Raw genomic sequence first — 56731 nt, 5'->3', positions numbered from 1 at the left:
AAGTCGTCGATGGCGATGCGCACGCCCATGTCGGACAGGGCGCACAGGGCGTCCAGCGGCTCGGCCGCGTTGCCCATGATCGCGCTTTCGGTGAGCTCCAGTTGGAGCTTGCCCGCGGGCAGGCCGGTCTCGGCCAGGATGCGGGCCACGTCGCCGACCAGGCCGGCGTCGCGGAGCTGGCGGACGGCCAGGTTCACGCTGACGAACGGGGCGGCGGCGCCGAACTCGTCGATCCAGCTGCGGGCCTGGCGGCAGGCCTGTTCCAGCACCCAGCGGCCCAGCGAGACGATCAGCCCGGTCTCCTCGGCCAGCTCGATGAACCGGTCCGGGCCGAGCCTGCCGAACTCCGGGTGCTGCCAGCGGACCAGCGCCTCCACCCCGACCACGGCGGTGTCGGTGAGCCGGACCAGCGGCTGGTAGTCCACGTAGAACTCGCCGCGCTCCAGCGCCGCCGGCATGGTCGCGGACAGGGTGAAGCGGGCCACCTCGCGGGCGTTGCGCTCCTCGTCGAACAGGGCCCAGCGGCTCTTGCCGTCGGCCTTGGCCCAGTACAGCGTGATGTCGGCGTCCCGCATCAGGTCCGCGGGGCAGGCGGTGCTGGTCGGCCGCTCCACGATGCCGATGCTGGCCGAGATGGACAGCTCGTGCCCGGCCACCTTGATCGGCTCGACCAGCGCGTCCAGCACCTGCTCGGCGACCGCGATGACCTCGTCGGTGCCCGCGGTGCCATCGAGCAGGATGACGAACTCGTCCCCGCCCATCCTGGCCACCAGCCTGCCCGGCCCGGACACGCAGTCGTCCAGCCGCCGGGCCACCGCGACCAGCAGCTGGTCGCCGATGTCGTGGCCGAGGCTGTCGTTGATCACCTTGAACCCGTCCAGGTCCAGGTAGCACAGCCCGACCCTGGCCTGCGGCTCCTTGCGGGCGAAGGCGGTGGCCAGCTCGTCCAGGAACAGCGCGCGGTTGGACAGGCCGGTCAGCGGGTCGTGCAGGGCCTGGTGCCGGAGGCGGGTCTGCAACAGGTGGCGGTCGGTGACGTCCTCGATCATCGCCACCACGTACCTCGGCGCGCCCTGCTCGTCCCTGATCAGCGAGACGGTGATGTGCGTCCAGATCTCCTGGCCGTCCCTGCGGGTCAGCCGGGAGTCCAGCCGGACGTGGTCGCGGGCGCCGGAGGCCACCGAGGCGCACATCTCGCGCAGGTCCAGCCGGTCCTGCGGGTAGAGCACGTCGTGCCCCTTGCGCTGGCACAGCTCTTCCAGGCTGTAGTCGAGCATGTGCTGCAGCGAGGCGTTGGCGTCCAGGATCCGGCCGTTGGTGTCCAGGATGCCGATGCCGATCGCGGCCTCGGTGAACACCGCCCGGAAGCGGGCCTCGCTGGCCCGGCGGGCGTGCTCGGCGGCGTCCCTGGCGTCCAGCACCGCCTGGCGGATCGCCTCCTGCTCGTCCAGGGTGCGTTCGCGCAGCGCCTGGGCGTACCCGGCGGCCAGCGCGCCCTGCAGCGCGGCGATCCTGGCCTGCAGCCGTTCCTCCGGCTCCACCCGCAGCTCGGCGAGGAACTCATCACCCAGCAGCGCGACCGTGCGGCTCAGCGTCTCGATTCCGGTGAAATGCGCCTGGACCAGCTGGAAACCGATCTCCCTTGCCGGGGTGGCCCGGAACGGGTCCGCGAACAGCGCCTTGACCAGGCGCTCGGTGTGCGCGAGCAGCAGCTGTTCGGTCTCGGCCAAGCCGAGAGAGACATAGCTGGTCCCGGCGATGGCTCGGACCCAGCTGCGGGCGAATCGCGCGCAGGCCTGGTGGGTTCGGTCGGCGCCGTCGGTCACCAGCAGCCTTCCAGGGCGGAAAGAATCGCTGTTCGTCGCACTCATACCCATCGCCCGACCGCGGCACACAAACCAGACCGTCCGGGTCGCCCGCTGTCCTCCTGGGCCCAGTTTGCCGTGGTCAACGCCGCGGAGACGAGCCCTGCATCAACAATCCCGAAGCTGGGCGGCAATTCCATGACGTGGCGCACACTGGCGAAGATCAGCGAAGTGGGAGCGGGTCGACACATCGTCCTGATCCTCTCACTCGTCACCTGCGGGATCTTCGCTGATGGGGTGATAACTCTACGATAACGCGACTGGTGGCGACTCTCCGCCATCGCCGCAGGAAAAAACGGGTCAAGTTCCCCTGACACGTATCGGTTCGCCGCTCCGAAGGGTAGCGGTGTCCGAGGGCGGCAGAAAGACCGAAAAACCGGGAATGGTTGCCATCTGAGTCGTTTGCGCTGGCCACATGGTCTAGACCTTCTGGCCGACCGCCGCGAACCCGGCGAAAACTGCCGGGTCCCCCGCCGGCAGCGCGGCGGGCTCCGGCCGCCACAGCGGCAGCCGCACCAGGCCCGGCTCCACCAGCGCGCAGTCCCCGAACAGGCCCGCGACCTGCTCAACCGTGCGCATGGTCAACGCGCTGCCCGCCCGCCGGTAGAGCTTCTGGTGGAACTCGGCCTGCTCCCCGGCACCCTCGAGGCAGGCGTGCGAGAGGACCAGGAAGCTGCCCGGCGCGACCGCGTCCAGGTAGCGGCGGACCAGCCCGGCCGGGTCGGCCTCGTCCGGCACGAAGTGCAGCACCGCGACCATCAGCACCGCCACCGGCTGGGACAAATCCAGTAGTCCGCGAACCTCGGTGGCGTCCAGCACCCGTTCGGGTTGCCGCAAGTCGGCCTGCACGATCTCGGAGAAATCGTTACCCGCGAGCATGATTCGGCTGTGCGCTACGGCAACCGGGTCAATATCGACATAGACCACCCGGCACTCGGGCTCCAGTTCCTGGGCCACCTCGTGCACATTGCCGACCGTCGGTATTCCGGACCCGATGTCCAGGAACTGGCGTATCCCGGCTTGTACGCAGAACTTCACCGCGCGGCGCAGGAACGCCCGGTTCGCCTGCATGATCATCGGCAGCTCGGGCCAGTCCTCGATGGCCACCCTGGCCAGCTCCCGGTCCACCGCGAAGTTGTGCGAGCCGCCCAGGTAGTAGTCGTAGACCCGGGCCGCGCTCGGCTTGCTGAGGTCGATCTCCGGCGGCACCCAGCCGTGTTCCTGGCGCACGGCTCAGGCCTTGTAGCCGACGCCGGTGAAGCCGCTGAGCTGCTCGGGCGGGCCGAAGAACTCATCCTCCGGCTCCGGCCGCCACTGGGTCATCTGCACCAGTCCCGGCGGCAGCAGCTCGCAGTCGCCGAAGTAGGTGAGCACCCGCTCGTGCGAGCGCATCCAGATCTGGGTGCCGGTGCGCTGGTAGAGGTCCTCGTGCTCGGCGGCCTGCTTCGGCGCGCCCTCGCTGCTGCCGTGCGAGAGCACCAGGTAGCTGCCGGAGGGCACCGCGTCCAGGTAGCGGCGAACCAACCCGGCCGGGTCGTCGGCGTCGGGCACGAAGTGCAGCACCGCGACGAAGAGCACCGCGGTCGGCTGGCTCAGGTCGAGCAGGCCGGTCAGCTCGGGGCTGTCCAGCACGTCCCCGGGTTTGCGCAGGTCGGCCTGGATGACCGCGGTGCGCTCGTTGCCGGCCAGCATGGCCTTGCTGTGCGCCACCGCGATCGGGTCCACGTCCACGTAGACGATCCGGCACTCCGGGTCCGCGGCCTGGGCGATCTCGTGCACGTTGCCCACGGTGGGGATGCCGGAGCCGATGTCCAGGAACTGACGGATGCCCTGGTCGACGCAGAATCGGACGGCGCGGCGCAGGAAGGCCCGGTTCGCGCGCAGTGCGGCGGGCAGCAGTGGCCACTGCTCGATCGCCTGGCGCGCCTGGGCCCGGTCCACCGCGAAGTTGTGTGAGCCGCCGAGGTAGAAGTCGTAGACCCGGGCCGTGCTCGGCACGGTCAGGTCCAGCTCGCCCGGCGCCCAGTTCGGGCGTTCCACAGCCCGCGAGCATACGACCAGACGAAACGGACAGCGGTTCACCGTTGAACGACCACTCGAATGGCGGCACGATCTTGGCGTGGACAACGGATGGTGGCTGCTGGGACCGGGGATCGGCGGGGTCGTGGTGGCCGCGGGGGTGCTCGGCCTGGGCATGGTCCGGCGCAGGCAGGGCATGGTGCTCACCGGCACGGTGCTGCTCGCGATCAGCACGATGCTGCTGGTCGGCGGCGGTCTGTTGCTGGCTGATCCGAAGGCGGGGCTGACCGAGGCGATCAAGACCGGCGGGCTGGGCGCGGGCTCGGTGGTGGCGCTGTACGCGCTCTGGCTCAACGACCGGCGGCGCCAGGTTGAGGAGAAGCGGCAGCGGCTGGACACCGAGCGGGCCGAGCACGACCGGGAGCGGGTCAGCGACGAGCGCTTCGCCAAGGCGGTGGAGCTGCTCGGGCACGAGGCGGACCAGGTGCGGGTGGGCGCGCTGCACGCGCTGGCCGGTATCGCCAGGAGCCGCCCGGAGTACACCCAGACCGTGCTGGACGTGCTGTGCGCCTACCTGCGCCGCCCGTTCGAGATCGACGCCAATGACCGGTACACCACCGAGGGCGAGGTGCGGCGCAGCGCCCAGCAGCTGATCAGGGACCTGCTGCCCAAACCGGACATGGACGCGCCGCACTACAACCTGGACCTGATGGGCGCCACGCTGAGCCGCCTCGACCTCAGCGGCCGGATGGTCGGCGGCCTGCGGATCCAGGACGCCACCCTGCACCGGGTCACCCACCTGGACGGGGCTGAGTTCCACGGCAACGTCTACTTCACCAGGGCCAGGTTCCGGGGGCCGCTGAACTGGACCGGCGCCACCTTCCACCGCCGCTGCGGTCTCGGCAGCGTGGCCTGGGACGTGCGCCCGGACCCGGCCCGCGCGACTTTCCACAGCCCGGAGCAGCCTTGTTCGTAGCCAGGGCGCGTTTTCACTACAGTCGGGTCACAACAGTGCGTGTCGGGTGGACCACATAGGGAAAGAAGGAACGCGGCCATGCTCGAAGTGTTCGGGATCGTAGCCATGATCCAGGGCTTCGGCGGGCTCATCGCCAGGCAGGTCGGTGGCGAGGGCTGGCTGTTGATGCACATGGTCCCCGAGCACCTGCAACTGCTCACCGGCGTCACCCTCGGCCTGATCGGCCTGGTCCTGCTGCTCACCGCGACCAGCCGCAGGCGGGCCACCGGCTGAGACGCCTCGGGGGCGGCGCCCATCGGACACCGCCCCCGTGCACAGCGGAAAACTCAGTCGAACAGCGCGTGCAGCGTGCCCTCCCAGGCGGTGCGCAGCTCGTCGAGGCCGACGGTGAACTGACCCTGCACCTCGACCGCCCCGGACTCCACGTCCACCACACCGACCCTGGTGACCGGCAGCTCGCGCGCCTTGCACATCTCGGTGAAGCGCAGCTCCTCGCTGCGCGGCACCGCGACCAGCGCCCGGCCCGCGGACTCGGAGAACAGGTAGGTGAACGGGTCGGCGCCCTCGGGCAGCACGATCCGGCAGCCGCTCTCGCCGATGATCGCGGCCTCCACCACGGCCTGGATCAGGCCGCCCTCGGAGAGGTCGTGCGCGGCGGAGAGCATGCCGTCCCGGGAACCGGCGACCAGCACCTCGGCCAGCACCCGCTCCCGCTCCAGGTCCACCGCGGGCGGCTTGCCACCCAGGTGACCGTGGACGTGGTTGGCCCACTCCGAGCCGCCGAACTCGTCCCTGGTGTCACCGAGCAGCAGCAGCGTCTCGCCGTCCTCCGCGCCCAGGCCGGTGGGGGTGCGGCGGGCCACGTCGTCGATCACGCCGAGCACGCCGACCACCGGGGTGGGCAGGATCGCCACCGAGCCGGTCTGGTTGTAGAAGGAGACGTTGCCGCCGGTGACCGGGATGCCCAGCTGCTTGCAGCCGTCGGCCAGGCCGCGCACGGCCTCGCTGAACTGCCACATCACGCCCGGGTCCTCCGGCGAGCCGAAGTTCAGGCAGTTGGTCACCGCGTACGGGGTGGCGCCGGTGGCGGCCACGTTGCGGTAGGCCTCGGCCAGCGCGAGCTGGGTCCCGGTGTAGGGGTCCAGCTGCACGTAACGGCCGTTGCAGTCGGTGGAGATGGCCACGCCGCGGCCGGTCTGCTCGTCGATCCGGATCATCCCGGAGTCGGCGGGCTGGGCCAGCACCGTGTTGCCGCGCACGTACCGGTCGTACTGCTCGGTGACCCACTTGCGGCTGCACAGGTTCGGCGAGGCGATCAGCCGCAGTAAGGTCGCGCGCAGCTCATCGGCGGTGGCCGGTCGCGGCAGCGTGTCCGGCACGTCCGCGATCAGCGCGTCCTGGGACGCCGGGCGCTGGATCGGCCGCTGGTACACCGGACCCTCGTGCGCCACGGTGCGCGGCGGCACGTCCACCACGGTCTGGCCGTGCCAGGTGATCACCAGCCGGTCGCCGTCGGTGACCTCGCCGATCTCGGTGGCGATCACGTCCCACTTGCGGCAGACCCGCAGGAACGCCTCGACGTCCTTGGGCTCGACCACCGCGCACATGCGTTCCTGGGACTCGCTGGAGAGGATCTCCGCGGGCGACATGCCGCTCGCGCGCAGCGGCACCGTCTCCAGGTTCACGTGCATGCCGCCGTCACCGGCGCTGGCCAGCTCCGAGGTGGCGCAGGACAGGCCCGCGCCGCCGAGGTCCTGGATGCCCACCACGATGCCCTCGCGGAAGAGCTCCAGACAGCACTCGATGAGCACCTTCTCGGTGAACGGGTCGCCCACCTGGACACTGGGCAGCTTCTTGCGCCCGGACCCCGACTCGTCGCCGGAGAAGCTGTCCGAGGCGAGCACGGACACCCCGCCGATGCCGTCCAGGCCGGTGCGCGCGCCGAAGAGCATGATCTTGTTGCCCGCGCCGGAGGCGTGCGCCAGGTGCAGGTCCTCGACCCGCATCGCGCCCACGCACAGCGCGTTGACCAGCGGGTTGCCCGCGTAGGTCGGGTCGAAGACGACCTCGCCGCCGATGTTGGGCAGGCCGAGGCTGTTGCCGTAGCCGCCCACGCCCGCGACGATCCCCGGCAGCACCCTGCGGGTGTCCGGCGCGTCGGCCGGGCCGAAGCGCAGCGGGTCCATCACCGCGAGCGGCCGGGCGCCCATGGCCAGGATGTCCCGGACGATGCCGCCGACGCCGGTGGCCGCGCCCTGGTAGGGCTCCACGTAGGACGGGTGGTTGTGGCTCTCCGCCTTGAAGGTCACCGCCCAGCCGTCGCCGATGTCGACCACACCGGCGTTCTCGCCGATGCCGGCCAGCATGTGCTGCTTCATCTCCGGCGTGGTGGTCTTGCCGAAGTAGGCCAGGTGCACCTTGGAGGACTTGTACGAGCAGTGCTCGCTCCACATCACCGAGTACATCGCCAGTTCGGCGTCGGTGGGGCGGCGGCCGAGGATCTCCCGGATGCGCGCGTACTCGTCGTCCTTGAGGCCGAGCTCGCGGTAGGGCTGCGCCACCTCGGGCGTAGCGGTCGCGTGCTCAACCGTGTCCACTTGCTGTTCAGTCGTTGTCACGCCGCCACCAGCGAGTCGAGAACGGACAGGAACAGGCCGAGGCCGTCGTCGGTCGGGCCGGTGAGGGCCTCGATCGCGTGCTCGGGGTGCGGCATCAGGCCGACGACGCGGCCGTTGGCACTGCTGATGCCCGCGATGTCGTTCAGCGCGCCGTTGGGGTTGTCGCCGACGTAGCGGAACACCACCCGGCCCTCCGCCTCCAGTTCGTCCACAATGGACTTATCTGCGACGTAGCGGCCCTCGCCGGACTTCAGCGGCACCAGGATCTCCGCGCCCTTGTCGTACCGGGTGGTCCACGCGGTGGTGTTGTTCTCCACCCGCAGCCACTGGTCCCGGCAGACGAAGTGCAGTCCGGCGTTGCGGACCAGCGCGCCGGGCAGCAGCCCGGCCTCGCAGAGGATCTGGAAACCGTTGCAGATGCCCAGCACCGGCATGCCCTTGGCCGCCGCGCTGACCACCTCGCCCATCACCGGGGCGAACCGGGCGATCGCGCCTGCACGCAGGTAGTCGCCGTAGGAGAAGCCCCCGGGCACGACCACCGCGTCCACGCCGCGCAGGTCCGCGTCGGCGTGCCACAGCGGGACGGCCTCTGCCTCGGCGAACCGCACGGCGCGCTGGGCGTCGACGTCGTCGAGGGTGCCGGGGAAGGTGATGACCCCGATCTTGGGGCTCATGACTCGATCCGGCGGACGGTCCAGTCCTCGATCACCGGATTGGCCAGGAAGGTCTCGGCGATCTTCGCGAGAGCTTCGTCGTCGACGTTGTCGTCGACCTCCAGCTCGAAATGCTTGCCTTGGCGGACGGAGGCGATGCCATCGAATCCGAGACGGGGCAGCGCATTCGCCACCGCCTGTCCTTGCGGATCGAGGATCTCCTGCTTGGGCATGACGTCGACGACGACTCGGGCCACGCGAATGCTCCTGGATTTTGCCGGGAAGCGGGACGAGAGGAGCCTACCTGACCTGCTTGTTCACTCCACGCGCTCGCTGCGTTACCGCTCTCACCCCGTTCGCTCTGCGAGAGATCGCTCGCGGCCGCGGGACCGGTCCAGGAAGGTGAGGGTCATGCGGATCCTGGTACTGGGCGGGACGATCTTCGTGTCGAAGGCCGTCGCCGAAGAAGCGTTGCGACGTGGGCATGAGGTGGTGTGCGCGGTCCGGGGAGTGTCCGGTCAGGTGCCTGCCGGGGCGGCCGTCGCGGTGGTGGACCGGGAGCGGCCGGACGGGCTCGCGGCACTGGCCGGGGAGCGCTTCGACGCGGTGGTGGACGTGGCGAGGATCTCCTTCCCGTGGGTCCGGGACGCGCTCGCCACACTGGCGAAGAACGCGGCGCACTGGACCTTCGTCTCGACCATCAGCGTGTACGCCGACAACGCCACCCCTGGCCAGGGTGTGGCCGGGCCGCTGGTCGAGCCGCTGGAAGAGGACGCGGCCGGGCGGCCCACCGCCGAGGTGGCCGAGCGCTACGGGCAGATCAAGGTGGCCTCGGAGAACGCGGTGCGCGAGGTCTTCGGCGAGGCCGCGTTCATCCCGCGCCCTGGGCTGATCACCGGACCGGGCGACCTCTCCGACCGCTTCGGCTACTGGCCGGCCCGGTTCGCCCGCGGCGGCCGGGTGGTGCTGCCCGATGCCCCTGACCGGCTGTGCCAGCACATCGACGTGCGGGACTTCGCGGCCTGGATCGTGCTGGCCGCCGAGCAGCGGCTCGGTGGCACCTTCGACGCGATCAGCACGCCCGCGCCGCTGCCGGAGTTCCTCGGCGAGATCCGGGAGGCGGTCGGTGGCGAGGTGGAGCCGGTGCTGGTGCCCGAGGCGAAGCTGGCCGAGCTGAAGGTCAACCCGTGGGGCGGGCCGCGGTCGCTGCCGCTGTGGCTGCCGCCGGACTACGACGGGATGGCCTCGCACCAGGCGCGGCCCGCGCTGGACGCGGGCCTGACCATCCGGCCCGTCGCGCAGACCGCGGTGGACACGCTGGCCTGGGAGCGCGAGCTGGGGCTGGACCGGGAGCGCAAGGCCGGGCTGTCCCCGGCCGAGGAAGCGGAGGTGCTGGCGGCCCTGTGACGCGCGGGGCGGCCCGGTGGCGTGGGCCGCCCGGTGCGGAAAGGCCCGCCCGGCCGTTGTGGGGTCGGCCGGGCGGGCCGGGAACTCAGAGCAGGTTGCCGATCTTCTGCGCCACCAGGTCGATGCGCACGCCCTGGTTCGGGCAGCCGCCGAAGTGGTGCAGGCCGATCACCTTGTGCGTCTGGCCGGAGAGCACCGGCGAGCCGGAGGAGCCGCCCTCGGTGTCGCACATGTAGGAGATGTCGCTCTGCGAGCTGCTGCCGTTCACCCGCACCGCGCGGACCTGGCAGTTGCCGCTGGGGCTCTGGTCGTCCTTGAGCGAGAGCTTCTTGAGCTTGCCCGCCGGGTGGCCGATCACGTACATCCGCTCACCGACCGCGGGCACCCTGGCGTCCAGCTCCAGGTAGCCGAAGCTGGAGATGGCGGCGAAGTCGTTGACCTCGAACAGGGTGTAGTCCAGGCCGGCGTCGGTGCTGAGCACCTTGCTGGCCAGCACCTTGGTCGGCGTGCTGGTGGTGCCGTTGCAGGTGGGGCACTGGTAGTTGAACCACACCTCGATGCCGGTGGTGCTGGTGAAGCAGTGGTTGTTGGTCAGCATCCGGTTCTTGGTCCCGACCCGCCACGCGGTGCACAGCGAGGAGCCGTTGCGCAGCAGCTTGGCCACCGGCTTGGTGCGGGCGAACTCGGTCGGGTTGGAGGTCTGGTAGCAGGCCACGTCCTGGTAGTTGTTCGAGCCGCAGATGCTCCTGGTCTGCATCTCCTCCGCGGCCTTGAACTCAGCCGGGGTGTAGCCGCGGGTCAGCTTGTCCACGGTGGCCGTGGAGTCCGGGGAGGCCGGGCCGCCGTCCTGGCCGGTCAGGCTGAGCACCGCGGTGTCGCCGGTGACCGACATGGCCCAGAAGCCGGTGGCGTCCGGGCTGGCGGTCAGGTCGTCCTGGCCGGTGTAGGTGTAGCTCTCCTTGCCGCTGGGGTCGGAAATGCGCAACACGTCACCCGGTCGCAGTTTCAGTCCGGTGACATGTGCCTTCAGGTAGCCGGATTCCGCGCGCCGCAGGGTCAGCGCGCCCTCGCCACCGGCAATTGTGTGCGCCACGTTTTCCTCGGCGCCGACCTTCTCGTCCTGGGGCACACTCGCCGCGGCCGACGGAGCGGGCGCGGAAAATCCGAACGAACCCGCCGCCGGGATGGCCATCGCGGCGACGACCATCAATTTCGTAATTCTGTTCATTACACACCTCACCGCAGGGTTGGGAGGGGACGATCCCGATCGTCCGGTGCGGTGATTGGTGCCGTCACTCGTTCAACCGACGTAATTATCCGGCGTTCAGCCCACGGCGTTCGGCGGTACGGCCCAGACCGAGGTCTGCGTATGTCCCACCGAGCGCGCCCAGCCGCAGCACACCGGAGATCGCGCCGAGCACCGCGCGGGCCGGTTGCGGCCGGGACAGCTCGGCCGCGTCCACCGCGATCCGCACCAGGCCACCGCGCCGCCCGCCGCGCAGCGCGGCCCGCGCCCACAGCTCGCCCCGGCCCACCTGGTGCACCCGGCCCCGGTGGCTGGCCCCGGTGCGCAGGTCGTGCACGCCGGTGGCGTCCGCGCAGACCTCGAAACCCCTGCGCCGCAACGCGACCATCGTGCCTGCCGAGGCCAGCCAGCTGGGCGGGGCGAAGCACTTGGTGCGCAGCTCAAGGCGGTCCAGCACGGCGGTGGCGGCCAGCAGCCGCAGCCCGGCCTCGTGCGCGGGCAGCTCGGCGAACTCGGCCCGCCGCCAGATCCGGCCACCGGCCCAGCTGGCCGCCGGGGCCAGCCTGGGCAGCGGCAGCCGGTGCCCGCTGGGCTGGGCCACGTGGTCGAACCCGTGCAGCACCAAGGCGTCCCCTGCCCGCTCCCTGGTCCTGATCCAGTCCAGCACCGGTGAGTCCCTGGTCGGGCGCTCGCTGTTCGGCTTGGGCGTGAGCAGCAGGGACAGCGGCACGCCGCGCCGGTCCAGCGCGGCGGCGAAGGCGGCGCAGTCGGCCAGGTTCGCCCGGCCGATGCCCGAGAGGGAGACGAGCAGTCTGGGGCGCATGACCCTATTGGGACAGGCCCGCGTGACCACGGCCTGCCGCTGAGGTTGCGGGCAGGCGCAGCTCTGCTTAAGCCTCCGGGGACGGCCAGTCCGCCAGCGCCCGGCCGGAGATCCGCTCGTAGGCGTCCACGTAGCGGGCCCTGGTCGCGGCGACCACGTCCTCGGGCAGCGGGGGCGGCGGGGTCTCCGAGGCTCGGTCCCAGCCCGAGGCGGGCGAGGTCAGCCAGTCGCGCACGTACTGCTTGTCGAAGGAGGGCTGCACCTTGCCGGGCGCGTAGCCCTCGGCAGGCCAGAACCGGGAGGAGTCCGGGGTCAGCACCTCATCGGCCAGCACCAGCCCACCCTGCGCGTCCACGCCGAACTCGAGCTTGGTGTCGGCCAGGATCAGGCCCTTGCTCTCCGCGTGCCCGGCCGCGCTGCGGTAGACCGCCAGGGTCAGCTCGCGCAGCCGCTCGGCCCGCTCAAGACCCACGGTCTCGGCCACCGCGGCGAAGGAGACGTTCTCGTCGTGCGCGCCGATCTCGGCCTTGGTGGCCGGGGTGAAGATCGGCTCCGGCAGCCGGGAGGACTCGACCAGGCCCTCGGGCAGCTCGACCCCGCAGACCGCGCCGGTGCGCCGGTAGTCGGCGAGGCCGGATCCGGTCAGGTAGCCGCGGGCCACGCACTCCACCGGCGCCATCGCCAGCCGCCGCACCAGCAGCGCCCGACCGCGGACCTCGCCGGGGATGCGCGGGTCGTCCCAGGCCACCACGTGGTTGGGCACCACGTCGGCGAGCAGCTCGAACCAGAACACGCTCATCGCGGTGAGCACCCGGCCCTTGTCCGGGATGCCGTTGGGCAGCACGAAGTCGAAGGCGGAGATGCGGTCGGAGGCGACGAACAGCAGGTGCTCGTCGTCGACGGCGTAGAGCTCACGAACCTTGCCCGCGGCGATCAGCGGGTAGTCGACGAGGGAGGTCACGGGCCTCACCCTAGGCAATGCACCAGGGGTGACCTGCGTCGCACCACCAGTGTCAACAACCAACCAATTGTGCCATTATACCGGCAACAGTTTTCCGCCACTTTCTCGGGAATCGTTCGGCGGATTCGGATCGCCCGGCTCGGGGGCCGGGCGATCCTCTTTTCTCACTGCCGGACCATGGCGATCGCCAGGTCCAGCACCAGCGCCTCGGCCACCGCCTCGCCGCGCAGCCGCCGCTGCTCGAAGCCCAGCACCAGCGCGCGCACCCCCAGCGCCAGCTGGGCGGCCCGGTGCTCGTCGACCACCATGCCGCGCTCGTCCCTGCGGCCGGTCAGCGACTCGGCGAACTGCCGGTCCGAGCGCACCGAGATCTCCCGCAGCCGGGTGCTGACCACCGGGTCGCTCTGCGCCAGCCCGGCCAGCTCGGTCTCGAAGGCCAGCAGCGGCGCGGCGTCCTTGGCATCGGCCGCGCGCAGCCGCCCGGCCACGTACACCGCGATCACCTGCTCAAGGGAAAGCCGCGGATCGCTGAGCTGTTGCAGATCGGCAATCACCCTGCGGTGAATGTCCTCGATGACGGCAATCAACAGGTCCCGCTTGCTGCCGAAAATCGAGTAAATGGCCCCGGTGGTGAGACCGGCCCGGCCCGCGATCACGCCGAGAGAAGCGCCTCGATGCCCTTCCTCCACGATGACTTCCCTGGCTGCTTCCAGAAGCGCGGTGCGGTTTCGGGCCTTCCCCTCCATCCGTGCGACCAAAGTTCACTCCCCAGTGACCCCGACGTGTTGTCTCGCGAGTCATTCTCAGGGGCGAATGTGTCGAAAGCCCCGGTACTTAGGAGGTTCCGAAGTACCGGGGACAGTTCTGCCGGTTGGAAAGCTTGCTCAGAGGATGGCGCCGGGGGTGTACTTGGCCGCTTCGGGGTACTGCGCCACGACCTGCTCGATCCGCGCCACCACCGCGCTGACCTGCGCGGCGGCCGCGCCGGTGAACGGCAGCCGGTCGGCCAGCAGCGCGTCCAGCGCGGCCCGGTCCAGCGGCAACCGCTCATCGGCGGCCAGCCGGTCCAGCAGATCGTTGCGCTCCAGGCCCTCGCGCAGTTCCAGCGCGGTGGCCACCGCGTTCTCCTTGATCGCCTCGTGCGCGGTCTCCCGGCCGACCCCGGCCCGCACCGCGGCCATCAGCACCTTGGTGGTGGCCAGGAACGGCAGGTAGCGGTCCAGCTCGCGGCCGATCACCGCGGGGAAGGCGCCGAACTCCTCGAGCACGGTCAGGAAGGTCTCCAGCAACCCGTCGAAGGCGAAGAAGGCGTCCGGCAGCGCGACCCTGCGCACCACCGAGCAGGACACGTCGCCCTCGTTCCACTGGTCCCCGGCCAGCTCGCCGACCATCGAGGCGTGCCCGCGCAGGATCACCGCGAAACCGTTGACCCGCTCGCAGGAACGGGTGTTCATCTTGTGCGGCATGGCCGAGGAGCCGACCTGGCCCGCCTTGAAGCCCTCGGTGACCAGCTCGTGCCCGGCCATCAGCCGGATCGTCTTGGCCAGGCTGGACGGCCCGGCCGCCAGCTGCACCAGCGCGGTGACCACCTCGAAGTCCAGCGAACGCGGGTACACCTGGCCGACGCTGGTCAGCACCTGGCCGAAGCCGAGGTGCCCGGCCACCGCGGCCTCCAGCCGGGACAGCCGCCCGGCGTCGCCGTCGAGCAGGTCGAGCATGTCCTGCGCGGTGCCCACCGGCCCCTTCACGCCGCGCAGCGGGTAGCGCGCGAGCAGGTCCTCCAGCCTGCCAAAACCGGCCAGCAGCTCATCGGCCGCGGTGGCGAACCGCTTGCCCAGCGTGGTGGCCTGGGCGGCCACGTTGTGCGAGCGCCCGGCCAGCACCAGCTCGGCGTGCTCGGCGGCCAGCGCGGCCAGCCGGGCCAGCACCGCGACCACCCGGTCCCGCACGTGCTCCAGGCTCAGCCGGATCTGCAGCTGCTCCACGTTCTCGGTGAGGTCCCGCGAGGTCATGCCCTTGTGCACGTGCTCGTGCCCGGCGAGGGCGTTGAACTCCTCGATCCGCGCCTTCACGTCGTGCCGGGTGGCCCGCTCCCGCTCGGCGATCGAGCCGAGGTCAACCTGCTCCAGCACCCGCTCGTAGTCGGCCAGCGCCGAGGCCGGGACATCCACGCCCAGCTCCACCTGGGCCCGCAGCACGGCCAGCCACAGCTGCCGCTCCAGGACCACCTTGTGCTCGGGCGACCACAGCCGGGCCAGCTCAAGCGAGGCGTACCGGGAGGCCAGGACGTTGGGAATGCGCGGCTTGGTCGAGGTCACGTTCACGCAGCCTAGTTGACCAGCGCGAACATGGGCACGTGGCGGTCGGCACCCCCAGTGCCGACCGGCCACGTGGCCGGCGCCGAAGATCAGCGCCGGCCACAGTGGGATGTCCGGAACGAGACATCGGTTCCGCTCAGCTGAGGTTGAATTCCGGATCGGTGACCAGCCGGATCACCTGGTCCCTGGTCAGCGGCGGCTCCGGCCGCTTCTGACCGGCGTCCCTGTTCTCGGTGAAGTCCGGCGGCACCGTGACGAGGTTCTGCACGCCCACCACCGAGCCGTCCAGGCGGTAGTGGGTGCCGTCCAGGGCGATGCGCTTGTAGTCCGCCGGGTCCTGCGAGTCGTAGTCGTGGCGGGCCATCGGGTCCTTCGGGACCAGCGTCTCCTCGACCACCACGACGCTGCCGTCCGGCTGCGGCAGCTTCTCGCACTTGCCCTTCAGCCCCTTGTGGAACGACGGCCTGGTGTCACCAGCCGGGTTGTACTGGTGGCTGGTGGGCACCACCGATCCCTCCCCCCTCGGCACGCAGCGCAGGGGCAACGGGGTGACCACGGACCTCGCGGTGATCGGGCCGGTGATCGACAGGGTGATCCAGGCCCCGTGGACCTGGTCCCGGAAGCCGGCCGTGCCGCTCAGCGCGTCCAGGTCGCCGTCGGTGAACAGCTGCCGCATCTTGGTCCGCAGCTCGGTCACCCCCGGCTTGACCTTGGGCAGTACCTCCTTGAGCAGCTCCTCGTTGCGCTGCTTCTGCTTGCTCAGGTCGACCTTGGGACTGACCAGCGGCGGCTGCGACAGCCCGGTCAGCGGCCCCGCCTGCCCCGCGGCCCCGATCGCGCCCTGGCCGGCGAACACCATGCCGACCGTCACGGCCACCGCCGCGACCGCGGCCAGCGTGCCGCCACCGGCGGCCAGCGTGGCCCGCCTGCGCCGGTGCAGCCTGGCCGCGGTGTCGGCCACCTGGTCGGGGTCGAAGCCCAGCGGGGGCTCGGCCGTGCTCAGCCCGCGCAACCTGTCGATCAACTGCTTGTCCTGCATCACACGCTCCTCCCGGCGACCGGCGCGATCTCCGCGTCCAGCCGCTCGACGACCGCGCGCAGGGCCTCGAGCCCCCGCGCGGTCTGGCTCTTGACGGTCCCTTCCGAGCAGCGCAGGGCAGCCGCGACCTCCGCGATGGACAGGTCTGCCCAGTGCCGGAGGACCACGGCGGCGCGCTGCCGCGGCGGGATCTGCGTGAGCGCGCGCAGCAGGAGGTCCCGTGTCCCCGTGGCCCGTCCGGCCAGTGCGGGATCAAGGTCGATGCCGGGCTGGTCGGGCACCTTGCCGTCGCGGTTCTCCGCGCTCCGCCAGGGTTTCCGTCGTTCGTCCAGCCAGCACCGCAGCAGGACCTGCCGCGCGTAGTTGTCGACGGTGTTCTTCCGTTGCACCTTGGGCCAGGCCCGGTACATCTTGATCAGCGCGGTCTGCGCCAAGTCCTCGGCGAGGTGCCAGTCCCCGCACAGCAGGTAGGCCAGCCGCCGCAGCGACATGGCTTTCGCTCTGGCGAACTCCCGGTAGCTCGCATCGTCCTCGGCCCGCATTCCGCGCCTCCCATCACCCAGATCCGCCTCTACTCACGCGAGCGGGCCAAGGACAGGTTGCACCAGGGTCAGGCGCGGCCGGGCAGGTTCGCCCGCAGCATCCGGCGGGCGGCGTCCCGGGGATCGGGGTTGCTCTCGATCAGCGCGTTCACCACCGCGCCGTCGACCAGCGCGACCAGCACGTCCAGCCGCGGCCGGTCCACCGGGGTGCCGGAGTGCGCGAACAGCTCGGTGAGCAGGACCATCAGCTCCTCGCCGAGACCGCGCATCAGGTCGGTGAGGAAGGGCCGCCGGGCACTGCCGACCAGGCGTTCGTAGCGCAGCAGCACCGGTTCCAGGCCGCCGTCCCTGGACAGGCGGCCCAGCAGCAGGTCCAGCACCAGCTCGACCAGGTCGTCCGCGCACAGCGGGTGGTCCCGCCCGGCCAGGTCGTCCAGGCATTGCCGGGCGGCGTTCAGCTCGGCCCGGGAGCCGTGCTCGACCGCGGCCGCGACCAGCTCGTCCAGCGAGCTGAAGTAGTAGGTGGTGGAGGCCAGTGGCAGCTCGGCGCGCTCGGCCACCGCGCGGTGCCGGATGGCGTCGAAGCCGCCCTCGGCCAGCAGCGCGGCGGCCGCCTCGATCAGCGCGTGCCGCCGCCGCTCACCCTTGGGCGTGCTGGCGGAATGCCTGGTCTCGGCCATAGCCAGCCATCGTGCCAGAAGCGGGCTCAGTACTTGTCGGAGAGCTTCTTCGCCAGTCGTTCCAGCTCGCCGGCGAACGGCGGCTTGCCGCCCGGCTTGCGCGGCAGGCTGTGGATGGTCAGCGGCGCCCCGTGGGTGGTGATCGCGGTGTAGCTCTGCGCGCCGCCGGGACCGCTGTCGGCCCGGCCGCCGTCGCGGGAGAGCCCGGAGTCCTGGCCGAGGGACACGGTCAGCGTGCCCTCCGGCGTCTTCAGCGCGAACCCGCGGGAACCTTGCGGGCACAACTCGGCCGGGGCCTGCTCAGGGGTGAGTGCGGCGACGGCCGGGAGCTCGACGGCGAGGGCGGCTGCGAGCTCCCGGTCCGCCATCCCGCACCCTTCGGTGCCACCGATCGAAGGACCGGTGCTCGCTGAGCCATCCCCCTGCTTGGACGGCTCAGACGAGGTCTTGGGTTGGGCGCGATCGGTACCGGGGCCTGCCTGGCCGCCGGTGCTGTTGTCCTGCGGGGGGACGCCGAAGACGGACCCTTCGGCCGTGAGCTCCCCCGAGGACGCGGTGTTCGGGGTCTGCCCAGGACCGAGCAGGTTCGTCACCACCAGCGTGCCACCGACCAGCAGCGCCACCCCGAAAGTCGATCCGCTGAGGACCAGCTTCCGCTGTCGCGCGCTCGCCCGGTGCGAGGCGGTGACCACGTCCTGCTCGTTGAAGGACGGCGGTGGCACCTCGCGCACGGCATCGCGGAAGGCGTCCGCGAGCTTGTGCTCGTCCACCTACATCCACCTCCTCGACCCGATGATCCCGCTCATGTGGCGGACCTCAGATCGTCCAGTGCGTCTCCCAGCGCCTCCCGGAGGGCATCGAGCCCCCGGGCGGTCTGACTCTTCACGGTGCCCTCGGTGCACCCGAGCGCCTTGGCCGCGGCCGAGACGTCCAGGCCCTCCAGGAACCGCAACACCAGCACCGCGCGTTGCCGCGGCGGCACCTTGCGCAGGCCGTCGAGCAGAGCCGACCTGGTGGCCACCGAGTCACCGACCTCCGGTGTGCTCACCGGGGTCTCCGGCAGCTCGTCCACGACGCGTTCGCGCCGCCACGGCCGCCGGGACTCGTCGATCGACGCCCGCACCAGCGTGCGTCTGACGTAAGCGTCCAGGGCACCTTTGTCCCGGACCTTGCGCCAGCGCCGGTGCAACGCGACGAACGCGGTCTGGGCCAGGTCATCCGCCCGGTGCCAGTCGCCGCAGAGCAGGTAGGCCGTCCGTCGCACCGCATCGCGCCTGGCGAGGAAGTACTCGGCGAACTCCTGCTCCTCGTGATGGTCCACGCGGAACTCTCCGCTCGTCTGCTTGCACCTACTGGACGAAACAACTGCGCACAACGGTTGCACGGACCGGGCAGGAGATCCACGTCACCCCCCGCGAGTCCGAGCCCGCGAGCTGGGCATTTGCCGCTCGATCCACGACGGCGAGTGTGGTGTGATCGTATCGTGACCTATTCCGCCCCGATCGACCTCCGGTCGGACACCGTCACCAAGCCCGATGACCGGATGCGCGCGGCCATGGCCGCCGCCGAGGTCGGTGACGACGTCCTGGACCGCGACCCCACCATGCGCGCGCTGGAGGAGCGCGCCGCCGCCCTGCTCGGCACCGACGAGGCGCTGTGGGTGCCCAGCGGCACCATGGGCAACATCATCGCGCTGATGATCCACCTGCGCCGCGGCGACCGCTTCCTGGCCGCCAAGGACTCGCACGTGCTGCAGAACGAGCTGGGCGCGCCCGCCTGGCTGGCCGGCGGCATGCCCACGGAGCTGCCCTGCGAACTGGGACCCGGCAGGCTGGCGCCGGAGACGGTGCGCGCGGCAGCCGGCCCGCCAGGTCCCTATTACTCCCTGCGCACCTCGCTGCTGTGCCTGGAGAACACGCACAACGCCGCTGGTGGCGCGGTGGTGCCGATCGAGGAGCACACCCGGCTGGTGGCCACCGCGCGGCAGGCCGGGCTGCGGGTGCACCTGGACGGGGCCCGGATCTGGAACGCCTCGGTGGCCCTTGAAGTGCCGCCGGCGGCGCTGACCGTGGGCGCGGACTCGGTGCAGGCCTGCCTGAGCAAGGGGTTGGGCGCGCCGGTGGGCTCGGTGCTGGGCGGCTCGGCGGAGCTGGTGGCCGAGGCCAGGCGGGTGCGCAAGATGCTCGGCGGCGGGGTCCGCCAGGGCGGGGTGCTGGCCGCGGCCGGGCTGCTCGCGCTGGAGCGGGTGGACGAGCTGGCCGAGGACCACGCGAACGCGCGGCTGCTGGCCGACGGGCTGGCCGAGCTGGGCTGGTCGGTCCGGCCGCCGCAGACCAACATCGTGCTGGCCGGGGCGCCGGACCTGGAGCTGGCCCTGCGCAGGCTGACCGGAGCCGGGGTGCTGGCCACGCCGATGGCCGGGCAGGTGCGCTTCGTCACCCACCGGGACGTGGACCGGGCTGGCATTGTCGAGGTGCTGCGGCGGGTCGAGCAGGAGGACGTGCTGCGCAACCAGAGCAGGGCGAGCTAGGGGAGAGTCCGTTGTACTGGGTGGTTTTCGACTACGGCGAGGTCCTGAGCAAGAAGACCGCGGCCCTGCCCGAGCTGGCTCAGCAGCTGGGGGTGGCCGCGGCGGAGTTCGAGCCCGCCTACTGGGCCGAGCGGGAGCCTTACGACCGGGGCTGCCACGAGTCGGAGTACTGGCGCGCGGTGGGCGCCCGGCTCGGCGTCGAGGTGGATGACGAGACGGTGGCCGCGCTGACCAAGGCCGACGGCGAGGGCTGGCTGGTCTTCGAGCCCGAGGCGGAGGCGCTGCTCACCGAGCTGCACGAGGCCGGGGTCGCGCTGGCCCTGCTGTCCAACGCCCCGGCCTCGTTCGGGCGCGCGGTCGAGCTGCGCCCCTGGTCCGGCAAGTTCCGCACGCTGATTTTCTCCGGCGACCTGAAGTGCGCGAAGCCGGACCCGGAGATCTGGGCCGAGCTGCTGCGCAGACTGGACGCCGCCCCGGAGAAGTGCGTGTTCTTCGACGACCGGCAGGTCAACATCGACGGCGCGCTGGCCGCCGGGCTGGACGCCAGGCTGTGGACGGGAGCGGCGGACGCCCGCGCCTACCTGGCCGGGCGGATCAGTGGATTTGCTGGTTCTGCTTCTTGACCCAGGCCACCGCGGTGGCGCCCAGGAAGATCACTCCGCCCACGATGGCCAGCCAGAACAGCCCCTTGACCACAAACCCGATCACGGACAACACGATCCAGCCGACCAGCAGGATCCCCAGGATCATCAACATAACGTTCTCCCCTCTCTGTCACGGTCGACCCTGGCAAGCAGGTCTCCGTAACCTCACTGCCATTGAACGATCGAACGGGTGGCGGAGTTCCACGCGGCGCTCACCGCGATAATGACGTGGTGAGCGAACCGCGCTGGCTGAACGAGTCCCAGATGCGCGCCTGGGTCCACTTCCTGGACGCCAGCCGCCTGGTGGAGGAACGGGTTGCCCAGCAGCTGCGGCGGGACCACGGCATCACGCACTTCGAGTACGAGGTGCTGGTCCGGTTGTCCGCGACCCCGCAGCGGCGGATCCGGCTGGCCGACCTGGCCGCGCAGGTGGTGGCGGCCCGGCCGAGGCTCACCCACGTGATCGACCGCCTGCAGCAGCGCGGCTGGGTGCGCCGGGAGGCCGTGCCGGATGACGCCAGGGGCTACTTCGCGGTGCTCACCGACGAGGGTTTCGCCGCGCTGGAGAGCTTCGCGCCCAGCCATGTGGAGACGGTGCGGGCCGCGCTGATCGACCAGCTCACCCCGGGCCAGATCGACGCGCTGGGCGACGTGATGTCGCACCTGTCGGTCAAGCTGCGCTCGGACCGCGAGGGCGGCTGCGGCTGGCCGTCGGCGGGAGTGCGCGGCACCGGCACCGACTCCGGCTGAGTCCTCAGCACTCGTTGACTCAGCAGTCGTTGTAACGGGCCCCAATGGGCGGGAACTCCTGCAGGTCGGCCCACAGCGCCAGGCAGCGGCCCTTGGGGTTGAACGGCGAGGCCACCAGGTTCACCACGAACTTGGCCACCGGCCCGCACAGCGCGTTGGCCGGCGCGGGCACGATCGCGCTACAGCCCAGCGACACCAGGGTCTCGCCACCGGTCTTGGCCGCGTCGTAGAGGAACTGGGTCTCCTCCTTGGTGAACTGGTGCCGCAAACCCTGCTGTGCGACGGAAAGCTCGTCGGCGCTCAGGGACATGACGGGACCGCTGGTCGCCACCGGTTCGGCGATCGCGGGAGCGGACAGGCCGAACCCGGCGACCGCGGTGATCGCGGCGGTGGCGGCCAGGCGGCGCAGGAAGGTCGAGGCGCGCATCCGATCGTCCTTTCTGGACGGTGAGGGAAGGACGCCCCGACGCTAGGCGCGGATTTTCCGCGGCTGCCGCGCCGTTGGTCGGGTATCGGCGCTCCGCCGGGTCACAGCGAGGGCAGCCAGCTCCCGATGCGCGCCACCGCTTCGGTGATGGTCGCGGTGGCCGAGGCGAAGGACAGCCGGATGAACCGGTTGCCGTGCACCGGGTCGAAGTCGATGCCGGGCACCACCGCGACCCCGGTGTCGGCCAGCAGCCCGCGGCAGAATGCCATCGAGTCCTCGGTGAGGTGGCCGATGTCGGCGTAGACGTAGAACGCGCCGTCGGCCGGGGCCACCCGGTCGATGCCCAGCCCGGCCAGTCCGGCGAGCAGCAGGTCCCGGTTGGTGCGGTAGCGCGCCACGTGCGCGTCGGCCTCGGCGTAGGACTCCTCGGTGAACGCGGCCACCGCGGCGTACTGGGACAGCGCGGGCGGGCACAGGGTGAAGTTGCCGGTCAGGCAGTCCACCGCGCGGCGCAGCCCGGCAGGCAGCAGCAGCCAGCCCAGCCGCCACCCGGTCATCGCGAAGTACTTGGAGAAGCTGTTGGCCACGATCGCCTCCCGCGAGGTCTGCCAGGCGCAGCCGAGCGGCTGGCCGTAGCTGATCCCGTGGTAGATCTCATCGCTGACCAGCCGAACCCCGTTGGCCGCACACCATTCCGCGATCCGCGCCAGCTCCGCCGGTTCCAGCCCGGTCCCGGTCGGGTTGGCCGGACTGGCCACGATCAGCCCCTTGATCGGCCGGTCGAGGGACTCCAGCAGCTCCACGGTCGGCTGGAACCGCGTCTCGTGCTCACACGGCAGCTCCACCACCTCGCAGCCCAGCGCCCGCAGGATGTTGCGGTAGGCCGGATACCCGGGCCGGGTCAGCGCGACCCGGTCCCCGGGGTCGAAGGCGGCCAGGAACGCCAGCAGGAACCCGCCGGAGGACCCGGTGGTGACCACCACGTCGTCCGGGTTCACGTCCAGGTCGTAGGTCCGCCCGTAGTGCCCCGCGATCGCCGACCGCAGCTCCAGGATGCCCAGCTGCTCGGTGTACCCCAGCGTCTGCTTGGCCAGCGCCTCGGCCGCAGCCGCCCGCACCGGCGCGGGCGCGGGACTGGACGGCTGCCCCGCCGCCAGCGAGAGCACGTCCCCGCGTTCGCGTTGCCGCTTGGCCGCCGCGGACACCACGTCCATGACGTGGAAGGGCGGGATGTCGGCACGGGCGGCGACGGAGAACAGGGAGGTCGGCTGGGCCATGGCCGCAGCCTAAACAGCCACTAGTAGCCCCGGTAACCCGATCCCGTCTTCATCCCCACCACACCCGGCACGTTCGACACCGACCCGTACCGCTCAACCGAGTACCGGATCCCCGCGATGATGTTGTCCACCGGGTTCCAGATGTCCTTGTGCCCAGGCAGCGACCACCGGTCGAAGGTCGGGTCGATGGTCTGCATCAGCCCCTTCGACGGCGTCCCCTTGGCCGCGTTGGAGTCCCAGTTGTTGATCGCGTGCGGGTTCCCGCCGGACTCCTTCTGAATGATCATCCAGATGTCGTTCGGGTTCATCTTGTCCACCGGATAACCCTGCGCCTTGAGGATCTCGATCGCCTGGTTGATCCACTCCGCCACCTGCCCCTGCGGCGCCGGACCACCACCGGGCGGCGGGGCTCCGCTGGGACCAAGACCGCCGCCACCACCGCCACCCGTCGCGCCACCGCCACCACCGCCGCCGCCGGATCCGCCGCCGGTCTCCCGCGGTCGCTCAGCCGGTGGCTGTTCCTTCTTCGGCTCCGGGCTCGGCTGCCAGTCCACCTTCTTGCCCTGGGCCGGGGCGAACGGCTGCCCGTCGGGCGCGTCCATGGTGGAGAACTTCGGATTCACGGTCCGCCCGCGAAGAGCCCCCAGCGCGGACTTCAACGCCTGTTCGGCCTCGGTGACCTTGGGCTGGGCGTCGCTGACCGCCTCCTTGACGAAGCCCTCGATCACCGGGCGGACGTCCTCCTCCGGCTGGTTGCGGTTCTGCTGCTTGAAGGTGCGGACCCGGCTGAGCAGGTTCTCGCAGATGGTGTTCACCGACTGCTCCGCCCCGGCCAGCGCGTCCGCGGCGGCGCGCAGGTCGCCGGCGGCCTGGGTGAGGGTGGTCTGCGCCGAGGTGGCGGCGGCGTTGAACTTGCCCATGTAGCCGACGAAGCCGTCCGCGGAGCTGCCCTGCCAGGCGGCGTCCAGCCCGGACACCGCGCCCTTGACCTTGCCCGCGCACTCGCCCGCGCTGGTGGCCGCCTCGGTCCAGCGGGTGGCCACCGCGCGGATGGCCTCCGGGTCGCCGTTGACCTTGTCGCAGATCTCGGCCAGCGCCTGCCCGCCGGGCAGCGCGGCGACCGCGTCCCGCGCGCTCATCGGCTGACCCCTGAGGCGTTGGCCCGCTCGGTGTCCTCCACCGTGCGCTGCACCGCGTCCAGGGCCCGCTCCACCTTGCCGAGCAACGTCTGGGCCGCCTCGAACTCGGCGTTCATCGACTTGTCCAGCGCGTCCAGCGCCTGGGCCAGCGCGCCGGAGTCGGCCAGCTTGCCGAACATGGCCGCGTTCGCCCCGCCCTGCGGGAAGCGGTCCCCGACCGCGCCGAACTGCCCTGCCTGACCGGCCACCGTGGTGCGGCAGCTCTCCAGCGCGTCCCGGTTGAACCTGACCATCCCCACACTGGGCAGGGTAGGGCGTCAGCGCGCGCCCTGTGCCGCCTTCAGCGCAATGTCCGTTCGGTGGTGTGAACCGGTCAGGTGCACCCCGCCAACCCGGCGGTAGGCGTCCGCGCGGGCCTCGTCCAGGTCCGCGCCGGTGCCGACCACGGACAGCACCCGGCCGCCCGCGGAGACCACCGCGCCGTCCTCGCGGCGGCGGGTGCCGGCGTGCAGCACGCCCTCGGCGTCCGCGCCGGTGATCACGTCGCCGGTGCGCGGCAGACCGGGGTAGCCCTCGGCCGCGAGCACCACGGTGACCGCGGAGCCCTCGGCCCAGTCCAGCTCCGGCTGCTCGGCCAGCCTGCCCTCGGCCACCGCGAGCAGCAGCCCGGCCAGCGGGGTGCGCAGCAGGGCCAGCACGACCTGGGTCTCCGGGTCGCCGAAGCGGCAGTTGAACTCGATCACCGAGGGACCCTCGGAGGTGACCGCGAGACCCGCGTAGAGCAGGCCCTGGAACGGGGTGCCGCGCTTGGCCAGCTCGTCCACCACCGGCTGGGCCACCGTGGCCACGATGTTGTCCACCAGGTCGGGGGCGGCCCAGGGCAGCGGGGCGTAGGCGCCCATGCCGCCGGTGTTCGGGCCGATGTCGTTGTCGCCGACCCGCTTGAAGTCCTGCGCGGGCAGCAGCGGCCGCACGGTCCGGCCGTCGGTGAGGCAGAACAGCGAGACCTCCGGCCCGTCCAGGAAGGACTCCAGCAGCACCGGGTGGCCGCCGTCGAGCAGGGTCATCGCGTGCGCGCGGGCGGCGTCCAGGTCGGTGGTGACCACCACGCCCTTGCCCGCGGCCAGCCCGTCGTCCTTGACCACCCAGGTGGGGCCGAACCGGGCCAGCGCGGCGTCCAGCCTGGCCGGGTTGTCCACGATCTCGCTGTGCGCGGTGGGCACGCCGGCCGCGGCCATCACGTCCTTGGCGAAGGCCTTGGAGCCCTCGATCCTGGCCGCCTCCCTGGACGGCCCGAAGCACGGGATCCCGGCCGCGCGCACCGCGTCGGCCACCCCGGCCACCAGCGGCGCCTCCGGCCCGACCACGACCAGGTCGGCGTTGAACTCCTTGGCCAGCGCGGTCACCGCGGCCGGGTCGGTCGCCGCCACGCCGTAGTTCTCCGCGACGGAGGCGGTGCCCGCGTTGCCGGGGGCACACGCCAGGGCGGTCACCGCGGGATCGCGGGACAGGCCAAGCAGCAGGGCGTGCTCTCGGGCACCGGAACCAATCACCAGGACGCGCACGGAGCGGCAGTTTAGAGGGTGCGCGGGCGGCGGGCAGAGCCGCGGTCGGCGAAGCCCGCGCGTTCCAGCAGAGCGGCCGACTCCAGCGCCAGCCAGCCCGCGAGCTGCGTGGACAGCTGCCGCTCCGCGCGCGGCACGGGCGCGCCGGGGTCACCGGCCAGCGGTCGCTCAGTGGGTGAGATGGCCGGGACCGTCCACTCCGGACCGAACAGCGGGCCGCCCCTGGCCACCGCGCGGTTGCGCCAGGCCGCCTCGGCCGAGCCGAAGACCACCTGGGCGGCCCGGGCCGCGGCCGGGTCGTCGCGCAGCGCGAGCGCGGCCGAGGCCAGGTTGCGGGAGAGCAGGCCCAGCGCCGGTCCAGGCCCGCTGCCGCGCAGCACGTGGTCGGCGTCGGCCAGCTGGTCGGTGACCGCGGTGACCAGCCGGGCGGTGACCGTCGGCCAGCCGCGCTCGCCGGTGCTGACCGCCAGCCTGGCGCAGGCGCCGAGCAGGTAGGCGTTGCCGGGCAAGGTGATCGTCCGGTCCACCGCGCCGACCCCGCCGTCCGGCGCGACGGTCAGCCCGGTCACCACCAGACCGTCCGCCAGCAGGTGGTGCAGCACCCAGTCCACTGTGGACCGGGCGCGGTGCAGGTCGGCCTTCTCCCCGCCCTCGGTGGCCAGCTGGGCGAACAGCAACGCGGCCGCGCCGTTGACCACCGCGTCCTTGCGCCCGGCAGGCTCGTCCGACCACAGGCCGCCACCGGCGTGGTCGCTCCAGCTCTCCCGCAGCCGCCGCAGCGCGGGCTTGGTCAGCTTGGGCCGCCCGCGCGCCCCCGCCCTGCTGTGCGCGCGGTGCAGGGCCAGGGTGAGGGTGGCCAGCTCGGCGTTGCCCAGCCGGTTCGGCCGCACGCGCAGGCCGCGGACCAGCCCGGTCAGCCGGGCCTGCCGATCGGCGGTGGGCGCGCGCAGCCAGGCGTCCACCGCGCAGTCCAGCAGGGTGGCCCGCCACGGCGAGCGACGGCCCCGGCGTAACCGGCCCGCAGGCCAGACGTCGAGCTCGGTGAGGCGGCCGGTCAGCAGGCCCCTGCGCAGCTGCCGCGCGCAGACCGCGCGCTCGGCCACCGCCGCGCGCGCCGCCCACAGCTCGGGCCGGTCACCGCTCCGGCCGATCCGCCTGCCACCCATCCGCCCATGGTCCGCGCGGGCGGCGGCCGAACCCGGCAACCACGGGCCGACGCTCCGGGAAACTCACCAGGCCGTGTCGAGATCCGCGTGCGCCCGCACCCAGGCGTGCATCACGATCCCGGCGGCCACCCCGGCGTTGATCGAGCGGGTGGAGCCGAACTGCGCGATGGACACGGTCAGCTCCGCGGCCCCGGCCGCCGCCGGGGTGAGCCCAGGCCCCTCCTGCCCGAACAGCAGCACGCAGTCCCTGGGCAGGGTCACCGTCTCGATCCGGGCCGCGCCGGGCGTGTTGTCCACCCCGACCACGGTCAGGCCGTGCTCCCGCGCATATTCGGCCAGCGCCGGGACGTCCTCGTGGTGGTGCACGTGCTGGTACCGGTCGGTGACCATGGCGCCGCGCCGGTTCCAACGTTTGCGCCCGACGATGTGCACCGCCTTGGCCGCGAAGGCGTTCGCGGTGCGCACCACGGTGCCGATGTTGTGGTCGTGCTGGAAGTTCTCGATGGCCACGTGGAAGCCGTGCCGCCGGGCGTCCAGGTCGGCCACGACCGCCTCCCGCCGCCAGTACCGGTAGGCGTCCACCACGTTGCGGCGGTCGCCCTCGGCCAGCAGCTCGGGATCCAGGCGCGGGTCATCCGGCACCGGCCCGGCCCACGGCCCCACGCCGACCTGCTCCGCGCCCCACTCGGTGGGCCCCGGCTCGTCCACGAACACCGGGGTCAGAGCCCCAGGTCGGCCAGGTCGAGCAGGTAGCGGTAGGGCAGGCCCTCGGCCTCGATCGCCTCCCGCGCGCCGGTGCCCCGGTCCACCACGGTGGCCACGCCGATGACCTCGGCGCCGACCTGGCGCAGGGTGCGCACCGCGGTCAGCACGCTGCCGCCGGTGGTCGAGGTGTCCTCCACCGCGAGCACCCGCTTGCCGACCACGTCCGCGCCCTCGACCGCGCGCTGCATGCCGTGCGCCTTCTGCTCCTTGCGCACCACGAACGCGTCCACCGTGCGCAGCCCGGGGTCGGCCACGCTGGCGTGCATCATCGCGGTGGCCACCGGGTCCGCGCCCAGGGTGAGCCCGCCGACGGCGGCGTAGTCCCAGTCCGCGGTCAGCTGGGCCAGCAGGCGGCCGATCAGCGGGGCGGCCGCGTGGTGCAGGGTGGCCCGGCGCAGGTCGACGTAGTAGTCGGCCTCCTTGCCGGAGGACAGCGTCACCTTGCCGTGCACGACGGCCAGCTCACGCACGAGGGCGGCCAGCTCGGCCTTGGCCTGGGGGTTGATCTGGGAGGTCACGAGGCGTCAGCTAAGCACATCAGCTCGCAGGCGTAGTCCGCGAGCCACCGCACCGCGGGCAGCTCGAACCGGCCAGGCCACCACACCACAAGATCACTCGGCCCGTACCGGAAGCTCACCACTCGCGAGTGCGGGTGGTGCCAGAGCCACTGCCGGACCCGCGGGGTGAGCAGGTGCGCGACGAACCCGGGGTCCGCGCACTCGACGAAGAAGGCGTCGTCGAACACCGCGTCGCCGGTGGGCTGCCGCCGGGTGCCGAACATCCGGAGCAGCCCCTGCCCCGGCCGCCTGCGCACCAGGGTCAGCTCGGGCACCGGCGCGGGCAGCGGCAGCGCCACCACGACGAAGTCCGCGGTGGACTGGGCCTCGTGCACCCGCTCGTTGACCTGGGCGAGGAAGGCCACCAGCGGCAGGCCCCGGTGCGTGCCGGTGATCGACTCACCGCTGGGCAGGCCGGGGCCGAACGGTGAGTTCCGCACGGTGAACCGGTCCCGCAGCAGCTTGGGCTCGGTCCAGCCGTGCTGCCAGCCGATCGAGGCCGCCGCCGCGGTCAGCTCGGCCTGCCGCTGCTGCTGCCTGCGGTTGGTCCACAGCAGCAGGAAGACCGCCCCGACCACCAGGGCGGCCAGGAAGACCAGGAACAACAGCACCAGCGCGGCCACGGCGGATCAGGTGCGCCCGCGACCGCCGCCGACCCGGGAGGCGAGCCGGCGCAGCAGCGCCCTCGGCAGGATCTTGCTCACCGCGACCAGCGCCTTGTACTGCACGCCGGGCACCGAGACGACCTTGCCGGCGCGCAGGTCGGCCAGGCTGTCGTGCACCAGCCGGTCGGCGTCCAACCAGAAGAACCCCGGCGTGCCGGACATGTCGATCTGGGCCCGCTGGTGGAACTCGGTGCGGGTGAAGCCGGGGCACAGCGCCATCACCTTGATCCCGGTGCCGGCCAGCGACATGGCCAGGCCTTCGGAGAGCAGGGTCACGTAGCTCTTGCCCGCGCTGTAGGTCGAGCCGCGACCGGGGAAGAACCCGGCCACGCTGGAGACGTTGATCACCGCGCCGCTGCCGCGGGCGCGCATGCCGGGCAGCACCGCGTGGGTCAGCCGCAGCACGCTGGTCACGTTCACCTCGTGCTGGCCGAGCAGCTCCTCGGCGGTGTTGTCCAGGAAGTCCTTGCCGGTGCCCAGACCGGCGTTGTTGACCAGCAGGTCGATCGGCGCGGCGTCCGCGCGCAGCCGCGCTTCCACCTGCTCACGTTGGGCCGGATCGGCCAGGTCGGCGACCAGCACCTCGACCTTGACCCCGTGCTTGGCGGTGAGCTGTTCGGCGAGCTCACCGAGGCGCTGCGCGTTGCGGGCGACCAGCACCAGGTCGTGTCCCTCGGCGGCCAGGCGGCGGGCGAAGGCCGCACCGATGCCTGCGGTGGGTCCGGTCACGAGCGCGGTCGGCATGCCGAGCAACCTACCGGTCGGGCGCGCGGGGTGGAGAACAGGTAACGAAGTGGATATAACGGGACGAAGTCACCCATGTAGGTGATCGGCACCTGGGGGGCGTGCATGCGGAAAACCATGTCGGCGCTGATGATCGTCACGGTGAGCCTGCTGGGCGGCTGCGGCCTCACCCTGTTGCCCAAGCCGACCCCACCACCGGCGCCCGCCACCTCGACCACCCCGGCGGTCCCCGGCTTCGGCGGCCGGTTCAGCTGGCCGAGCGGCCTGGAGCTGACCCTCGGCCCAGCCACCCCGCACACCCTCTCCGAGCAGGCCCGCGGCCTGTACCCGGACGTCGGCCGGGTGGTGTCCTTCGCGATCACCCTGGTCAACCGCACCGACCGCGCGGTCAAGCCGGCGATCATGGTCTTCGCCGCGCGCCGGGCCGGGATCAGCGATCCGGAGGCGGCCAAGGCGCCCAGCATCCGCGATCCCGCGGCCAACGTCGGCATCGGCCTGGACACCCCGGACCTGCCGCCGGGGCAGACCTTCCAGGGCACGGTCGCCTTCGGCCTGCCGGAACAGCCCGGCCCGCTGCGCGTGGAGGTGGCTCCCGACCTGCTCGGCAGCCAGCCCAAGGCGGTCTTCGAGGGCACCGCCTGAGGCGTCAAGGCCCGGTCCGCAGGTCTGCCCGTTCGGGCCGAATATCGTGACCACGAAGTTGACCGGCGAAACAATGGCCGCTGGGGGGCGATCATGGGTGATCGAGGGGGCAACACCATGAAGCGTGCGGTACTCGTGACCGCGATCTGCGGCCTGGCGCTGGGCAGCACGGCCTGCGCGCCCTCGGTGGCCGAGGAGCCGGGCGCGAACCAGGAGACCGACCGGCGCACCGCGAGCACACCGCGCACGGCCCAGTTCGGTCAGCGCTACAGCTGGTCCGACGGCGTGGCGGTGGCCTTCTCCCGGCCGAGCCCGCTGCGGTCGCCGCTGGTCGGCCCCGGCCGCCGCGGCGTGCAGCTGACCCTGACCCTGAGCAACGGCGGCAGCACCCCGCTGCGCCTGCCGCTGACCAAGCTGGACGGCACCTTCACCGAGCGCGGCACCGGCAAGGTGGCTGACGCCGAGCCGCTGGTGGACAAGGCGGGCAAGCTGGGCATCAGCCCGGACGCGCCGGAACTGCCGGCCGGCCGCAGCATCGACGTGCGGATCGGTTTCGCCGTGGGTGAGCAGCCGGGGACCCTGCTGGTCGCGGCCTCGCCGGACCAGGGCGTGAAGTACCAGGACGTCACCTTCGCCGGCGAGGTCTGACCGGCCACACGCAGAGCACTGGGGGTATCACCATGCGTGGAGTTTCCATCGTTGTAACCGGGGCGCTGCTACTCGGCTCGACGGCCTGCACCATCATCCCGGTGCCGACTCCGGTCACCGTCACCCCGACCCTCCCGCAGCTGGCCCTGCCCACCACCGCGGCACCGCAGGTGGGCAGGTTCGGCGAGGCGGTGGAGACCCCGGGCAAGGTCAGGATCGAGGTCTCCAAACCGGAGCCCTACCAGCCCAAGGGCCTCGACGAGGAGGAGACCAAGCCCCCGCGCGCGGTGGTCTTCACCGTGACCATCACCAACAACACCGGCAAGACCCTGACCAACCTGCACACCCTGGGCTTCGGCTCGTTCACCGAGCAGGGCGGCAAGGAGACGGTCGAGGTCGAGACGCTGCACGGATCGGAGCTCTCGATGGGCGTGCCGGACCTGCCGCCGGGCAAGCTGACCAAGCTCCGGCTGGCCTACGGCCTGCCCGCGAAACCGGGTTCGCTGCGGCTGCAGCCGCTCGTGCTGCCCGAGCGCGCCGAGGTCTACTTCGAGGGTGAGGTGTGAACGCCCGGCGGGGCGCACTGCCGCTCGCCCTCGCGGCGCTGACCACAGCCGCCTGCACCCCGGCCCCCTCGCCCGCACCGCCGACGCCCCTGCCGCCCGCGCCGACCACCAGCACGGTGGTCCGCTTCGGCGACCCGCCGGGCACCGGGTTCGGCGCTGAGCTGGCCCTGCCCTCGGGCACCAGGTTCACCATCTCGGAGTTCAAGCCGGTCCCGCAGGCCGAGCTGACCGCGGAGGAGCGCGTGCCCGGCACCCGCGTGCTGCTGTTCACCGTGACCATGACCAACTCTGGCAAGGCCCCGCTGGAGTACCCGGATCCGTCCTTCTACCCCTCGTTCGTCGCGCACGGCTCGGACGAGGTGGTGCAACCGCCGGAGGACGTCACCGACAAGGGCCGCGAGGTGGCGGAGGCGGACAAGCCGGTCCCGCCCGGCGGTTCGGTGCGGATCGAGCACTGGATCCGGCTGCCCGACCGGCCGGGCGTGCTCCAGCTGAAGGCGATCACCCGCCACGCCGAGGACGAGTTCCGGTTCGAGGGCGAGGTCTGAGTCAGTGCGGGGTGTGCTGGGAGCCGTCGGCCGAGGGTGTCGCGTTGTCGTCGGCGTCCACGTCGAACGGGTCCACGAAGTCGGCCACCTCGCCCAGGTCGCTGAGCAGCCGCTCCAGCCGGGCCGGGTCGGCGTTCGGCGGGGCGGCGGCCAGCACCCAGGAGCCCTCCAGCCAGACCACCATGATGTCGTCGCCGATCTCGTCGATGGTGTCCACGAAGTCGGGCGTGATCAGCGGGTGCACGATGGCCATGTCGGTGGTGAAGCCGTAGCGGTTGCCGACCGGGCCGTAGAGGTCCAGCTCGGCCTCGCGCTCGCGGGCGAACGGGACGCTGGGCTCCCACAACTCCAGGATGGTGGGCACGGTGCGGCGCATCCGGACCGCGGCGATCACCATGGTCACCTTGCTGGACTGCTGGTGGTCGAGCACCTGCACCAGGCGGCGGCCGTCCGCGGTGAACATCGAGCCGGTGACCACGTCAACGGCGACGCCCTGCTTGGAGTAGGCCAGCCCGCCGTGCTTCCACTGGGTGAGCAGCACCTGGTCCTCATCGGTGAACCGCCAGCCGCGCAACGCGGCCCAGCGGCGCCGCTCCCGGTTGCGCGCTGTGCGTTGCGCCCGGTCCGTGCCGAGCAAGACCGCGCCGGCAATGGCCGCCAGCACGGCCACCGAGAACCAGATCCACGCAGGTACGCCCACACCCGCAGCCTAGCGGTGCGAGCCGCCATAGCCGAGATCACATTCGGTCCAGTAGGCACCAATTGGCCCTAATGTCGGACGCGCGCGGGTGCGGCCCACCCGTCTGGCGGAGTGGGCCGCACCGCTTAACGCGCTAGCCCTTGGCCACATCCAGGCCGGAGTTGTCGTCGCGGACGTCGACCAGGACCTTGTCCCCGTCGGTGATCTCCCCGGCCAGCAGCTTGCGGGCCAGCTGGTCGCCGATGGCCGAGGACACCAGCCGCCGCAGCGGGCGGGCGCCGTAGACCGGGTCGAAGCCCTGCAGGGCCAGCCAGCCCTTGGCCGCCTCGGTGACGTCCAGGGTCAGCCTGCGCTCGGCGAGTCGCTTGGCCAGCCTGCGCACCTGGATGTCCACAATGGAGGTCAGCTCCTCGGTGGCCAGCGCGTGGAAGACCACCACGTCGTCCAGCCGGTTGAGGAACTCCGGCTTGAAGTGCCGCTGCACCACCGCGAGCACCGCGTCCTTGCGGGCCAGCTCGGACATGGTGGCGTCCGCGATCACCTGCGAGCCGAGGTTCGAGGTGAGCACCAGGATGGTGTTGCGGAAGTCCACCGTGCGGCCCTGGCCGTCGGTGAGCCTGCCGTCGTCGAGCACCTGGAGCAGCACGTCGAAGACGTCCGGGTGCGCCTTCTCCACCTCGTCCAGCAGCACCACGCTGTACGGCCGCCGCCGGACCGCCTCGGTGAGCTGGCCGCCCTGGTCGTAGCCGACGTAGCCGGGCGGGGCGCCGACCAGGCGGGCGACGGTGTGCTTGTCGCCGTACTCGCTCATGTCGATGCGGATCATGGCCCGCTCGTCATCGAAGAGGAACTCCGCCAGCGCCTTGGCCAGCTCGGTCTTGCCCACGCCGGTGGGGCCCAGGAACAGGAACGAGCCGGTCGGGCGGTCCGGGTCGGCGACCCCGGCGCGGGCGCGGCGCACCGCGTCGGAGACCGCGCGCACCGCCTCGGCCTGGCCGACCACCCTGGCCCCGATGGCCTCCTCCATGCGCAGCAGCTTGGCGGTCTCGCCCTCCAGCAGCCTGCCGGCCGGGATGCCGGTCCACGCGGAGACCACATCGGCCACGTCGTCCGCGGTGACCTCCTCCTTGAGCATGGCCTGCTTGTCCTCGGTGACCGCGGTGGCCGCCTCCAGCTCCTTCTCCAGCGCCGGGATGCGGCCGTAGCGCAGCTCGGCGGCCCGGCCCAGGTCACCGTCCCGCTCGGCCCGCTCCGACTCGCCGCGCAGCTGCTCCAGCTGCTCCTTCAGCTCGCGGATCCGGTCGATGGCGTTCTTCTCGCCCTTCCAGCGCACGGTCAGCTCGGCCAGCTGCTCGCGCCGGTCGGCCAGTTCCGCGCGCAGGGTGGCCAGCCGGGACTTGGACGCGGCGTCGTCCTCTTTGGACAGCGCCATCTCCTCGATCTCCAGCCGCCGCACCGCCCGCTCGACCTCGTCCAGCTCCACCGGCCGGGAGTCGATCTCCATCCGCAGCCGGGAGGCGGCCTCGTCCACCAGGTCGATGGCCTTGTCCGGCAGGAAGCGCGCGGTGATGTAGCGGTCGGACAGGGTGGCCGCGGCGACCAGCGCGCCGTCGGTGATCCGCACGCCGTGGTGGACCTCGTAGCGCTCCTTGAGCCCGCGCAGGATGCCGATCGCGTCGGGCACGCTGGGCTCGCCGACCAGCACCTGCTGGAACCGCCGCTCCAGCGCGGGGTCCTTCTCGATGTGCTTGCGGTACTCATCCAGCGTGGTCGCGCCGACCAGCCGCAGCTCGCCGCGGGCCAGCATGGGCTTGATCATGTTGCCCGCGTCCATCGCGCCGCCCTCGCCGGTGGCGCCCGCCCCGACGATGGTGTGCAGCTCGTCGATGAAGGTGACCACCTGGCCGGCGGAGTCGGTGATCTCCTTGAGCACCGCCTTGAGCCGTTCCTCGAACTCGCCGCGGAACTTGGCCCCGGCCACCATCGCGCCCAGGTCCAGCGAGACCACCCGCTTGCCGCGCAAGGACTCCGGCACGTCGCCTGCCACGATCCGCTGGGCCAGGCCCTCCACGATCGCGGTCTTGCCGACGCCGGGCTCGCCGATGAGCACCGGGTTGTTCTTGGTGCGCCTGGACAGCACCTGCACCACCCGGCGGATCTCGGCGTCCCTGCCGACCACCGGGTCCAGCTCGCCCTTGCGCGCGCGCTCGGTCAGGTCGACGCCGTACTTCTCCAGCGCCTGGTAGGTGCTCTCCGGGTCGGCGCTGGTGACCCTGGCCGAGCCACGCACCTTGTCGAAGGCCTCGCGCAGCGCCTCGGGGCTCGCGCCGTGCCTGCGCAGCAGGTCGGCCACGGTGCCGCCCTCGGCGGCCAGGCCGACCAGCAGGTGCTCGGTGGAGACGAACTCGTCGTTCATCTCGGTGGCCAGCTGCTGGGCGTGGGTGAGCACCCGCAGGCTCTCCCTGGAGAACTGCGGGGCGGAGACCGTCGCGCCGGTGGCCGACGGGAGCTGCTGGGCGAGCCGGTCCAGTTCGGGCCGGACCCGCGCGGTGTCGGCGCCAACCGCGGCCAGCAGCGGCGCCGCGAGGCCGTCGGCCTGCGCGAGCAGCGCGCCCAGCAGGTGCACCGGCCCGACATCGGGGTTTCCGGCCACGCCGGCGGCCTGCACCGCCGAGGAGATCGCCTGCTGGGTCTTCGTGGTCGGGTTGAAAGCGTCCATCCCTCACCTCATCGCACGGGGTCCGTCATAGGGATAACGTCAGAAAAGTTGAGCGTGTTCCGCTCAACCCAAAATCTGGCAACCGAGATCCGGGCCACACGTCCCACAAGATATGGCGAACCGACTGCTCTACCTCCTCCGGCACGGCGAGGCGGCCGAGGATGACTCGCTCACCGACCGCGGCCGCAGCCAGGCCGAGCTGACCGCCGCCCGGCTGGCCGGAGTGCCCTTCGCCGCGGTGCACCACAGCACCTCGCCCAGGGCCGCCGCGACGGTGAAGGTGCTCGCCGAACAGCTCCAGGCCGCCCCGCACCACCCCAGCGACCTGCTCCGCGAGTGCATCCCCAGCGTGCCCGGCCCTGAGCTGCTGACCCCGGCCCAGGCCGGGTTCTTCGCCGGGCTGACCCCGCAGGTGCTCGCCGAGGAAGGTCCGACCCAGGCCGCGGCCGCGCTGGCCCGCTACGCCGGAGCCGCCGGGCCGGACCGGCGGGAGCTGGTGGTCACGCACGGGAACCTGATCCGACACTTCGTGGCGGTGGCGATGGGCGCGCCCGAGCACGCCTGGCTGAACCTGGCCGACTACAACTGCGGGCTCACCGTGCTGCTCTACCGGCCGGGCCGGCCCGCCGTGGTGGTCGCCTACAACGACGTCGGCCACCTGCCGCCGGAGCTGCGCGGCACCGAGTTCCCGGCCGAGCTGCGGGTGTGAACAACGCCGAAAACGCCGGGTTAGTTGTCCACAGGTGGCTCATCCCCAGCTCAGAGCGGTTTTACACAGGGTTGTCCACAGGCTTGTCCACCGTCCGCCGACAGCCCTCCACAACCTGGGCAAACCTGCCCCCAACTGCACTGATGCGCCGATCAGGCGTCAACAGCCTGTCCACCGCCGCATCCCGGTTGTCCACAGCATCCCCAGGGTTGTCCACAGGATTGGGGACAGCTGTGTGTTCACCTGTGGAGCCTGACGTGTTGTCACGCAGCGGCACCTCCTTGATCAGCGCGATGGCCACCAGTGCCACCAGCGCCAGCGCCGCGGCGATCAGGAACACCAGTCCGCTGGCATCGCCCTGGGCGTCCCGCACTGGCTCACCGTGCCCGACCAGTTGGCCGACCCGCCCGGCCAGCACCGCGCCGAGCACGGAGACCCCGGCCGCGCCGCCCAGCGAGCGGAAGAACATCACCGAGGAGCTGGCCGCGCCCAGGTCGGTCACCGGCACCGCGTTCTGCACCGCGAGCACCAGGTTCTGCATGGTCAGGCCCATGCCCACGCCGACCACGAGCAGGTAGCAGGCGAGCAGCCAGACCGGGCTGGTGTGCGTGATGGTGGCCAGCAGCGCCAGGCCGGCGAACAGCGCGACCGCGCCCGCCACCAGGTAGACCTTCCACCGCCCGGTGCGGGTGATCCGGCGGCCGGACCAGGTCGAGGTGAGCACGTAGCCCAGGGCCAGCGGCATGCCGAGCAGCCCGGCCACGGTCGGGGTGAAGCCGCGGGCCTGCTGGAAGTACTGGCCGATGAACACCGAGGCGCCGAACATCGCGGTGCCGATGCCCAGGCTGGCCAGCACCGAGAGCAGCACGGTGCGGTCCCGGAACAGCCGCGGCGGCACCACCGGCTCGGCGGCCCTGAACTCCACCAGCAGCGCCAGGCCGAGCGTGACCACCGCGCCGAGCAGGTACAACCCGCTGGCCGGGGAGATCCAGGCGAAGTCCTTGCCGGCGAAGGAGACCCACAGCATCAGCAGGCTCACCCCGCCAATGATCAGCGTGGCGCCCAGCCAGTCGATGCGCGCCCGGCGGCGCAGCACCGGCAGGTGCAGGGTCTTGTGGATGACCGCCATCGCGGCCAGCGCGAGCGGCACCACCAGGAAGAAGCAGAACCGCCAGCCCAGCCCCGGGGTGTCCACGATGAAGCCGCCGACCAGCGGCCCGCTGACCGTGGCCACCGCGATCACCGCGCCGGTGTACCCGGCGTAGCGGCCGCGCTCGCGCGGGCTGACCATGGCCGCGATGACCACCTGGGCCAGCGCTTGCAGGCCGCCGACGCCCACGCCCTGCACCGCGCGGTAGGCGATCAGCTCCGGCATCGAGGAGGCGATCCCGGCCAGCACCGAGCCGAGCGCGAACAGGCCGATGGCCACCTGGTAGAGCAGCTTCTTGCTGAACAGGTCGGCCAGCTTGCCCCAGATCGGGGTGGTCGCGGTGGCCGCCAGCAGGGTCGCGGTGACCACCCAGGTGTACTGCCCCTGGGTGCCGTGCAGGTCCTTGAGGATGGTGGGCAGCGCGTTGGTCACGATGGTGGAGCTGAGGATGGCCACCAGCAGGGAGAGCAGCAGGCCGGTCAGCGCGCGCAGGATCTCCCGGTGCGACATCGGCGCCAGCGCCTCCGGGTCGCGCGGCTCGGCCACGCTCACGCCGTGGCCGCCACCTTCGGCTGGCACAGCCCGCCGCGCAGGTCCCTGGTGAGTCGCTCGATCAGGGTGCTCGCCAGCACCAGGTCCTCGTCCTGCCAGTCCGACAGCGCGCTCCGCATCCACTCGGTCTGCTCCTGTTTCCACCGCTCGATCAACGCGGTCCCGGCCGGGGTCGCGCTGAGCACCATGGCCCGCCCGTCCGTCGGCGAGACCTGGCGTTCCACCAGGCCGGCGCGTTGCAGCTGGGCCACCTGCCTGCTCACCACGGAGGGGTCGACCGCGCGTTCCCTGGCGATCTCGCCGCTGCGCCGGGGTCCGTTGACCACCAGCTCGGTGAGCAGGCCCACCGCGGCCAGGTGCAGTTCGCCGTCCTCCGGCCAGACCCGCTGCGCGATCGCGTGCCGGATCTGGACCAGGTTCTTGACCTGCCGCAGCAGCTCGAAGACGGAATCGGGTCGTGGGTCCACACTGACCACCCCCATGGTTGCTTGACGCAACTATAACTCGTTAGTTGCTGATAGCAACCTTTTTACGGTCGGTAGTGAGTGAGGTCTCCGTCACACCTTCGGGAAGCGACTCAGAGATCCTGGTTCAGCCGACCGAGCAAAGTCGACAGCACATCGAGGTCGCCGGTGCTCCAGGTGCGGAAGTGCTCGCGCAGCTTGCCGCGCCGTTCCTGCCGCACCTCGGCCAGCCGCTGCCGACCGGAAGCGGTCAGCTGTACCAGCCTGGCCCTGCCGTCGTGCGGGTCGGCCACCCGCTCCACCAGCGCCAGCCGGTGCAGCTGGGCGATCTGCCTGCTCAGCGTGGACTTGTCCAGGCCGAGCTGGTCCACCAGGTCGGTGGCGCGCACCGACTCCCGGTCGTCGATGAGCAGCAGCAGCGCGTAGGCCGCGGAGTCCAGCTCGGGGTGGATCCGGGCGGCCAGGGACATGGCCATGCTCCTGGACCGGCGCATCAGCAGCGCGAGCTCACGCTCCACCGCCTCGGCCGCCCGCCGGCGAACCGGGTCGTCGCTGTCTCCGGAGACCTGCTTGCCAGGGTCGACCGATGTCACTGTTCTCCCTCTGCCCGGTCTGCCCCCAGAACCGGGACATACCGTACTCAGGGCAGGTCAAGACCCGGTGGAGTCCTGCCACGGCTTGGGCAGCGCCTTGGCCTCGAAGTAGTCGCCGCCCTTGCGCTTGACGTCGTCGGTGCCCCAGTCCCGGTCGCGCAGCACCGGCATCATCCGCGGGATGTGCTTGCGGCAGTGCACGTAGGCCTCCTCGACCTCGACCACTACCCAGCGTTCCGGGGTGCGGCCGCGCTCGAAGTCCGAGGGCAGCTCCGGATGCTCGGCGCGCAGGTCGCCGTCGTCGACGATCCGGGCCCGGCCGTTGACGTGCAGGCCGATCAGGTCGCTGACGAAGTCGATCATCAGCAGACCGATGTGCGGGTTCTCACTGATGTTGCCCAGACTGGCCAGCACGCCGTTGCCCCGGTACTCCGGGTAGGCGAGGTGCTTCTCGTCGAGCACCTGAATGAACCCGCGCGGCCCGGCACGGAGCGAAGAATCGCACTCTCCGTGACCGTCCGCGGTGGCCACGAACAGCATTTCCATCCGCGCCACGAACTCGACCATGGTCGGGTTGAGCCGGTCGAGCACCTGGTCGGAGTAGAACCGGGCGGCCCTGGACTCGGTGCCGAAGGCCCGCTGCAGGAGGTGCTCGCCACGGGATCCGGGCAGGCCAGCGGGTGCGGGCGGCAGTGGGTCGGCCGGTCCGGCGAGGCCGCGCGGGGGCAGCTCGATCCGCCTGGTGGTCTCCACGCCGACGGCCCGCTGGGGCACCGGACGCGCGATCACCCTGGTGGGCGCGTCCAGTTGGCGGGTAAGCGCGACCGAAGACTCATTACCGCTCGTCGCGCTACGAGCGGCGTCCGCGGATTCCTCGCCTGGCACACTGGACGTGACCGGCTGCTGCCGTGTGTGATCACCGGGCACGACCGTCGCCACCGAAGTGACACGGGCCGGTGAATCGGACAGCTCCAGTAGCAACAGGTCAGGATCGGCAGTGCCGGTCGGGACCGGAGTGTCGGGCATCACGGTGCCCACCGTGTCACGAGGAGGTGTGGTCACGCACATCGCCCCGCGTACGCTCGCCCGTTGCGCGGAACACATGTACACACGCAGTAAGCAAATTGCACTCGAACGTGGCATCAAGGCTCCGATGACCCGAGGGAGGGGTTAATGTCCAACTCTGTCGGGGGATGCTGGTCACCATCGGTGCGTCGGATGGGCGTGCCGAACAACGTGGAGAAGACTGCGCCCGGACTATGACCGCGAACGCCGTGCTCAACCCGACCCAACCCCCGCACCGGGAACCGCCGCCAGGGGTCACCGCGATGGTGCGCCTGATCCGCGAGAGCTTCGCGGTGATCGAGCCGCGCGCCGAGGAAGTAGCCCAGTTCTTCTACGGGATGCTCTTCAGCCTCGCACCGACCACCCGTGAGCTGTTCCCGGCCAATATGGAGGTGCAGCGCAGTCGCTTGCTGCGCGCCCTCGTCCACGTCGTGCAGATGGTGGACCGCCCGGACGACCTGGTGCCCTTCCTCAAGCAGCTCGGCCGCGACCACCGCAAGTTCGGTGTGGTCTCGGTGCACTACGAGGCGGTCGGCACCGCCCTGCTGGCCGCGATCAAGCGGTTCGCCGGGGAGGCCTGGACCCCTGCCGTGGAACGGGCCTGGGCCGAGGCCTACACGATCATGGCCCAGACCATGCTGGAGTCCGCGGCCGCCGACGACAACCCGGCGTTCTGGACCGCCAGTGTGATCGAGCACCAGCGGCTCAGCTGGGACCTGGCCGTGGTCCGGCTCAAGCCAGACCACCCGATTCCCTACCGCGCCGGGCAGTACCTCAGCGTGGAGACCCCGCAGCGCCCCCGGCTCTGGCGCTACTTCTCCCCGGCCAACGCGCCCAGCCCGGACGGCGTGATGGAGTTCCACGTCCGCGCGGTGAACAACGGCTGGGTGAGCCGGTCGGTGGTCGGCCACACCCAGATCGGCGACACCTGGCGGATCGGCCCGCCGATGGGCCGGATGGGCATCGACCGCACCAGCAAGCGGGACATCCTGATGGTGGCAGGCGGCACCGGCGTGGCCCCGATGCGGGCGATGCTGGACGAGATGGCGGCCTACGGGGAGAACCCGAAGGTGCACCTGTTCTACGGCGGCCGCGCCCGCGGCGACCTGTACGACCTGGACAGCGTGCAGCGGCTGGCCATGGGCAACCCGTGGCTGACCGTGGTGCCGGTGCTGGAGTCCGACCCCGGCGCCCGCGGGGTGGAGCACGGCACGCTGGCCGACGTGGTCACCCGCTACGGCGCCTGGAACGACCGGGACGTGCTGGTCTGCGGCTCCCCGGCGATGATCAGGGCCACCGTGTCCCGGATGCTGGTCGCGGGCACGCCGCTGGACCGGATCCGGTACGACCCGTTCACGCTGGACTGACGAGCAGCGGTGCCGCCCCAGGTGAAGGGCGGCACCGGAGCCAGGACTATTCCGCGGCCAGTTCCAGCCGCGGGAACACCGGCTTGGGCTCGGCCACGGTGTCGCCGCCGTCGCCCACTTGCTGCGCGATCCGCGCGGCCGCGGCGGGCAGGAACGGGAGCAGGTGCTCGGCCAGGTCGCGCACGGTGGCCACCAGCTCGGCCAGCACCGCGTCCAGCGCGGCAGGCGGCGCGTCCTCCTTCTTCTCCGCCTTGGCCAGCGCCCACGGGGTGGTGGCCTCGACGTAGCGGTTGGCCTCGTCGCCGATCCGGCTGATCGACTCCACCGCGCGGCGGAAGTCGAAGTTCGCCAGCGCCTCGTCGATGGTCGCGGCGGCCTCCGCGCGGGCGGCCCGCAGCGCCTCGGCGGCCGGGTTCTCCGCCGCCACCGGCGGGATCACGCCGTCGCGGTACTTGCGCACCATGGACACCGCGCGGTTGACCAGGTTGCCCATGTTGTTGGCCAGGTCCTCGTTGGACCGGGTGATCATCCGCTCGGCGGTGTAGTCGGTGTCGCCCGCCCTGGCCACATCGCGCAGCATCCACCAGCGCACCGCGTCACTGCCGTAGGCGGCCACGATGTCGGCCGGGTCCTCGGCGTTGCCCAGCGACTTGCTGATCTTCTGCCCGCCCGCGGTCAGGTACTCGTGCACGAAGATGGTGGACGGCAGCGGCAGCCCGGCGGAGAGCAGCATCGCGGGCCAGTACACCGCGTGGAAGCGGATGATGCCCTTGCCGATCACGTGCACCTGCTCGACGTCCTCGGACCACCAGTGCCGGTAGCCCGCCTCGTCGCTGCCGAAGCCGGGCGCGGTGATGTAGTTGGCCAGCGCGTCGAACCAGACGTAGATGACCTGCTCGGGGTCGCCGGGCACCGGGATGCCCCAGCCGCGGGCCCGCGCCATGCTGCGCGAGCAGCTGAAGTCCTCCAGCCCGGAGGAGATGAAGGCCAGCACCTCGCGCTTGCGGTGCGCGGGCTCGACCCGCAGCTGGTCGGTGGAGATCAGCTCGATGAGCTTGTCCTGGTAGCGGGAGAGCCGGAAGAACCAGTTGTTCTCCTCGATCTCCTCCGGCACCGTGCCGTGCTCGGGGCACTTGCCCTCGACCAGCTCGGCCTCGGTGTAGAACAGCTCGCAGCCGATGCAGTACAGGCCGGTGTAGGACTTGCGGTAGAAGTCGCCCTGCTTCGCGCAGAGCTCCCACAGCTTGTCCACACCCGGCTTGTGCCGCGGGTCGGAGCTGGTCTTGATGAAGTCGTCGAAGGACAGCTCCAGCGCCTCACCCAGCTTGAGGAAGTTCTGCGCGACCCGCTCCACGTACTCCGCGGGCGTGATCCCCTCGACCTCGGCCGCCTGCACGTTCTTCAAGGCGTTGTCATCGGTGCCGGTCTGCGCGCGCACCTCGTCCCCGCGCTGCCGCCGGTGCCGGGCCAGCACGTCGGCCTGGATCAGCTCCAGGGCGTGGCCGACGTGCGGCTTGCCGTTGACGTACGGGATGGATGTCATGACGTTGTAGCGGCTCATCGCTACCTTCCTGGCCCCGGGCGGATGGTGTCGGCCCGGTGAGGGGCCGCCGGTTGGGGGGCCTCCTCAGCAGTGGTCAGGACATGCGGAGGAGGCCGGAGAACATCATCATCCGGCCGCGCATGGTCATGCTGTCGCACGTCCTCAGCATGGGAGCAGGGTACACCCGGGGCGCAGGTCAGCCGCACGGAGTATCGAGGTGGCGGGCTTGGTCGGCTGCGGGCGCGGTGCCGCCGGGCGGGCGGTAGCGGGGCGGGTGGGAGCGGTCAATGCGGGGGATGAGTTCGGCCAGCGCGCGGTCCGGGACCGGCCAACCCGGGGCACGGCTTCGGCCAACACTCGGCCCGGGATCGACCGACACCGGGTACGGCCTCGGCCACATGCGGCCCGGATCAGCCAGCCCGGCATACGAATTCGGCCAACGCGCGCTCCTGGAGCGGCCGGCGCTCCTCGCGCGCTGGCCAACTCCGCGTGCGGGTTCGGCCCACACTCGCGGGGCGCTAGCGGGGCTGGGGTTTCCAGACGACCAGGGCGGTTTGCTGGGGGCGGAGGGGGACCAGGTCTCGGCGGTAGGAGGCGTGTACGGCGGCAGCCGCGTGGTCGGCGGCGGCGTGGGCGGCGGCGAGCTGGCGGTGCAGGTCCTCGACCTCGGTGCGGAGGCGTTCGGCCTCGGTGGCTAGCTCGATGATCCGCTTGATGCCCGCCAGGTTGACGCCTTCCTCCTGGGACAGGCGCTGGACTTCCTTGAGCAGCGCGATGTCCCGCGCGGAGTACCGGCGGCCCCCGCCCGCGGTGCGGCCGGGGGACACCAGGCCAAGCCGGTCATAGGTGCGCAGGGTCTGCGCGTGCAGGCCGGAGAGCTGGGCCGCGACCGAGATCACGAACACCGGGCTGTCCTCGGTCGCGCCGGGCGGGAAGGGGATCCCGCCACCCTGGTCACCGAACTGGCTCATGGCTCATCCCGTCCCAACAGTGCGGTCAGCGCCGGTCGTGGGTCGAAATCCGCTGTTGCCGCGGCGTAGGCCTCCAGTGCGGCGCGGGCCTGTTCGTCCACAGTGGACGGAACAGCCACCTGCAGGGTGACCAGCAGGTCGCCGAACGTGCCGTCCTTGCGGGCGACGCCCTTGCCGCGCACACGAAGCGTGCGGCCGCTCGTGGTGCCTGGCGGCACCCGTACTGACACCTTGCCCTCCAGCGTGGGCACGGTCAACGTGGTGCCCAGCACCAGTTCCGGGAAGCTGCACGGGATGGTCACGGTGATGTCGTCGCCGTTGCGCCCGAACAGCTCGTGCGGGGCCACGTGCACCCGGACGAACAGGTCGCCCGCCGGCGCGCCGTTGCGGCCGGGCTCGCCCTGGCCGGCCAGCCGGATGCGCTGGCCGTCGTCCACCCCGGCCGGGATCCGCACGGTGAGCGAGCGGGTGCGGGTGCTGACCCCGTCGCCGCCGCACTCCACGCACGGGTCGTCGACGATCCGCCCGACGCCGCGGCAGTCGCGGCAGGGCTCGCTGAAGGCGAAGGCGCCCTGGCTGCGGCTGACCACCCCGGCGCCCGCGCAGGTCGGGCAGGTCCGCGGCGAAGTGCCGGGACGCGCGCCGTTGCCGCCGCAGGTGCCACAGGTGGCCGGGCTGGACAGGCGCAGCGACACGGTGGCTCCCCGGACGGCCTCGGTGAAGTCGATCCGGACCTCGGTCTCCACGTCCTTGCCGCGCTGGGCGCGGGCCGCGCTGGCCTGCCCGCCGCGACGGCCGAACAGGCCGCCGAGCAGGTCGCCGATGCCGCCGGAGCCACTGGCCGCGGCGCCACTGGCCGCGCCGCCGAACAGGTCGCCGAAGTCGAAGCCGCCGGAGCCGCCGCCGAACCCGCCACCACCGGCCGGCCGGAACCCGCCGGAGCCGAACAGCCTGCGCGCCTCGTCGTACTGCTTGCGCTTCTCGGTGTCGGAGAGCACCCCGTAGGCCTCGGAGACGGCCTTGAACCTGGCCTCCGCCTTGGCATCACCCGGGTTGGCGTCCGGGTGCAGCTCGCGGGCGAGCTTGCGGTAGGCCTTCTTGATGTCGTCACCGGGCGCCTCGGGAGGGACACCCAGCTCGGCGTAGAAGTCCTTCTCGATCCAGTCCCTCGCACTCATCCGGACGCCCCTCCCTTCTCGCTGTTGGTCATCTACTGCGGGGTGTCGCCGTCGGCCGGTTCCGCCGCGGCGTGCCGCCCGGTGCTCTCCGGCGCCGGGGCCTGCGCGCCGGGCTCGTGGTCGGTGACCCCGACCATGGCCGGGCGCAGCACCCGCTCGCCGAAGCGGAAACCGCGGCGCAGCACCGCGGTGACCGTCGGCCCGGAGACCTCCGGCGAGGTGTCGTGCTGCACGGCCTCGTGCACCGAGGGGTCGAACTCCTCGCCCTGGTGCCCGAAGGCCTCCAGCCCCGCCTTCTGCAGGGTGGCCGCGACCTTGTCGGCCACCGCCTTGAAGGCGCCGGTCAGGTCGCCGTGCTGCTCGGCGCGCTCGAAGTCGTCGAGCACCGAGAGCAGCTCGGTGACCACGCTGGCCTTGGCGTTGTTGACCACCAGCTCGCGGTCGCGGTCGACCCGCTTGCGGTAGTTGGCGTACTCGGCCTGGAGCCGCTGGAGGTCGGCGGTGCGCTCCTCGAGCTGCTGCCGCAGCTCTTCCAGCGCGCCGGCGTCCACCGGCGGTGCGGCGACGGTGGCCTCAGCGGCCGCCTCCGCGGCGGCCAGCTCCTCGCTGGCCGCCGCGGAGCGAACCTCGCCGGTCTCCGGGTCGATGCGACGGCGGTCGCGAACCACCACGCGCTCGGATTCTGGCTGCTGTTCGGTCACTTCTTGCTGCCACCCTTGTTGTCGTCCTCGACGATCTCAGCGTCGACCACGTCATCGGCCTTGGGCTGGCCAGGGGTCTCCGCGCCGGGCGCGCCGGGGGCGGCCTGCTCGTTGCCCTGGTACATGGCCGCGCCCATGGCCTGGGACTCGGTGGCCAGCTTCTCCATCGCGGCCTTGATCGCCGGGATGTCGGTGCCCTTCAGCGCTTCCTTGGCCTCGGTGAGCGCGCCGTTGACCTTCTCCTTGACCTCGGCGGGCAGCTTCTCGTCGTTGTCCTTGACGAACTTCTCGGTCTGGTAGACCAGGGTCTCCGCCTGGTTGCGGACCTCGGCCTCCTCGCGGCGCTGCTTGTCCTCCTCCGCGTGCGCCTCGGCGTCCTTCATCATCCGGTCGATCTCGTCCTTGCCCAGGGCGGATCCACCGGTGATCTGCATGCCCTGTTCCTTGCCGGTGGCGAGGTCCTTGGCCGAGACGTGCACGATGCCGTTGGCGTCGATGTCGAAGGTGACCTCGATCTGCGGCACGCCACGCGGGGCGGGCGGCAGGCCGGTCAGCTCGAACATGCCGAGCTTCTTGTTGTACGCGGCGATCTCGCGCTCACCCTGGAACACCTGGATCTGCACCGAGGGCTGGTTGTCATCCGCGGTGGTGAAGATCTCCGAGCGCTTGGTCGGGATCGTGGTGTTGCGCTCGATGAGCTTGGTCATCACGCCGCCCTTGGTCTCGATGCCAAGCGACAGCGGGGTGACGTCGAGCAGCAGGACGTCCTTGACCTCGCCCTTGAGCACACCGGCCTGCAGCGCCGCGCCGACCGCGACGACCTCGTCCGGGTTCACGCCCTTGTTCGGCTCCCGGCCACCGGTCAGCTCCTTGACCAGCTCGGCGACCGCGGGCATGCGGGTGGAACCGCCGACCAGCACCACGTGGTCGATCGAGCCGACCGGGATGCCGGCGTCCTTGATCACGTTGTTGAACGGCGCGCGGCAGCGATCCAGCAGGTCGGAGGTGATCCGCTGGAACTCCGCGCGGGTCAGCGACTCGTCCAGGAACAGCGGGTTCTTGTCCGAGTCCACCGTGATGTACGGCAGGTTGATGTTCGCGGTGGAGGTGCTGGAGAGCTCGATCTTGGCCTTCTCCGCGGCCTCGCGGATCCGCTGCAACGCCATCTTGTCCTTGGTCAGGTCGATGCCGTTGCTGGACTTGAACTTCTCCACCAGCCAGTCGACGATGCGCTGGTCCCAGTCGTCACCACCGAGGTGGTTGTCGCCGGAGGTGGCGCGGACCTCGACCACACCGTCACCGAGCTCCAGCAGGGACACGTCGAAGGTGCCGCCGCCGAGGTCGAAGACCAGGATGGTCTGCTCCTTCTCGCCCTTGTCCAGCCCGTAGGCCAGCGCGGCCGAGGTGGGCTCGTTGACGATGCGGAGCACGTTCAGGCCGGCGATCTGCCCGGCCTCCTTGGTGGCCTGCCGCTGCGCGTCCTCGAAGTACGCGGGCACGGTGATCACCGCGTCGGTGATCTCCTCGCCGAGGTAGGCCTCGGCGTCGCGCTTGAGCTTCATCAGCACGCGGGCGCTGATCTCCTGCGCGGTGTAGGCCTTGCCGTCGATCTCGGTCTTCCAGTTGGTGCCGATGTGCCGCTTGACCGACCGGATCGTGCGGTCCACGTTCGTCACGGCCTGGTTCTTGGCGGGCTGACCCACCAGAACCTCGCCGTTCTTGGCGAAGGCGACGATGGACGGAGTCGTCCTCGAGCCCTCCGAGTTGGCGATAACCGTCGGCTCACCGCCTTCGAGGACGGTGACGACGGAGTTGGTCGTCCCCAGGTCGATGCCGACCGCTCGCGCCATGAATCTTCCCTCCACTGCTGGTCACGCTGTACGTAGGCGGATCAGCCAAGGCAACCCTTGAGTGATCCAGGCTCAAGTCTGAGGATAGGAGCACTACCTCGTCAAATGCGAGGTTGAGTCCATCACACTCAAGCTTCTGACAGCTCCAACGGATGGGAAGCGCGGTTTGTTCCGGGGACGGCCGTCCGGGCGGGAACGGCCGTCCCCAGGGCCGGTCTAGCGACCGACCATCTCCTCAGCCCACCTCGCGGTGGCCTGGAAGAACTCGGGTGCGTTCGGCGCGTAGTTGAAGGAGTGCCCGTAATCGGGCAGCACGAACGTGCGCAGCCGGGCGGCCGGCGCGAAGTTGGGCGCCTCGAACCGCTTCAACGCCTCCGCCGACGAGCAGTCGCTGCCCAGCAGGCCGCCGCAGAACACCTGGTCGTCCCCGCCCATGGCCAGCAGCACCGGCACGGTGATCTGCCTGCTCAGCGGCAGCAGCGTGCCGAGCAGGATGCCGTCGACCGCCTCGCCGGCGGCCAGCCCGTCCTTGTTCGCCTCGTCGTGGGCGACCGCAGCCGCGTCCAGCGGGCCGCCGCGGTGGAAGGCGGTGTAGCGCAGCCCGGCCGCGGTGGTCAGCGAGGTCGGGTCGAGGTGCCCGAGCCTCGGCTCCAGCAGCACCGGGGTCAGCGTGGTCAGCGTGGGCACGATGCCGGTCAGGTTCAGCCGGTGCAGCTGACCGGCGATCAGCACGCCGTCCACGTTGCGGTGGCTGGCCGCCACGATCACCGAGACCGCCGAGCCCAGCGAGTGCCCGCCGAGGATGACCTTGCTGAACTTCGGCCCCAGCGAACCGGACTTCATCGCCTTGACCACGTGGTTGACCGCGTTGGCCTGGGTGAAGGCGGTCAGCAGCGCGCTCAGCGGCTTGGAGCTGCGACCGGTGCCGAGCCGGTCCAGCGCGAGCGTGGCGAACCCGGCCTTGTTCTGCACCCGCCGGAACGAGCGGGTCTCCGGCGAGTGCGAGATGTCCCAGTAGGAGCTGTTGTAGGTGCCGCCGGGCACCAGCACCTGCACGGTGGAGCTGCCACCGGCCGGGGTGCACAGCCGGCCGTACATGGTCTGGTCCAGGCTGAGCAGGGGCAGGTCGAGCAGGGAGACCGGGATGGACAGGTCCCGGCAGGTCGCCTCGGCGGCCCCGGCCGGGATCGGCGCGATCAGGGCGCTCAATCCCAGGCAGGCCGCGGTCGCGGCACCGATCCGGCGCCAGAACAAACGCACGGGAAGAACCTCCAAATAGATGATTCGCGGAACAACTAATTCCGTGGGACTGCCGTCATCGGCAGCGCGCTCGGGTACGGAGCGTTGGTGAACTTCACCCGTACCGGTCGATCTGACACCGGAACGAGTCGCCAGCCCGCGGCCACCGTCGCGATCGCGATCAGCAGCTCGGTCATCGCGAAAGAGTTTCCGATGCACTGCCGGATACCGGCGCCGAACGGGATGAACGCGCCCTCGGGCAGCGCGGCCGTCCGTTCCGGCGACCAGCGGTCCGGGTCGAACCGTTCCGGCTCCGGGAAGTACCGGGAGTCGAAATGCATGGTGTAGGGACTGATGATGACCTCGTCACCGGCCCGCAGGCGCAGACCGCCGAGGTCGAGGTCGCGGTTGGCCCGCCGCATCAGCAGCCAGAGCGAGGACTTCCGCAGCGCCTCGGTGGCCACCCGCCTGGCGTACTCCAGCCGGGGCAGGTCGGCGAAGGTGACCTGGCGACCGCCCAGCACCTCGTCCACCTCGGCGTGCAGCCGCGCCTCCACCTCGGGGTTGCGGCCCAGCTCGTGGAAGACCCAGCCCAGCGCCAGCGCGCTGGTCTCGATGCCGGCCGTGAGCAGGTTGATGACCTCGTCGAAGACCTGCCGCTCGGTCATGCCCTCGCCGGTGTCGGCGTCCCTGGCCAGCAGCAGCAGGGACAGCAGGTCGCCGTGGTCGACGCCGTCCCAGCTGTCGATGACCCTGGTCACGACCTCGCGCATGCGCAGGATCGCGGCGTCGAAGGCCTTGTTGCCCGGGATCGGCAGCCGCTCGACGAAGGAGGGCGACAGCGAGCGGATGATGCCCTGTTTGACGATCACCGGGATGGACCGGCGGGCCTCCTCGACCGCGGTGCCGCCCAGCTCGGTGGAGAACAGCGCGGCGCCGACGATGGTCACCGCCAGGCCCTGCATGTCGGCGTCGATCCCACGGACCTCGCCCGGCCGCCAGGAGCCGGTCAGCGCGGTGGCGGCCTGCACCATGTTCTCCGCGTAGTGCTCGATCCGGCCCTGCCGGAAGGCGGGCAGCATGAGCTTGCGCTGCCGCCGGTGGAACGCGCCGTCCGACATCGCCAGGCCGTTGCCCATGTACGGCCGGAACTTGTCGAACATGGCGCCTTTTCCGAAACTCGCGCCGTCCGTTACCAGCACGCGATGGACCAGTTCAGGACTTGTGATGAAATAAGCCTGGAGTGGCCCTAAATACAGCTTGACAATATCGCCGTGATCACGCAGTTCCGCGGTGAAGCGGAACTTTTTGCGCAGCAAGGCCGGTGTGTGCCCGAGTAACGGCCACCGACCGGGTGCCACCCGGACGGGCATTCGCACTCCTTGCGCCGGTAATGGGAGGTGGCCACACTAGGGCCCATTCGGCCGCAGGCAACAGTACCCAACCGAGTGGGTGGAAATCTGGCTATGCTGTGCGCCGCTACGAATCGAGGTGTGTTTCCGTGACGCGGACGCAGGACTGGGTCCCGGCCGGCGTCGACATAACGACGCCGAGCATGGCCAGGGTCTATGACTACGTGCTCGGTGGCAGCCACAACTTCGCGGTGGACCGCGACACCGCCGAGACCCTCAAGCGCATCGCGCCCAGCCTGCGCCGGGTCGCCCGGCTCAACCGCGCCTTCATGGCCAGGGTGGTCCGCTACCTGATGGCCCAGGGCGTGCGGCAGTTCCTGGACATCGGCTCCGGCATCCCGACCGTGGGCAACGTGCACGAGATCGCGCAGCAGGTCGACCCGGCCTGCCGGGTGGTCTACGTGGACCGCGACCCGGTGGCGGTCGCGCACAGCGAGCTGATGCTGGAGACCGTGCCCGGCACCGGCGTGGTGCACGCGGACATGCGCGACCTGGACTCGATCGTGGGCAGCACCGCGGTCCGGCAGCTGATCGACTTCGAGCAGCCGGTGGGCCTGCTGTTCATGCTGATGCTGCACTGGCTGCCCGAGGACTCCGCGCCCGCCGAGCTGGTGGGCGGCTACCGCGACCTGCTCGCGCCCGGCAGCTACCTGGCGCTGAGCCACGCCACCCACGACGAGCAGAAGCAGGACCTGGAGGACCTCGGCGACGCCATCCGCTCCTCGCGCAGCGCGGACCAGGTCACGCCGCGCTCCTACGAGCAGATCCTGGCCATGTTCGGTGACTTCGAGCTGGTCGAGCCGGGACTGGTCGGCTGCGCGAACTGGCGGGCCGAGGGGCCGGGGGACGTCGCCGACCCGTCGAGCAACGCCTATCTCTACGTCGGCGTCGCCAGGAAGAGCTGAACCGATGCCGGATCTCAGTCTTCAGGCAGAGCCGCTCCCGCCGCCGGAGGACTGGCGCCGCAAGCGCCGCACGCTCGCGCGCAAGTGGGCCTACGTGCTGGCCGAGGCCAACTACGTGCCGCTGGTGCACGCCGACTTCGAGGCTGAGCTGATCGGGCTGCTGGACCGGATGTGCGCGGCGGTGCACAGCGACCCGGCGGACACCGGACCCGCGGCCGCGGCGGGCGCCCGGCTGGTGGAGCTGAACTGCGCCGACGACCGGGCGCTGGCGACCACCATGGACGTCCTTGGCCCCGGGCTGCTGGCGCTGCCCGAGTTCGCCGAGGGCGGCGCGCCTGCCGAACGCGTGGTCCAGGCCCTCGGCGCGCTGGCCGTCGGCTTCGTCGGCGCGGCCCAGCAGGCCACCCTGGCGCAGCAGGAGAGCATGCAGCGTTCGCTGCTCAAGGCGGTCCGCGACGCCAAGTGGAACCTGCGGGCCGCGGAGGCCAGGTTCGATGAGGTCGCCACCTCCTCGGCCAGCGGCATCCTGATCACCGGCCTGGACGGCGAGCTGGTCACGGTGAACGCCTCGGCAGGCGCGATCCTCGGCTACTCACCTGACGAGCTGACCGACCGCAACCTGTTCGAGCTGGTCGATCCCGAGCGGGTGCCCGCGCTGCGCGAGGACTACGCGGCGCTGCGGGAGGGCAGGCTGGCCAGGATCAAGCAGTCCCAGCGGTTGCTGCGCCGCGACGGCGACCACGCGATGGTCTCGCTGACCGCCTCGCTGCTGCGCGGCGCGGACGAGGCGCCGGACCACTTCGTCACGGTGGTCGAGGACGGCACCGAGCTGGTGCTGCTGCAGAACGAGCTCAGCCGCCAGTCGCTGCACGACGTGCTGACCGGGCTGCCCAACCGCCAGTTCTTCGGCACCCAGCTGGAAACCGTGCTGCGCCAAGCGGATCGGCGCTACGGCGTGACGCTGCTGCACCTGGACCTGGACGGCTACGCGGCGGTCCGGGACGGCCTCGGCGAGCGCGCGGCCGAGCAGCTGCTGGTGGTCGCGGCGCAGCGGCTCAAGGCGGTGCTGGCCGGGCAGAAGGCGATGGTGGCCCGCTTCGACGGGGCCGAGTTCGCGGTGCTGCTGGAGAACTCGCCGTCCACGCCCGAGCTGGTGAGCCTGGTGCACGCGATCCGGCGCGAGCTGGCCGAACCGTCCTATGTGGATGGTCATGGCACCGCGCCCACGGCCAGTGTCGGCGTGGTGCACCTGCCCTCGCCGGAACGCACGCCGGAGGACGTGCTGCGGGGCGCCCGGCAGGCGCTGCGCCGGGCCAAGGCAGGCGGCGGCGGGCAGTGGGAGCTGTTCCACCCCGAGCACGAGCGGCTGGACCGGCGGCGGGACGCGCTGGCCGCGACCATGCCCGGCGCGTTCGAGAACGGCTCGGTGGAGGCGCGGTACCAGCCGCTGGTGCGGCTGGCCGAGGGCACCGTGGCCGGGGTCGAGGCGCTGGTGTGCTGGGAGCACGCCGAGTTCGGCCCGCTGCCCGATCAGCAGTGCCGGGAGCTGGCCGAGCGCACCGGGCTGATGCCGCAGCTGGGCGAGTGGCTGTTGCGCGCGAGCTGTGCGCAGGTGGCCTGGTGGCGGCAGCGGCTGGGCCGCGAGCTGCTGCTGGCGCTGAGCCTGACCGCGCAGCAGGCGACGGATCCGGACCTGGTGACCAGGCTGCTCGGCGTGCTGGAGCAGACCGGCTTCCCGGCCGAGCGGCTGCTGCTGGAACTGCCCGCGCTGACCCTGGCCGCCGATCACGGAGAGTCAAGGGACAACCTGCGCACGCTCACCGACCTGGGTGTACGCACGGTGCTGCGGGACTTCGGGCCGGGCACCGCCAACCTGGCCGCGGTGACCGATCTGGCGGTGGACTTCGTCCGGGTGAACCGTGAGCTGGTCAAGCGGGAGCTGGTGCCGGGCTCACCGGTGACCGAGGCGCTGCGGCGGCTGCCGAAGCTGGCGCACCAGGCGGGCGTCAGCGTGATCGTGGATGGCGTCACCACCGCTGAGCAGGCAGAATTCTGGTTCGCGGCCGAGGCGGACCTGGCCTGCGGCGACTACTTCGGGGTGGCCGGCAGGCCGGATGAGCTGGCTGCGGGCTTTGGCGGCCCTGCCTGGCGGGTCAAATCCACGTAACGAAGTTCGCACCTTTTTTCACAAACTCATCCCGCACTGGGTGGAACTAGAGCTAGCTTCCCTGCGTCACCCATCCGAGGTAACCCAATCGGGGCACGGTGGGTTCTGGGGAAGGAGCTCGATGAGTAAGGCAAGCCTGCGCCGGAGGTTCGGCGCTGCGATGACCGTGGGTGGTGTCCTGGTTCTGGGCACCGCGCTCGGCACCGGCGCCGCGCCCGCGCAGCCGACCGAGGTCACCGCGGACGCGGTCGTGCAGTCCATGCCGGCCGAGCTGAAGGAAGCGATCCGCAGGGACCTGGGCAAGGACGCCAAGGAGTACGTGGCCACTGCACGGGCCGCGGACAAGGCCGCGCTGGCGGGTAGCAAGCTGCGCAAGGAGCTGGGCGAGAAGTTCGGCGGCGCGTGGTTCGACAAGAACAGCAAGAAGCTGCACGTCGCGGTGACTGACGCCGCGGTGGCCGCCAAGGTGCGGGCCGCCGGTGGCGAGGTGCACCAGCGCGCGGTCTCCGCTGCCGCGCTCGACCGCGCCGCGGACACCATCAGCAAGTGGGCGAAGTCGCTGACCGGCGACAAGCGCAACGCGTTCCAGGCCGTCGCGGTGGACACCAAGGACGGCAAGCTGGGCGTCACCCTGTCCACCTCGGAGGCCGGCAAGGCGCTGGCTGCCGAGCTGCCCAAGGTGAACGTCCAGGTCGAGGTCGGGCACAAGGAAGAGGAACTCCAGCCGGAGAAGGACATCCGCGGCGGCGACGGCTACACCGTCTCCGGCACGGGCTCCAGCCTGCGGCTGTGCTCCCTCGGCTTCAACGCCGTTGACAAGCTGGGCCGCGGCCAGATCATCACCGCCGGGCACTGCTTCGACGGCTTCGACGGCCGCAAGGTCAACGTCGAGATCAAGGGCGCGGGCAACCCGGTCGGCGAGGCCATCGGCCTCGGCGAGAACGTGCGCTTCGACAACGACGCCAACGGCGACGACTCGGCCACCATCAAGGTGACCAACGGCGCGCAGAAGCTGCTGCCGGAGGTCAACCGCTACAACGGCGGCGGCCTGAAGCTGGACGGCCTGACCGACCCGATCCAGGGTCAGGAGATCTGCAAGTCCGGTCGCACCACCGGCTGGCAGTGCGGCAACGTGGTCAACACCGACGTGTCGGTCAAGATCGGCGGGCACCTGCTCTCGCTGTTCCAGCACGACGCGTGCAGCATCCCCGGCGACTCCGGCGGCGCCGTGGTCCTGGGCTCCAAGGCACTGGGCATCACCTCCGGTGGCGCGGCCAACCCCGGCGACAAGTGCCCCACCGCGGGCCAGCCGAAGGACCGCTCCTACGCCGAGCTGGTGCAGCGCGACATCCTGCCCGACTACAAGGGTGACGCGCAGCTGACCGTGCTGACCGCCAACGGTGACGAGGACGAGGACGGCGTGCTCGACATCAACGAGCTCAACGCCGACATCACCAAGATCAAGGACACCAACAACAACGGGGTCGCCGCCTACCGCGACGCCGACGAGCCGAACCTGTCCGCGCCGAAGCTGACCAGCCCGGCCGACAAGTCCCGGATCACCGAGCGCAAGCCGGTGCTGACCGGCACCGCCAAGCCCAACGCCACCGTGTCGCTGACCTACAAGGGTCAGACCAAGGAGCTGAAGGCCGACGCGAGCGGCAAGTGGACCGAGGCCATCACCACCGACCTGGCCTACGGCGGTCACGAGATCACCCTGAAGCAGAAGGCGGGCGACCTGACCTCCCGCGAGGTGAAGTCCACCTTCACCGTCGTCCCCTCGGCCCCGGTCATCACCGAGCCGAAGGAAGGCGCCAAGAGCGAGAACGCGCGGCCGACCGTCGCGGGCACCGGCACCGCCGGGGCTGTCGTCACGGTGACCGCCGGCGACGTGAAGCTGGGCGAGGCCACCGTGGGCGCCGACAGCAAGTGGAGCGTCACCCCGGCCGCCGACCTGGCCAAGGGCAAGCACACCATCTCCGCCAAGCAGACCATCGACAAGGTGGACTCCGACGCGGACACCGTGGCCTACGAGCTGACCAAGGGTGGCGCGGCGGTCCCGCCGACCACCAGCCCGGCCGGTAACGGCGGCGGCAACGGCGGCCTGGCCAAGACCGGTGTGGACAACGTGCTGCCGATGCTGATCGGCGGCGGCGTGGCCGTGGCCGGTGGCGTCGCGCTGCTGGTGTTCTTCCGCCGCCGCAAGGCCGGCGCGGAGTCCTGAGCCAACTAGTCACACAGCACCAGAACGGGCGGTCGTCCTACGGGACGGCCGCCCGTTTCTTTGCCGTACCGCGACCTTCATAACGAACCCGGCAGCGACCGGCGGAACTGCCCCTTCGGGCGGCTAGCGTTTGGCCACGTCCCGTTGTCGCGGGCGGGTTCGTGTGGTGGCGAAGAAGGTGCGGGATGCGCAGGGCGCTCGGGTTGGCTGGTGCCGCCTGCCTGCTCGTGCTGGGTGGGGCGCCCGCTTGGGCCGCGCAGCAACCCGGTGAGCAGGCATTACTCGCCGCGCACGCCGAGGCGCTGCCGCAGGGCCTGAAGGACGCGCTGCGCCGGGACCTCGGCCTGGAGCCGGTGACCTACCTGGCCAACGGCCGCGCGGCCCGGCAGGCCGCGGCCAACGCCGAGCGGCTGCGCGGTGAGCTGGGCTCCTCCTTCGGCGGCGCCTGGTTCGAGCCGGGCCACCGGCGGCTGCGGGTCGCGGTGACCGACGAGGCGGCCGCGGACCGGGTAAGGATCACCGGCGCGAGCGCGCAGGTGCGGCCGGGCAGCGCGGAGGCCATGGACCAGGCGGTGGACGCGCTGGCCCGCTGGTCGGCCGGGCTGCCACCGGCCGAGCGGGCCGCGGTCTTCGGCATCACCCCCGACGTGCGTGCGGGCACCCTGCGGCTGCTGCTGGCCGACTCCCCCGCCGGGCGCAAGCTGGCCGCCGCGCTGCCCAGGACCGCGGTGACCGTGCGGGCCGAGCACACCGACCTCCCGCCGCAGCCGCCCGCGGTGCGCGCGCAGGGCTGCGGCTATGGGCTCAACGCGCTGGACCGGGCGGGCCGGGTGGTCTCCCTCGGCCCCGCGCACTGCGCGCCGCTCGGCTCGGCGGACCGGTTCACCCTGGCCTCGCTGGACGGCGACGGACCCGGCGACGACCTGGCCTCGATCCGGGCCGCCGACCCGCACACGGCCCCGGTGCCCGAGGTGGCCGGACCCGGTGGCGCGCTGCGGGTGGAGTCGCTCAGCGCGGTGATCCCCGGCGCCCAGGTGTGCGCGGCCGGTCGCGGCGGCTACTCCTGCGGCACCGTGTTCGCGCCCCGCTCGGTGTGGCGGCTCGGCGAGACCGGCGCGATGGCGCTGCGCGGGTTCGAGGTGCACGGGCTGTGCGTGGACGGCGGCGGCGCGCTGCTGGCCGGTGGCGCGGCGCTGGGCTGGACCTCGGCCGCGCACCTGGGCTCGGCGGCCGGTCGCTGCCGCCCGGTGCCCGGACCTGGCGGCCTGACCTCACTGGCCCTCGGCGAGTCGCTGACCTCCGACGTGCTGCCCAGCTTCGGCGGCGAGCTGCGGCTGCTGACCACCGAGGGCGACGCGGACGCCGACGGGGTGCGCGACGTGGACGAGCTGGCCCCCGGCCGCGGCAGCCCGCGCGATGCCAACGGCGACCGGCTGGCCGCC

The 56731-nt window shown here is 71.5% G+C and carries 56 protein-coding genes (2 of these 56 cut by a window edge); 16 read left to right on the top strand and 40 right to left on the bottom strand.

The window, feature by feature from the left end; translation table 11 throughout:
• The 3 genes from M8C13_RS28485 to M8C13_RS28475 form a co-directional block, all read right to left on the bottom strand.
• Window positions 1-1730, bottom strand: the 5' portion of a protein-coding gene (locus M8C13_RS28485; protein WP_252483798.1) for a bifunctional diguanylate cyclase/phosphodiesterase. It extends 292 nt beyond the left edge of the window; 1730 of the gene's 2022 nt are visible here — the first part of the coding sequence; it begins with the start codon at window positions 1728-1730; the stop codon falls past the left edge of the window.
• Window positions 1731-2285: 555 nt separating this feature from the next.
• Complete coding sequence (locus tag M8C13_RS28480; protein WP_252483797.1) at window positions 2286-3095, bottom strand: SAM-dependent methyltransferase; 810 nt, start codon at window positions 3093-3095, stop codon at window positions 2286-2288.
• Between the two features lie 3 nt (window positions 3096-3098).
• On the bottom strand, window positions 3099-3905 hold the full coding sequence (locus M8C13_RS28475) for an SAM-dependent methyltransferase (protein ID WP_252483796.1): 807 nt from the start codon (window positions 3903-3905) through the stop codon (window positions 3099-3101).
• 79 nt (window positions 3906-3984) lie between these two features.
• Between M8C13_RS28475 and M8C13_RS28470 the strand changes: the two genes are divergently transcribed.
• A complete protein-coding gene (locus M8C13_RS28470) occupies window positions 3985-4860 on the top strand; it encodes a pentapeptide repeat-containing protein (protein WP_308202871.1) in 876 nt (291 codons plus the stop codon).
• A 78-nt stretch (window positions 4861-4938) separates the two neighbouring features.
• Window positions 4939-5133: a hypothetical protein gene (locus tag M8C13_RS28465; protein ID WP_252483795.1), complete on the top strand. Its 195-nt coding sequence runs from the start codon at window positions 4939-4941 to the stop codon at window positions 5131-5133.
• A gap of 53 nt (window positions 5134-5186) precedes the next feature.
• Here the strand turns inward: M8C13_RS28465 and purL are convergent, their stop codons facing one another.
• From purL to purS, 3 genes are read right to left on the bottom strand one after another with little or no spacing between them, the layout of a single operon-like run.
• On the bottom strand, window positions 5187-7478 hold the full coding sequence (gene purL / locus M8C13_RS28460) for a phosphoribosylformylglycinamidine synthase subunit PurL (protein WP_252483794.1): 2292 nt from the start codon (window positions 7476-7478) through the stop codon (window positions 5187-5189).
• Window positions 7475-8152 carry a phosphoribosylformylglycinamidine synthase subunit PurQ gene (gene purQ, locus M8C13_RS28455; protein ID WP_252483793.1) on the bottom strand — a complete coding sequence of 226 codons (678 nt, stop codon included), beginning with the start codon at window positions 8150-8152 and terminating at the stop codon, window positions 7475-7477. Before purQ ends, purL begins: the two co-directional genes overlap by 4 nt.
• A complete protein-coding gene (gene purS, locus M8C13_RS28450) occupies window positions 8149-8388 on the bottom strand; it encodes a phosphoribosylformylglycinamidine synthase subunit PurS (RefSeq protein WP_185000803.1) in 240 nt (79 codons plus the stop codon). Before purS ends, purQ begins: the two co-directional genes overlap by 4 nt.
• Before the next feature lie 154 nt (window positions 8389-8542).
• Here purS and M8C13_RS28445 point away from each other — a divergent pair, with 154 nt between their 5' ends.
• Window positions 8543-9538 carry an NAD-dependent epimerase/dehydratase family protein gene (locus M8C13_RS28445; protein ID WP_252483792.1) on the top strand — a complete coding sequence of 332 codons (996 nt, stop codon included), beginning with the start codon at window positions 8543-8545 and terminating at the stop codon, window positions 9536-9538.
• An 85-nt stretch (window positions 9539-9623) separates the two neighbouring features.
• Here M8C13_RS28445 and M8C13_RS28440 read toward each other — a convergent pair whose 3' ends face one another.
• The 10 genes from M8C13_RS28440 to M8C13_RS28395 all read right to left on the bottom strand — a co-directional run bounded on the left by M8C13_RS28440 (window position 9624) and on the right by M8C13_RS28395 (window position 18468).
• Window positions 9624-10745, bottom strand: a complete 1122-nt coding sequence (locus M8C13_RS28440; protein WP_252483850.1) for a serine protease — start codon at window positions 10743-10745, stop codon at window positions 9624-9626.
• 106 nt (window positions 10746-10851) lie between these two features.
• Window positions 10852-11607 carry a DUF2334 domain-containing protein gene (locus M8C13_RS28435; protein ID WP_252483791.1) on the bottom strand — a complete coding sequence of 252 codons (756 nt, stop codon included), beginning with the start codon at window positions 11605-11607 and terminating at the stop codon, window positions 10852-10854.
• A gap of 67 nt (window positions 11608-11674) precedes the next feature.
• Window positions 11675-12568, bottom strand: a complete 894-nt coding sequence (locus M8C13_RS28430) for a phosphoribosylaminoimidazolesuccinocarboxamide synthase (RefSeq protein WP_252483790.1) — start codon at window positions 12566-12568, stop codon at window positions 11675-11677.
• A gap of 164 nt (window positions 12569-12732) precedes the next feature.
• Window positions 12733-13314, bottom strand: a complete 582-nt coding sequence (locus tag M8C13_RS28425; protein WP_256509834.1) for a TetR/AcrR family transcriptional regulator — start codon at window positions 13312-13314, stop codon at window positions 12733-12735.
• 138 nt (window positions 13315-13452) lie between these two features.
• Window positions 13453-14886 carry an adenylosuccinate lyase gene (purB, locus tag M8C13_RS28420; RefSeq protein WP_252483788.1) on the bottom strand — a complete coding sequence of 478 codons (1434 nt, stop codon included), beginning with the start codon at window positions 14884-14886 and terminating at the stop codon, window positions 13453-13455.
• Window positions 14887-15022: 136 nt separating this feature from the next.
• Window positions 15023-15925, bottom strand: coding sequence for a hypothetical protein (locus tag M8C13_RS28415; protein ID WP_252483787.1), 903 nt, complete (start codon window positions 15923-15925; stop codon window positions 15023-15025).
• Window positions 15925-16467 (bottom strand): SigE family RNA polymerase sigma factor, encoded by a 543-nt coding sequence (locus M8C13_RS28410; protein WP_252483786.1) that lies wholly within the window; start codon window positions 16465-16467, stop codon window positions 15925-15927. The genes M8C13_RS28415 and M8C13_RS28410 overlap by 1 nt, the downstream gene beginning before the upstream one ends.
• 68 nt (window positions 16468-16535) lie before the next feature.
• Window positions 16536-17147 carry a TetR/AcrR family transcriptional regulator gene (locus tag M8C13_RS28405; RefSeq protein WP_252483785.1) on the bottom strand — a complete coding sequence of 204 codons (612 nt, stop codon included), beginning with the start codon at window positions 17145-17147 and terminating at the stop codon, window positions 16536-16538.
• A gap of 26 nt (window positions 17148-17173) precedes the next feature.
• Window positions 17174-17917 carry a hypothetical protein gene (locus M8C13_RS28400; RefSeq protein WP_252483784.1) on the bottom strand — a complete coding sequence of 248 codons (744 nt, stop codon included), beginning with the start codon at window positions 17915-17917 and terminating at the stop codon, window positions 17174-17176.
• A 32-nt stretch (window positions 17918-17949) separates the two neighbouring features.
• Complete coding sequence (locus M8C13_RS28395) at window positions 17950-18468, bottom strand: SigE family RNA polymerase sigma factor (protein WP_252483783.1); 519 nt, start codon at window positions 18466-18468, stop codon at window positions 17950-17952.
• A gap of 162 nt (window positions 18469-18630) precedes the next feature.
• Between M8C13_RS28395 and M8C13_RS28390 the strand changes: the two genes are divergently transcribed.
• Window positions 18631-19677 carry a low specificity L-threonine aldolase gene (locus tag M8C13_RS28390; RefSeq protein WP_252483782.1) on the top strand — a complete coding sequence of 349 codons (1047 nt, stop codon included), beginning with the start codon at window positions 18631-18633 and terminating at the stop codon, window positions 19675-19677.
• Between the two features lie 20 nt (window positions 19678-19697).
• Window positions 19698-20300: an HAD family phosphatase gene (locus tag M8C13_RS28385; RefSeq protein WP_308202872.1), complete on the top strand. Its 603-nt coding sequence runs from the start codon at window positions 19698-19700 to the stop codon at window positions 20298-20300.
• Here M8C13_RS28385 and M8C13_RS28380 read toward each other — a convergent pair.
• Window positions 20272-20433 (bottom strand): hypothetical protein, encoded by a 162-nt coding sequence (locus tag M8C13_RS28380; RefSeq protein WP_252483780.1) that lies wholly within the window; start codon window positions 20431-20433, stop codon window positions 20272-20274. The two genes, M8C13_RS28385 and M8C13_RS28380, sit on opposite strands and share 29 nt — an antisense overlap.
• Window positions 20434-20552: 119 nt before the next feature.
• Between M8C13_RS28380 and M8C13_RS28375 the strand changes: the two genes are divergently transcribed.
• Window positions 20553-21071, top strand: coding sequence for a MarR family transcriptional regulator (locus tag M8C13_RS28375; RefSeq protein WP_252483779.1), 519 nt, complete (start codon window positions 20553-20555; stop codon window positions 21069-21071).
• A 19-nt stretch (window positions 21072-21090) separates the two neighbouring features.
• Here the strand turns inward: M8C13_RS28375 and M8C13_RS28370 are convergent, their stop codons facing one another.
• From M8C13_RS28370 to M8C13_RS28320, 10 genes are all read right to left on the bottom strand, one after another.
• Entirely contained in the window at window positions 21091-21498 is a 408-nt protein-coding gene (locus M8C13_RS28370; protein ID WP_252483778.1) for a hypothetical protein, read from the bottom strand.
• A 101-nt stretch (window positions 21499-21599) separates the two neighbouring features.
• Window positions 21600-22775, bottom strand: a complete 1176-nt coding sequence (locus tag M8C13_RS28365; protein ID WP_252483777.1) for a pyridoxal phosphate-dependent aminotransferase — start codon at window positions 22773-22775, stop codon at window positions 21600-21602.
• 20 nt (window positions 22776-22795) lie between these two features.
• Complete coding sequence (locus M8C13_RS45145) at window positions 22796-23914, bottom strand: WXG100 family type VII secretion target (RefSeq protein ID WP_305884015.1); 1119 nt, start codon at window positions 23912-23914, stop codon at window positions 22796-22798.
• Entirely contained in the window at window positions 23911-24213 is a 303-nt protein-coding gene (locus M8C13_RS28350) for a hypothetical protein (protein WP_252483775.1), read from the bottom strand. Before M8C13_RS28350 ends, M8C13_RS45145 begins: the two co-directional genes overlap by 4 nt.
• 18 nt (window positions 24214-24231) lie before the next feature.
• The gene (gene purD, locus M8C13_RS28345) at window positions 24232-25479 is read right to left on the bottom strand and encodes a phosphoribosylamine--glycine ligase (protein WP_252483774.1); all 1248 of its coding nucleotides are present in this window, start codon (window positions 25477-25479) and stop codon (window positions 24232-24234) included.
• Between the two features lie 11 nt (window positions 25480-25490).
• A complete protein-coding gene (locus tag M8C13_RS28340; protein WP_252483773.1) occupies window positions 25491-26645 on the bottom strand; it encodes a glycoside hydrolase family 76 protein in 1155 nt (384 codons plus the stop codon).
• Between the two features lie 63 nt (window positions 26646-26708).
• Entirely contained in the window at window positions 26709-27353 is a 645-nt protein-coding gene (locus M8C13_RS28335) for a TrmH family RNA methyltransferase (protein WP_374213182.1), read from the bottom strand.
• Between the two features lie 11 nt (window positions 27354-27364).
• On the bottom strand, window positions 27365-27928 hold the full coding sequence (gene pyrE / locus M8C13_RS28330) for an orotate phosphoribosyltransferase (RefSeq protein WP_252483771.1): 564 nt from the start codon (window positions 27926-27928) through the stop codon (window positions 27365-27367).
• Window positions 27925-28590: a hypothetical protein gene (locus M8C13_RS28325; protein ID WP_252483770.1), complete on the bottom strand. Its 666-nt coding sequence runs from the start codon at window positions 28588-28590 to the stop codon at window positions 27925-27927. The genes pyrE and M8C13_RS28325 overlap by 4 nt, the downstream gene beginning before the upstream one ends.
• 6 nt (window positions 28591-28596) lie before the next feature.
• On the bottom strand, window positions 28597-29376 hold the full coding sequence (locus tag M8C13_RS28320; protein ID WP_252483769.1) for an SDR family oxidoreductase: 780 nt from the start codon (window positions 29374-29376) through the stop codon (window positions 28597-28599).
• A gap of 105 nt (window positions 29377-29481) precedes the next feature.
• Between M8C13_RS28320 and M8C13_RS28315 the strand changes: the two genes are divergently transcribed.
• The 4 genes from M8C13_RS28315 (at window position 29482) to M8C13_RS28300 (ending at window position 31780) form a co-directional block, all read left to right on the top strand.
• Entirely contained in the window at window positions 29482-30018 is a 537-nt protein-coding gene (locus tag M8C13_RS28315; protein ID WP_252483768.1) for a hypothetical protein, read from the top strand.
• 117 nt (window positions 30019-30135) lie between these two features.
• Window positions 30136-30666: a hypothetical protein gene (locus tag M8C13_RS28310; RefSeq protein ID WP_252483767.1), complete on the top strand. Its 531-nt coding sequence runs from the start codon at window positions 30136-30138 to the stop codon at window positions 30664-30666.
• Window positions 30667-30767: 101 nt separating this feature from the next.
• Window positions 30768-31232, top strand: coding sequence for a hypothetical protein (locus tag M8C13_RS28305; RefSeq protein WP_252483766.1), 465 nt, complete (start codon window positions 30768-30770; stop codon window positions 31230-31232).
• Complete coding sequence (locus M8C13_RS28300) at window positions 31229-31780, top strand: hypothetical protein (RefSeq protein ID WP_252483765.1); 552 nt, start codon at window positions 31229-31231, stop codon at window positions 31778-31780. The genes M8C13_RS28305 and M8C13_RS28300 overlap by 4 nt, the downstream gene beginning before the upstream one ends.
• A 1-nt stretch (window position 31781) precedes the next feature.
• On the opposite strand, the gene M8C13_RS28295 is transcribed toward M8C13_RS28300, so the two are convergent.
• Window positions 31782-32480: a hypothetical protein gene (locus M8C13_RS28295; RefSeq protein ID WP_252483764.1), complete on the bottom strand. Its 699-nt coding sequence runs from the start codon at window positions 32478-32480 to the stop codon at window positions 31782-31784.
• A 133-nt stretch (window positions 32481-32613) separates the two neighbouring features.
• Window positions 32614-35199 (bottom strand): ATP-dependent chaperone ClpB, encoded by a 2586-nt coding sequence (gene clpB / locus M8C13_RS28290; protein ID WP_252483763.1) that lies wholly within the window; start codon window positions 35197-35199, stop codon window positions 32614-32616.
• 112 nt (window positions 35200-35311) lie between these two features.
• On the opposite strand from clpB, the gene M8C13_RS28285 reads away from it, so the two are divergent.
• Complete coding sequence (locus M8C13_RS28285) at window positions 35312-35908, top strand: histidine phosphatase family protein (protein ID WP_252483762.1); 597 nt, start codon at window positions 35312-35314, stop codon at window positions 35906-35908.
• A 61-nt stretch (window positions 35909-35969) separates the two neighbouring features.
• On the opposite strand, the gene M8C13_RS28280 is transcribed toward M8C13_RS28285, so the two are convergent.
• The 4 genes from M8C13_RS28280 to M8C13_RS28265 form a co-directional block, all read right to left on the bottom strand.
• On the bottom strand, window positions 35970-37610 hold the full coding sequence (locus tag M8C13_RS28280) for an MDR family MFS transporter (RefSeq protein WP_374213181.1): 1641 nt from the start codon (window positions 37608-37610) through the stop codon (window positions 35970-35972).
• Window positions 37607-38077, bottom strand: coding sequence for a MarR family winged helix-turn-helix transcriptional regulator (locus M8C13_RS28275; RefSeq protein ID WP_252483761.1), 471 nt, complete (start codon window positions 38075-38077; stop codon window positions 37607-37609). Before M8C13_RS28275 ends, M8C13_RS28280 begins: the two co-directional genes overlap by 4 nt.
• 110 nt (window positions 38078-38187) lie before the next feature.
• Entirely contained in the window at window positions 38188-38667 is a 480-nt protein-coding gene (locus tag M8C13_RS28270; protein WP_252483760.1) for a MarR family winged helix-turn-helix transcriptional regulator, read from the bottom strand.
• A 57-nt stretch (window positions 38668-38724) separates the two neighbouring features.
• The gene (locus M8C13_RS28265) at window positions 38725-39441 is read right to left on the bottom strand and encodes a pyridoxamine 5'-phosphate oxidase family protein (RefSeq protein WP_374213180.1); all 717 of its coding nucleotides are present in this window, start codon (window positions 39439-39441) and stop codon (window positions 38725-38727) included.
• A 554-nt stretch (window positions 39442-39995) separates the two neighbouring features.
• Here M8C13_RS28265 and M8C13_RS28260 point away from each other — a divergent pair.
• Window positions 39996-41099 carry an FAD-binding oxidoreductase gene (locus M8C13_RS28260; protein WP_252483847.1) on the top strand — a complete coding sequence of 368 codons (1104 nt, stop codon included), beginning with the start codon at window positions 39996-39998 and terminating at the stop codon, window positions 41097-41099.
• A gap of 46 nt (window positions 41100-41145) precedes the next feature.
• Here the strand turns inward: M8C13_RS28260 and metG are convergent, their stop codons facing one another.
• From metG to M8C13_RS28225, 7 genes are all read right to left on the bottom strand, one after another.
• Window positions 41146-42660: a methionine--tRNA ligase gene (gene metG / locus M8C13_RS28255; protein WP_252483759.1), complete on the bottom strand. Its 1515-nt coding sequence runs from the start codon at window positions 42658-42660 to the stop codon at window positions 41146-41148.
• A 500-nt stretch (window positions 42661-43160) separates the two neighbouring features.
• Complete coding sequence (locus M8C13_RS28250) at window positions 43161-43613, bottom strand: heat shock protein transcriptional repressor HspR (RefSeq protein ID WP_252483758.1); 453 nt, start codon at window positions 43611-43613, stop codon at window positions 43161-43163.
• Window positions 43610-44791, bottom strand: a complete 1182-nt coding sequence (gene dnaJ, locus M8C13_RS28245; protein WP_252483757.1) for a molecular chaperone DnaJ — start codon at window positions 44789-44791, stop codon at window positions 43610-43612. The genes M8C13_RS28250 and dnaJ overlap by 4 nt, the downstream gene beginning before the upstream one ends.
• 32 nt (window positions 44792-44823) lie before the next feature.
• Window positions 44824-45492, bottom strand: coding sequence for a nucleotide exchange factor GrpE (grpE, locus tag M8C13_RS28240; RefSeq protein WP_374213179.1), 669 nt, complete (start codon window positions 45490-45492; stop codon window positions 44824-44826).
• On the bottom strand, window positions 45489-47342 hold the full coding sequence (gene dnaK, locus M8C13_RS28235) for a molecular chaperone DnaK (protein ID WP_252483755.1): 1854 nt from the start codon (window positions 47340-47342) through the stop codon (window positions 45489-45491). Before dnaK ends, grpE begins: the two co-directional genes overlap by 4 nt.
• Window positions 47343-47558: 216 nt before the next feature.
• On the bottom strand, window positions 47559-48602 hold the full coding sequence (locus M8C13_RS28230; RefSeq protein WP_252483754.1) for an alpha/beta hydrolase: 1044 nt from the start codon (window positions 48600-48602) through the stop codon (window positions 47559-47561).
• 35 nt (window positions 48603-48637) lie between these two features.
• Entirely contained in the window at window positions 48638-49954 is a 1317-nt protein-coding gene (locus M8C13_RS28225; protein ID WP_252483753.1) for a cytochrome P450, read from the bottom strand.
• Between the two features lie 128 nt (window positions 49955-50082).
• Between M8C13_RS28225 and M8C13_RS28220 the strand changes: the two genes are divergently transcribed.
• From M8C13_RS28220 to M8C13_RS28205, 4 genes are all read left to right on the top strand, one after another.
• Entirely contained in the window at window positions 50083-50898 is an 816-nt protein-coding gene (locus tag M8C13_RS28220) for an SAM-dependent methyltransferase (protein ID WP_252483752.1), read from the top strand.
• A 4-nt stretch (window positions 50899-50902) separates the two neighbouring features.
• Window positions 50903-53065 carry a bifunctional diguanylate cyclase/phosphodiesterase gene (locus M8C13_RS28215; RefSeq protein ID WP_252483751.1) on the top strand — a complete coding sequence of 721 codons (2163 nt, stop codon included), beginning with the start codon at window positions 50903-50905 and terminating at the stop codon, window positions 53063-53065.
• Window positions 53066-53186: 121 nt separating this feature from the next.
• Entirely contained in the window at window positions 53187-55289 is a 2103-nt protein-coding gene (locus M8C13_RS28210) for a S1 family peptidase (RefSeq protein ID WP_252483750.1), read from the top strand.
• A gap of 185 nt (window positions 55290-55474) precedes the next feature.
• Window positions 55475-56731, top strand: the 5' portion of a protein-coding gene (locus M8C13_RS28205) for a hypothetical protein (RefSeq protein WP_252483749.1). 729 nt of this gene lie beyond the right edge of the window; only the first 1257 of its 1986 coding nucleotides appear in the window; it begins with the start codon at window positions 55475-55477; its stop codon lies off the right edge, out of view.

Origin of the sequence: Crossiella sp. SN42 (genome assembly GCF_023897065.1) — a bacterium.
Classification (GTDB): domain Bacteria; phylum Actinomycetota; class Actinomycetes; order Mycobacteriales; family Pseudonocardiaceae; genus Crossiella.
This window is presented reverse-complemented; position numbering and strand designations above follow the sequence as displayed.

Coding starts and splice junctions, on each gene's coding strand:
- M8C13_RS28465 (WP_252483795.1), top strand. CDS start 4,939: ATGCTCGAAGTGTTCGGGATCGTAGCCATGATCCAGGGCTTCGGCGGG.
- purQ (WP_252483793.1), bottom strand. CDS start 8,152: ATGAGCCCCAAGATCGGGGTCATCACCTTCCCCGGCACCCTCGACGAC.
- M8C13_RS28445 (WP_252483792.1), top strand. CDS start 8,543: ATGCGGATCCTGGTACTGGGCGGGACGATCTTCGTGTCGAAGGCCGTC.
- M8C13_RS28440 (WP_252483850.1), bottom strand. CDS start 10,745: ATGGTCGTCGCCGCGATGGCCATCCCGGCGGCGGGTTCGTTCGGATTT.
- M8C13_RS28435 (WP_252483791.1), bottom strand. CDS start 11,607: ATGCGCCCCAGACTGCTCGTCTCCCTCTCGGGCATCGGCCGGGCGAAC.
- M8C13_RS28425 (WP_256509834.1), bottom strand. CDS start 13,314: ATGGAGGGGAAGGCCCGAAACCGCACCGCGCTTCTGGAAGCAGCCAGG.
- M8C13_RS28415 (WP_252483787.1), bottom strand. CDS start 15,925: ATGCAGGACAAGCAGTTGATCGACAGGTTGCGCGGGCTGAGCACGGCC.
- M8C13_RS28410 (WP_252483786.1), bottom strand. CDS start 16,467: ATGCGGGCCGAGGACGATGCGAGCTACCGGGAGTTCGCCAGAGCGAAA.
- M8C13_RS28405 (WP_252483785.1), bottom strand. CDS start 17,147: ATGGCCGAGACCAGGCATTCCGCCAGCACGCCCAAGGGTGAGCGGCGG.
- M8C13_RS28380 (WP_252483780.1), bottom strand. CDS start 20,433: ATGTTGATGATCCTGGGGATCCTGCTGGTCGGCTGGATCGTGTTGTCC.
- M8C13_RS28370 (WP_252483778.1), bottom strand. CDS start 21,498: ATGCGCGCCTCGACCTTCCTGCGCCGCCTGGCCGCCACCGCCGCGATC.
- M8C13_RS28365 (WP_252483777.1), bottom strand. CDS start 22,775: ATGGCCCAGCCGACCTCCCTGTTCTCCGTCGCCGCCCGTGCCGACATC.
- M8C13_RS45145 (WP_305884015.1), bottom strand. CDS start 23,914: ATGAGCGCGCGGGACGCGGTCGCCGCGCTGCCCGGCGGGCAGGCGCTG.
- M8C13_RS28340 (WP_252483773.1), bottom strand. CDS start 26,645: ATGGGTGGCAGGCGGATCGGCCGGAGCGGTGACCGGCCCGAGCTGTGG.
- M8C13_RS28320 (WP_252483769.1), bottom strand. CDS start 29,376: ATGCCGACCGCGCTCGTGACCGGACCCACCGCAGGCATCGGTGCGGCC.
- M8C13_RS28315 (WP_252483768.1), top strand. CDS start 29,482: ATGCGGAAAACCATGTCGGCGCTGATGATCGTCACGGTGAGCCTGCTG.
- M8C13_RS28310 (WP_252483767.1), top strand. CDS start 30,136: ATGAAGCGTGCGGTACTCGTGACCGCGATCTGCGGCCTGGCGCTGGGC.
- clpB (WP_252483763.1), bottom strand. CDS start 35,199: ATGGACGCTTTCAACCCGACCACGAAGACCCAGCAGGCGATCTCCTCG.
- M8C13_RS28285 (WP_252483762.1), top strand. CDS start 35,312: ATGGCGAACCGACTGCTCTACCTCCTCCGGCACGGCGAGGCGGCCGAG.
- M8C13_RS28260 (WP_252483847.1), top strand. CDS start 39,996: ATGGTGCGCCTGATCCGCGAGAGCTTCGCGGTGATCGAGCCGCGCGCC.
- metG (WP_252483759.1), bottom strand. CDS start 42,660: ATGAGCCGCTACAACGTCATGACATCCATCCCGTACGTCAACGGCAAG.
- M8C13_RS28250 (WP_252483758.1), bottom strand. CDS start 43,613: ATGAGCCAGTTCGGTGACCAGGGTGGCGGGATCCCCTTCCCGCCCGGC.
- dnaJ (WP_252483757.1), bottom strand. CDS start 44,791: ATGAGTGCGAGGGACTGGATCGAGAAGGACTTCTACGCCGAGCTGGGT.
- dnaK (WP_252483755.1), bottom strand. CDS start 47,342: ATGGCGCGAGCGGTCGGCATCGACCTGGGGACGACCAACTCCGTCGTC.
- M8C13_RS28225 (WP_252483753.1), bottom strand. CDS start 49,954: ATGCCCGTCCGGGTGGCACCCGGTCGGTGGCCGTTACTCGGGCACACA.
- M8C13_RS28215 (WP_252483751.1), top strand. CDS start 50,903: ATGCCGGATCTCAGTCTTCAGGCAGAGCCGCTCCCGCCGCCGGAGGAC.
- M8C13_RS28210 (WP_252483750.1), top strand. CDS start 53,187: ATGAGTAAGGCAAGCCTGCGCCGGAGGTTCGGCGCTGCGATGACCGTG.